Below are 55,293 nucleotides of genomic sequence, written 5' to 3'. Positions count from 1 at the left end.
CAACGCGCATCAGAAGCCCGGTCGCGGTGTCGGTGTAGTAGGCGATTTTGCCGTCCTCCGAGAAGCAGATGGAATTCGAGACCGTGATGCCCGAAAACAGCCGGCGCAATTCGCCCTTGAAGAACCAGTAGATCGACCCGGCGCCCTTCTGCTCGTCCTTGCCCATCGTGCCGGTCCACAAGGCGCCGCAGGGATGAACGCGGGAATCGTTGGAGCGCGTCAGCGGATTGTCGGCCTCGATCGGCGTGTGCAGCGTCAGCTTGCCGGTCTTGACGTCCCGGACTTGCAGGCCGACCTCGGTGGCGATCAGCTGGCGGTCGGCGTCGATGACCGCGATGGCGCTGGCCATGACGCCTAGATCATGCACTTTCAGCGCGCCGGCGAGCGGCTTTTCCAGAAGCTTGCCGTTGACGATGTCGAACCAGAACAGCGTGTCGGTGGCGGGATCGTAGCTCGGGCCCTCGCCGAGCTCGCAGATATGGTCGGAAAAAACCGAAACGCCATTCATCACGCCACTCCGAAAGCTTTGTCCCAGGCGGCGATCGCGGCGCGGGCGCGCTGCGCCACGTCCTCGACGCTCGCGCCCGGCTTGTAGAGGCTCGATCCCAGCCCGAAGACACTGACGCCGACCGCTTTGTAGCCGGCGAAATCCTTGTCGGAAACGCCGCCGACGGCGCCGACAAGCGTCGTTGCCGGCAGCACGGCGCGGATCGCCGCGATGCCGTTCGATCCAAGCACGCTTGCCGGGAAGAATTTCAGCGCCGAGGCGCCGAGGCGGATCGCCTGGAAGGCTTCGGTCGGCGTGAACACGCCCGGCATCGTCACCATGCCGTATTGCATGGCGCGGCCCATGACCTCGGCATCGATGTTGGGGCTGACCAGCAACTTGCCGCCGGCCTTGTGCAAGGCATCGACGTCCGTCGCCGTCAGCACCGTGCCGGCGCCGATCAGCGCGCTTTTCGGCAGCGCCTTGACCAGATCGGCGATGGAGAGGAACGGCTCCGGCGAATTGAGCGGCACTTCGATCGCCTCGATGCCGGCGTCGTGGACCGCCCGGCCGATCGCCACCGCCTCGGAGGGCTTCAGGCCACGCAGGATGGCGACAAGGCCGCGCTTGAGCTTCGGGAAGGGTGCGGTCTGGCTCATGAAGCGCCTCCAATCATGCCGTTCTCGCGCGCGGCTTCGACGAGGCCGGCGCGCACCGCTTCATCGGCGTCCACGCTGCGAAAGGCAAGGCCGGCGAGGCCCAGCGCTGTGCCATAAAGCTCGGCCAGCGCGCCGGAGGCGATCAGCGCCACCGGCGCATCGCTGGCGCCATAGCGGCGCCTTGCCGAGGCGATCTCGCCGCCGATCAGTAGGCCGGACAGGCAGGCCGCCGCGTCAGTGGGCTGCAGATCCTGCAGAAGCCCGGCGGCGCGGATGGCAAACAGTTTCGAGGTGACGTCGCCGCCTTCGCCCAAAGCCCGCTCGCACCATTGCCGGAAGAACCGGCTGCCCGCGGCAACCGGAGCGGGATGTTCGCCCAGCGAGTGTTTCAGAATCGAGTGTGTGGCCAGCACGGAGAACAATTCGCCGGTGGGCCAGGTGCCGAAGGCCGTGACCACGCCGTCCGCGACCGCGACCCATTTGGAATGCGTGCCGGGCATGCAGACGAGGTGGCGTCCCTTTGCTGGCAAACCGGCGCCGGCAAGCTGGGTTTCCTCGCCGCGCATCACGTCGGGCGCGTCGGCCAGCCGCTGCGCGAGGCCGGGCACGATGCGGATGTCGCGGCCCGACGCCTCGATGCGGGCGGCGCCGCGCAAGATCGCGCCGATCGGCGCCGGCACGGTGACGTAAGGCGCCTCGATCCAGCCCTGCCGGGAACCGGCCATGCCGCAGATGATGACCGGCAGCGCCTCCGGCGCGCCCATGGCGGCAAGATGGCCTTCCAGCACCTTGGCAAAACCTTTTTCGCGGGCGGTGATCAACCCGTCATCGCCGCGCCGCTCGGCAAGCACCTTGCCCGAGCCGTCGAGCAGCCAGGCCCTGAGCCTAGTCGTGCCCCAGTCGAGCGCAGCGACCGCTGGTGCCGGGCTCACAGGAAACCTCCATCGACGATCAGCATCTGGGCAGTCAGCATGCGCGAGGCGTCCGACGCCAGGAACAGCACCGTGCCGACCATGTCGTCGGGCTGCATGACATCCTTGATGCACTGCTTGGCGACATGGGCGCCGAGCGCCTCGTCAGTGACCCATAGCTTGCGTTGCCGTTCGGTGATGACCCAGCCTGGCGCCACCGCGTTGACGCGAATGCGGTCCTGCCCAAACTTGCCGGCGAGGCCCTTGGTCAGGCCGAGGATGCCCGCCTTGGCCGCGGTGTAGGCCGGCATATCGGGGTGGTTGATCAGATAGGAGGTGGAGGTGAAGTTGATGATCGAGCCGCCGCCTGCGCGCTTCATGCCGGGCGCCACGGCCTGGGCGGTGAAGAAATGCGGGCGCAGGTTGATCGCAAGGTTGTTGTCCCAGAATTCGACGGTGACGTCTTCCACTGCGTGACGCTCGTCGAGCGCGGCATTGTTGACCAGCACCGTGACGTCGCCATGCGCCTCGGCCGCCTTGGCAACGGCGGCGCGCAGCGCCGCGATATCGCGCAGGTCGGCGCTGAGGTAGAGTGGGCGTCGGCCAAGCTCCTTCTCCAGCCGGTCGGCAAGGGCGGTGCTTAGCTCGTCGGCGATGTCGATGAAAGCGACCTTGGCACCCTGCCGCACAAAGCCTTCGGTGAGCGCAGCACCAATGCCGGAACCGCCGCCAGTGATCAGCACCGAGGCGCCGTCGAGGTCGGCGAAACGCGCCGATGGCATCATGATCCGTTCTCCCGTTTTGCCGGCGCGCATCCTAGCCACGCCGGGCCCGGGAGCAAGGACGAAATGGCGGTTTCGGTAGCTTATGTCCGACAAATGAGGTCTGCACCTCCGCCTCCCGGAGGCAGCTCAAGGTTTGTTGAGATTCAGGTCAGGCCGAATCGAAAATGGTGGGTTCCGAGAACCGGAGCGGAGCGTACTTAAAGTACGTGAGCACCGGAAGCGCAGGAGACCGCCATTTTCGATTCGGCCTGACCTGAATCTCAACAGACCTTGTCAGATCGCCTTGGCATGCAGCGCGCCGCGATAGGAATCGCGCAGATAGCCGAGCGTGGCGTCGGCATCGGCCGGCTTGCCGAACAGATAGCCCTGCCCGCCGGCGCAGCCGAACTGGACGAGGCGGTCGGCCTGCGCTTCGTCCTCGATGCCTTCGGCGACAACATCCATGCCGAGCCCTTCGCACATGGCGAGGATAGCGCGGATGATGTGCTCCGACGGCCGGTCGTCGAGGATGGAGGAGACGAAGGCGCGGTCGATCTTGAGCTTGTCGAAATGGAACTCGCGCAGGCGGCCGAGCGACGACTGGCCGGTGCCGAAATCGTCGAGCGAGACGCGGATGCCGACGCGGCGCAGGTCCTCGACGATCTTCTCGGCCGAGGCCGGATCGTTCATCAGCCCAGTCTCGGTAATCTCGATCTCCAGCCGGCGCGGATCGAAGCCGGTGCGGTCGAGGATGGCCAGGATATGTAGGCCGGTGTTCTGGTCGACGAGCTGCGAGGGCGACAGGTTGAAGGACAAGAACAGCTCCTTCGGCCAGCTGCGCGCCGCCTCGGCCGCCTTGCGCAGCACCAGCTGCGACAGCGGGCCGATGATGCCGCGTTCCTCGGCGATCGGGATGAAGACGGATGGCGGCACGACGCCGAGGTCGCGGTCGGTCCAGCGCGCCAGCGTCTCGAAGCCGATGGTGCGGCGGCTGCTCAAATCGACGATCGGCTGGAAATGCGGTTCGACCTCGCCGGCCGAGACGGCGCGGCGCAGCGCCTGCTCGATGCGGGTGACGCGCTTGGCCGCCTCTTCCATCTCGCGGGTGTAGACGACGACGCGGCCGCGGCCCGAACGCTTGGCGTGATAGAGCGCGGTCTCGGCCTTGTTGAGAAGGATCTCGGTGGTCTCGTCGCCGGAATAGAACAGCGAGCAGCCGACCGAGGCCGAAAGCCTTGCGGTGCGCTCGCCGACATCATAGGGCGCCGACAATATCTCGATCAGCATGCGCGACGTCTCGGCCGCCTGTTCCTCCGAGAACACCATCGGATAAAGGTAGGCGAACTCGTCTGCGCCGATGCGGCAGACCGTGGAATAGCCGTCCATCGAAGCGCGCAGCCGCATCGCCACCTGTATCAGGATGTCGTCGCCGGCCTTGTGGCCGAACAGGTCGTTGATCGGCTTGAAGCCGTCGAGGTCGAGGATGCCGACGGTAAAGGGCGCGGGATCGTCGGCGCGGTCGCTGATCAGGCGATCGACCTTGTCGAAGAAGCGACGATGGTTGCCGAGCCCGGTCAACGAATCCGTGAAGGCTAGATCCGTATTTTCCTTGCCTGGCTGGCCGGTGCCAAACGTCGTTTGCATCATGCCTCTGTTCCGATGTCGGTATTTATGGCCAGAGTGGCAGCAAAGCGTTTAGGAAAAGTATCGGAAAATCGATTTTTCCATCGTCCAGAAGCTGCTTGGGACGTCGCCGGCTCAGCTTTGGACAAGAAATGGCAGCCCAACCTCCAATATTCATTTATGCATAGTTGCTAATATAAGTATCGAACGGTCTCTTCTGGAATGCAATTGCGCAGCAAACGCCGTTTCGCACCTTCGGGAATTGCTTTAGCCAGCTTGCTTTAGGCGATAGAGCTCGATCGGGCTGCCTTTCTCGCCGATCGGCTCGAGCCAGTCCGGCACGGAGCCGCGCAGCAGTCCGGCAAGGAAACCCTGCGGCGCCTTCCGGGTCAGGATCAGGGTCTCGACATTGCCGGGGCAGATGGCGACGAGGCCGACGCGATGCGCCTCGACGATTGCCCGCGCGTCATCGGCCGAGCCGAGAAAGGCGTCCAGCGCCAGGAGATTGCCGGCGACGTTGCGGTGATAGGGGCCGGCGAAAACGCGATGGCCGCTATAAGCGAGGACTGGCGCTCCGAGATTGGAGATCGTCAGCACGGTGGTATCGGCCATGCCGCCGAGCGGCGCAAAACTGGCCTTCTTCTGGCAAGTCCTGTCCGAGGCGCCGCCGTCCGCGACGGCCTTGCCTTTCTCGAACGCCACCGAGGCGGCCGCGGCGACGCCCGTCCAGACCGGGTTGATCGAGACCAGCCAGACGGCCGCAAGGCGCAGCGCCACGCCGAGCGAGGAGCTGGCTTCGGCCCGCGCCCGCCATTTTGCGATCCAGGCCGACAACGGAACGACGGCAAAGGCGATCGAGAAGGTGGTGCCGCGCACCTGCCAGGCGCCGACCGCGAAGGCGACGACGAGCAGGGCCGCAACGAGGCTGTCCTGCCGCCGCCAGCCGCCGCGGCGCAAGTGCCGTGCCATCAGGACGATCGCGACCAGCGGCGTCGCGTAACGCGCCGCCACGCGCGCCGGATCGCGGACAAGCAGCGCGAACAGCGACTGGGCCTCGTCGATATGGTCGAGCCACAGTTCCTTGAGGCGTGGATCGAGGGAGGCATAAGGCGCGGAGAGGCATTGCGGGAACAGCACCGCCACGACCACGCCGAGCACGACCCCCAGAAGCGCAAGCGACCCCAGCCTGCGCCGCCAGCTGCCGGTGGCAGGCTCGATGAAGGCGATAGCGGCAAGCCCCACGCCGGCAATGGCCGCGACGACGAACTGCGCGACCGAGAAGGCGTCGCACTGCGCCACGCCCCATGCGGAAGGCGGAACGGTGACGGCGAAGACAAGCGCCGCGACACCGGCGAAGCCGAGGCCGAAATCCCGGGCGATCGCCCGTTCGCCGCCTGGATCGGCGACCAACAGCAGCGCCACGCAAACACCTACGGTGGCGACGTAGGGCACGGTTTCCATGCCGACGGCGAGCGTCAGCGCCGCGCAGAGGCCGGACAACAACGCGGCCCAGCGTCGGGAGGGCGCCTCGAGCAGCAAAGCGAGGCTCGCCATGGTGAGCATCAGCTGGGCGTTGTGGTGGTCGAGCGCGCCGGGGTCATAGATGCCGATGAAATAATAGCCGGCGGCGCCGATCAGGATGGCGGGAAGCACCGCGCCGCCACCGCCGAAGCTGCGCGCGGCGCGAGCGGTAAAGAACAAGGTCGACCAGAAGAGCAGCGCCGGCCACATCACCTGCGCCACGTCCTCGCCGAGCGGCCTGCTGCCGGTGAGCGCCGAGGCGGCAAATGCGATGGCGGCGATCGGCGCGTCGACCAGCCGCGACCAGTGCATGACGAAGCCGCCTTCCAGCCCCATCCGGTATTGGTGCAGGTCGAACCAGCCCTGGCCGGCGAGCAGGTCGCGGACCTCGACGAGGCGCAGCAGATTGTCGTTGTCGCCGCCGGAATCGGTCAGTTGGCCAAACCCGGCCCATGCATTGATAGCGAATGCGAGCAGGGCCGCAAGCAGCGCCAGCGCCAGATCGGACTTCCAGGCGGCGGCGCCGGTCTCGGCTGTGCCCATTGCTGTGGCCTTTGAAGGGAGAGGATCGGTTTTAAACCTAGCCTTAACGGCTTCAATAAATAGTAAAACGGCTCGACAGGGCCGGCATGAGCACGGCCGGAGGCTGGATCGGGCGTCCGGAGACAGACATGCCGCATGCAGTCCGCCACGAGCCGGTCATCGCCGTGCTCCTGCCTTGCTACAACGAGGAGCTGACGATCGGCGACGTCGTGCGGCGCTTCCGCGAGACGCTGCCTTCGGCCGCGATCTATGTTTACGACAACAATTCCAAGGACCTCACGGCGCTGAAAGCCCGTGCCGCCGGCGCCACCGTCGTGCGCGAGCCGCGCCAGGGCAAGGGCAATGTGGTGCGGCGCATGTTCGCCGACATCGACGCCGATATCTATGTGATGGCCGACGGCGACGGCACCTATGCGCCGGAGGATGCGCCGCAGCTGATCAACGTCCTGCAGACCGAGCGCTCCGACATGGTGGTGGGCACCAGGCGCGGCGTGGCCGACGATGCCGGCCGCAACGGCCACGCTTTCGGCAACCGTATCTTCAACCGCCTCTACAAGGGTCTGTTCGGGACCGACTTCACCGATATCTTCTCCGGCTACCGGGTCTTTTCGCGCCGCTTCGTCAAAAGCTTTCCGGCCGTTTCCGGCGGCTTCGAGATCGAGACCGAGATGTCGGTGCATGCCTCGCAGCTGAAGCTGCCGGTGAGCGAGATGGCGCTCGATTACGGCCGCCGCCCGGAAGGCTCGTCGTCGAAGCTGTCGACCTTCCGCGACGGCGCCAGGATACTGTGGATGTTCGCCATGCTGGTGAAGGAGACGCAGCCGTTGCGCTTCTTCGGCACGTTCGCGCTGTTCTTCCTGGCGGCCAGCATCGGCCTGATGATCCCGGTGCTGGTCGAGTTCGCGCAGACGGGGCTGGTGCCGCGCATGCCGACCTGGGTGCTGTCGATCGGCATGCTGCTTCTGGCCATGCTGTCGATGATGACCGGGCTGATCCTCGATTCCGTCTCGCGCGGCCGGGCCGAGCAGAAGCGCATTTTCTACCTATCGATTTCCTCCGGCCGCGCCGAGCGTGGGATATCCGGGCAGGCCTCGCCCAAGGGCGAACCGGGCAAGGCTTCGCGGGCGGCATAGTGGACCGCCTCATCCGCTTCATCCTTACCGGCGGCATCGGCTTCGTTGCCGACGCCGCGGCGCTCTGGCTGCTGCTTGCCGCCACGCCGCTCGGCCCGATGGCGGCGCGCCTGCTGTCGATCGGCTTCGCGCTCTGCGTTACCTGGCAGATCAACCGCCATCTGACCTTCGCGCCGTCGAGCCGGGGCATCGCGCAGGAAGGCGTGCGTTATGGCAGCGTCGGCACCGCCACCAGCATCGTCAATTACCTGGTCTATTGCGCCGTCCTGTTCGCCCTGCCGGCGCTGCCGCCGCTGGCGGCACTGGCCTTTGCCTCGATCGTCGCGATGACGCTGTCCTTCCTCGGCTACTCCAGGCTGGTCTTCGACCGCTGAGCCTCTGCACCAAGCGAGCACGATTGGCAGGCGCCGCCGATTTCCTTATATCGGGCGTCTGAGTTCCCCGGAGACCGCAAATGCCGCTGAAGATCGCCGTCCAGATGGACCATGTCTCCACCGTGTCGATCGCCGGAGATACGACCTTCGCGCTGTCGCTGGAGGCGCAGCGGCGCGGCCACAAGCTTTTCCACTACACGCCCGACCGGCTGTCGATGGTGGGCGGCAAGGTGTTCGCGCGCATCGAGGAGATGCAGGTGCGCGACGAAAAGGGCAACCATTACGCGCTGGGCGAGAAGGTGCGCACCGACCTCTCCGAGATGGACGTCGTGCTGCTCAGGCAAGACCCGCCCTTCGACATGAACTACATCACCACCACGCACATATTGGAGCGCATCCATCCGAAGACGCTGGTGGTCAACGACCCAGCCTGGGTGCGCAACAGCCCGGAGAAGATCTTCGTCACTGAATTCCCGGACCTGATGCCGGAAACGCTGATCACCAAGGATCCCCAGGAAGTGGCGGCCTTCCGCAAGGAATTCGGCGACATCATCGTCAAGCCGCTCTACGGCAATGGCGGGGCCGGCATCTTCCATCTGCACGAGGCCGACCGCAATCTCGCCTCGCTGCTCGAAATGTTCGGCCAGCTGTTCCGCGAGCCCTATATCGTGCAGCGCTATCTCAAGGACGTGCGCAAGGGCGACAAGCGCATCATCCTGATCGACGGCGACCCGGTGGGCGCTATCAACCGCGTGCCGGCCGAGCACGATTCCCGCTCCAACATGCATGTCGGCGGCCGCGCCGAAAAGACCGAGCTGACGGAGCGCGAGCGCGAGATCTGCGCCCGCATCGGACCGGCGCTCAGGGAGCGCGGCTTCATCCTGGTCGGCATCGACGTGATCGGCGACTACATGACCGAGATCAACGTGACCTCGCCGACCGGCGTGCGCGAAGTGCAGCGCTTTGGCGGCGCGGATATCGCGAGCTTGTTTTGGGACTGCGTGGAAGGGAAGCGGCTGAAGTCGGCCGCGTAATTGCCGCATGTTGACTCTGCAGCACGGATATCGGCCTCCTACCGTATCCGAGATTGTCGGAGCAATGTTGCGTCATCGCCGCTATCTCCGGAAAGAGTGGTACTCTTCCGCGAAGTCGCAACCTGCCCTTCAGGCAAGTTTGCTGTCGGACGATCCGTTCATATCCTATTCGGGAATGTCCGGTACGCCCCTTGGATTGGCAAGTCACATGCCTCTCCTTCCACGCAGTCACCGTGCCTGGTTTCTCATCTCGCCAACCTGGTCCATCGAAAACAATTCCAGCGTCAAAATGATTCGGACCTATGCCGTTCTGCACAGACTTGGGAACCCCCGTCACTCGCTAATCTTCCTATCCAACACACAAGCCGAGGCTGATCTCTTGAATCAGTCCGGTGAGGCCGCCGTCCTGCATAACAAGACTTCAACAACCTCCGAATACATATTCAGGCCCCTCGAGGACATCCCTGTAGAATTTGATGCAATATACAATGCGCAACTGGCTTCGTGGAAACGCCACGACTTGTCCCTTGGCATCGAGCGTTGTGCATTTGTCTTTTATCGTGATTCAGTGGGGTCATCCACGACGGAGTCGGAAAGGGCGCGGATAAATCGGCACAGGGAGCTCGCGCCGGGTCACGTGTTTATCAATGAGTTTGACAGCACCGGCAAACCTGTTCGATTGGCGCCGGCTCATGTGAACATGCATCTAAATCGTGCAGCCGTGGGAATTTGTCTCTCTGCAATAGAGGGACCAATGTTCGCCAGCACAGAGTATCTTCTCGCGGGGCTACCTGTTGTCACGACCCCGAGCCATGGTGGTCGAGACCTTTATCTCGATGACGAATATTCGCTTACAGTTCCACCCGACCCTCGATCCATCGCGGAGGCTGTCTTAGCGCTGAAGGAGCGACGAATCCCCCGGGCTTATATTCGTTCGCAAACTTTGAAACGAGTTGAGCGAGACCGCTGGCGGTTCATAGACCTTGTAAATGAGGTTTTTCTGGAAAGCGGCTCTTTGCGCCGGCTCGCCATGCCTTGGCCTTTCCGATATCCTGTCATGGAGTGGCTTCCACCCCACATCGCAATCGATCGATCGCTTTCAGGCACGGTCGATGCCTTCATCACCGCCTAGACGGCAACAGCCCGGATTGCCGGAGGGACTACTCGCCTTGTTCAACAGGTCGAGAGCACGCGGCGATAGCGGCTGCTCGGGCGCGCCTCGGCCTTTTAGCCCAGAAGAAGCTTTGGCCGAAATCCACCATCTTCGCGGATAGATGTTCCTGTAATGTTCTTGCGTGTTTCGAAAATCTATGGTTGTCTGCATTGTAGGCGCTCGCGGCTCGATGGTGGATACGGGCGCGTTGAGGCCGGGGGTTTTGGATAAATGGTAGCGCGGGTTCGCACGGTCGCTTTTCAGGGCATCGAGGCTTTGCCGGTCGATGTCCAGGTGATGGTCGGTCCGGGCAAGGTCGGCATGCAGATCGTCGGCCTGCCGGACAAGGCGGTGGCCGAAAGCCGCGAGCGCGTGCAGGCAGCGCTGCATGCGTCGGGCCTGTCGATGCCGTCGAAGAAGGTGACGGTGAACCTCGCGCCGGCCGATCTTCCCAAGGAAGGCAGCCATTACGACCTGCCGATCGCGCTCGGCCTGATGGCGGCGCTCGGCGCCATCCCCGGCGATATGCTGGCCGGCTATGTGGTGCTTGGCGAATTGTCGCTCGACGGCACCATCGCCGGCGTTGCCGGCGCGCTGCCAGCGGCCATCGGCGCCAATGCGGAGAGCAAGGGTCTGATCTGTCCCTTCGCCTGCGGCCCGGAGGCGGCCTGGGCAGGCAAGGATTTCGACATCCTTGCGCCGCGCAGCCTGATTGCCGTCGCCAACCATTTTCGCGGCACGCAGGTGCTGTCGCGGCCCGAGGCCGGCATCCAGCTTGCCGCGCACGACCTGCCGGATCTCGCCGACATCAAGGGCCAGGAGAGCGCCAAGCGGGCGGTCGAAGTGGCTGCCGCCGGCGGCCACAACCTTCTCATGGTCGGGCCGCCCGGCTCGGGCAAGTCGATGCTGGCGCAGCGCCTGCCCTCGATCCTGCCGCCGCTGGCGCCGAAGGAGCTGCTCGAAGTGTCGATGATCGCTTCCGTCGCCGGCGAGCTCGGCGAAGGCAAGCTGACCGACCGGCGGCCGTTCCGCGCCCCGCATCATTCGGCCTCGATGGCGGCGATGGTGGGCGGCGGGCTGCGCGCACGTCCGGGCGAGGTCTCGCTCGCCCATCACGGCGTGCTGTTCCTCGACGAGTTACCGGAATTCACGCCGCAGACATTGGATGCGCTGCGCCAGCCGCTGGAAACCGGCGACTGCATGATCGCGCGCGCCAACCACCGCGTCACCTATCCGGCGCGCATCCAGCTGGTGGCGGCGATGAATCCGTGCCGCTGCGGCATGTCGGGCGAGCCCGGCTATCGCTGCCTGCGCGGCGACCGCTGCCGCACCGAGTACCAGGCGCGCATTTCCGGCCCGCTGCTCGACCGCATCGACCTCAGGATCGAGGTGCCGGCGGTCTCGGCAAGCGACTTGATCCGGCCGGACAAGGCCGAGACGAGCGCTTCGGTGGCGCAGCGCGTGGCGCGTGCGCGCGCCATGCAGCGCGAAAGGCTGGAAAGATTGGGCGCGGGCGCCACCACCAACGCGCACTGCCCGCCGTCGATCATCGAGGAGATCGCCAAGCCCGATAGCGCCGGGCTGACGCTGCTCAAGGACGCCAGCGAAAAGCTCGGCTTTTCGGCGCGGGCCTATCACCGCGTGCTGAAGGTGGCGCGCACGCTGGCCGACCTCGACGCCAGCGAAACCGTCGGCCGTATCCATCTCGCCGAGGCGATCTCCTATAGGATGAGCGCGGAGCGCATGGCGCAGGCGGCGTAGGTATAGCTACTTGCTTTGCCGATAAATGCTCAGCGAGCCAAGAAACTACGATGCTAACGCGTCTTGCTGCCCTCTTTACTTTCGAATCGCTGGAAGAGGCGCAGGAGTGCGCCGCCCTGCTGTTGTACGAATTGAGATCTCCAGACTGATACATCACCACCTACACACTTGCGCCGGTTACTTTAGTGAGCAAGAATATGGCTTGGAATAGCCCCGGTGTTGCCATTTTGGCCAGCAATTCGCGAGATGGTGTTCGATGGGACTGGCAACGATCCGACGGATGCAAGTGAGTCGCAGCCGACAAATGTTTTTAATCTGAACACACTGATCGCCGAGAGTCGTATGGAACGTCGACGACCTCGATCACAGGTGACGTTCTACCTTCCTGGAATAGGAACACAATTCTACGTTCGAGGCGGCATGCTAGACCGAACTAAGCAGGTATTGTTCGGTGTTGGTCTCGATGAAATGGTCATGCGCGCCTATGTAAACCTCGCTTGCAACTACCGAGACGGAGATGACGTTGTCATAATCGGCTTCTCACGCGGTGCCGTTGCAGCGCGACTTTTCGCCAGATTGATTACCGACTTCGGGTTGCTTAAGCAACGATATGTGCGGTTTTTTACCGAATTATTCGATTTGTTTGATAAGGCGTCGAAAGCTACCAGAGATGAATATCTTCATGCCAGCTCCAGCTACCTAGAGGGGATGAAATCCAACTTGTCGACAGGCCCATAAACGTTAAGTTCCTGGGGCTTTTTGACTGCGTCATTGGCCCATTTGACTTTGATTATAAGAATTTTTTGAGCAAGATTGACAACGTCCAATCATCAAAAATTGATAGCTACGTCCACCTAATGAGCCTGCATGAAGTTAGACCATATTTTCCGGTCGCTCGACTAACCCCCACGACCAGTCGCGATCGGGAAATCTGGATGCCCGGCGTTCACTCCGATGTCGGCGGCGGGTACGAACAAGACTTGATTGCCCGCGTCAGCTTAATGACTATGGCTCAATTCTTGCGAGTTTATGCTGGAATCGCCCTCAACCACATCGCGGTGGATGACCTCGGGGACGTGATTAGGGTTCTCGCTAGGTCTGATAAGATTTACGTAAACTTGGAGACCGACCGCCCGGTATCCAAGGAATGCAGAAAGCCGTTACCGCCCCAGCAAGACAAAGTTCACTTCATCCACAAATGGCTTGTCGGGCGACCCGTGCACTGGAAGAACGAAGGTGAAACAATATACGAGAATCGGATCGGCAAATATTCTATCTGCCCGCTTACCAAAAAATTTACAGGGGCGTATTTCTAGTACCTGAGACTATAGGTCAAATCTTCCCCTTCTCGGCCGCGCACGCATCTCGGCCTCTATCGGACGAGCAGACTGAAGGGGTGTATGCGGCTGGGAGACCGCGAGCTCGTCGACTTTCTATACTTTCGAGGACGCCTTCAGCTCCAGCCGCCGCTTATGCAGCACCGGCTCGGTATAGCCGTTCGGCTGCACCGTACCCTTGAACACCAGGTCGCAGGCGGCCTGGAAGGCGATGGAATTGTCGAAATCCGGCGCCATCGGGCGGTAGAGCAGGTCGCCGACATTCTGGCGGTCGACGATGGCCGCCATGCGCTGCAGCGAGTCTCTCACCTGGATTTCCGAGCACACCTTGTGGCGCAGCCAGTTGGCGATGTGCTGCGAGGAGATGCGCAGCGTGGCGCGGTCCTCCATCAGGCCGACATCGTTGATATCGGGCACTTTCGAGCAGCCGACGCCCTGGTCGATCCAGCGCACGACGTAACCCAGGATGCCCTGCGCGTTGTTGTCGAGCTCGCGCTGGATCTCGTCCGGCGTCCAGTTCGGCCGCCTTGCGACCGGCACCGACAGGATATCGTCGAGCTTCGCCTTCGGCCGGCTCCTCAGCGCCGCCTGCACGGCGTGCACGTCGACCTTGTGGTAATGCGTGGCATGCAGGGTCGCGGCCGTGGGCGACGGCACCCAGGCGGTGTTGGCGCCGGCCTTGGGATGGGCGATCTTCTCAACCAGCATCGCCGCCATCAGATCCGGCATCGCCCACATGCCTTTGCCGATCTGGGCGTGGCCGGCGAGCCCGCATTCGAGGCCGGTGTCGACATTCCAGGCCTCATAGGCGGAAATCCAGGCGGCCTGCTTCATGTCGCCCTTGCGGATCATCGGGCCGGCTTCCATCGAGGTGTGGATCTCGTCGCCGGTGCGGTCGAGGAAGCCGGTGTTGATGAACACCACGCGCTCTCTTGCGGCGCGGATCGCTTCCTTGAGGTTGACGGTGGTGCGCCGCTCCTCGTCCATGATGCCCATCTTGATGGTGTTCTTCGCCATGCCGAGCAGCGCCTCGACACGGTCGAAAATCTCGACGGCGAAGGCGACCTCTTCCGGCCCATGCATCTTGGGCTTCACCACATACATAGAGCCGGCGCGGGAATTCATCCGGCGGCCGTTCGGGCCGACATCGTGCAGCGCGATCAGCGCCGTGATCGCCGCATCCATGATGCCTTCCGGCACCTCGTTGCCGTCACGATCCAGGATCGCCGGATTGGTCATCAGGTGGCCGACATTGCGCACCAGCATCAGCGAGCGGCCGGGCAGCGTAAGCGTGCCGCCGCCGCGCGAGGTGTAGGTGCGGTCCGGGTTGAGCTTGCGGACGAAGGTCTTGCCGCCCTTGGCGATCTCTTCCGCGAGGTCGCCCTTCATCAGGCCGAGCCAGTTGCGATAGACGACGACCTTGTCCTGCGCATCCACGGCGGCGACCGAATCCTCGCAATCCTGGATGGTGGTCAACGCGGCTTCGAGGAGGACGTCGGCGATGCCGGCCGGATCGGTCCGGCCGATCTGGTTGGCGCGGTCGATCACGATTTCGATATGCAGCCCGTTCTTGACCAGAAGCACCGCTTCCGGCGTAGCGGCATCACCGCGATAGCCGACGAACTGCCTCGGATCGGCAAGCGTCGTGGCGCCGGCGCCCTCGCCTGCTTTCAGCGCGCCGTTCGCCACCGACAGCCCATTGACGCCCGCCCATTTGCCGGTGGTCAGCGGCACGGACTGGTCGAGGAAATCCTTGGCCCAGGCGATCACCCTGGCGCCGCGCGCCGGATTGAAGCCCTTCCCCTTCTCGGCGCCGCCGGTCTCGGGAACGGCATCGGTGCCGTAGAGCGCGTCATAGAGCGAGCCCCAGCGCGCATTGGCGGCGTTGAGCGCATAGCGCGCATTCATCACCGGCACGACGAGCTGCGGCCCGGCAACGACGGCGATTTCGGGGTCGACATGCTCGGTCGAGACGCTGAAGGCCGGCCCTTCCGGCACCAGATAGCCGATCTCCTTGAGGAAAGTCTTGTAGGCCTCCATGTCGATCGGCGCGCCGTTTTCGCGATACCAGAAGTCGAGCTTCTCCTGCATGGCGTCGCGTTTGGCCAGCAGCGCGCGGTTCTTCGGCGCGAGGTCGTGGACGATGGCCGAAAAGCCGGTCCAGAATTTTTCCGCGTCGATGCCGGTGCCGACTACCGCCTCCTCGGCGACGAAGTCGTGGAGCTCCCGGGCAATCCGCAACCCGGCGATCTCGATGCGGTCGGTCATCTGCACGTCTCCAGATAGGTGGCTTGCCGGGCGTTTGGCATGTTTGGGGTTGCGGGGTCAATTCAGCTTAGGGTGTAGAGGGGCGCGGCCTTTTCCTTCTCCCCTTGTGAGGGCTTTGCACGGGAGAGTGAATTCTGTTTGTTGGGCTAATGAGGCGTTTTTTGAAGGCCATGGGAGGCGGTTTTGGGCGGCTTTGCGGGGCATTTGCCGGGTTAGGCGGCCAATCCGCTTGGCTGCGGACGCACTCCTCCTCATGCTCGTCTTTCAGCAGGTGGAAAGAGGGCGCCGATCATGGTCCTTAGATTGTAGGCGCAGGCCGCCAGCATGCACTGCGTGCGGTTGGTGGCCAGGTTGAAGAAGCGCACGAGCCGCATGCCATAGTGCTCCTTGAATACGGCGAACGGCCGCTCGACCGCCGCGCGCACCTTGGCGATCAGCCGGTTGCGCAGCTTTTGGCGCGGCGGCAGCTCGGGGTGATGCTTGTTGGCCCGCCGCATCAGCCGATCCTTGATGTTGGCCTCGGCTAGCCGATCGTGCCTGGCGTGGGTGTAATAGGCCTGATCGCCATAGGCCGCCTTCTCGTCGCCGCAGATCAGCTGGTCGGCCGGCTCGGTGTCGGTGAGCGAGGCGTCGCTCACCTCGACGCGCCGTATGATGGTGTGCGCCTGGTCAGCGCCGATGTGCATCTTGTAGCCGAAGGTGCTCTTCTTGCCCTTCTTGCCCCAGCGCGCATCCTTGTCGGACGACGGCTTGATCGGACCATGATGGCCCTTCTTGGGCTGCTTGGGCGGGCGGCCGCGTGCCTGCAAGAATGTGGCATCGACCAAGGTACCGCGCTTGACGATCAGGCTCTTGGCCTCCAGTTGGCGATTGATCTCCTCAAAGATCTTGTCGATCAGACGCTCGCGCGTCAGTTCCTCGCGGAAACGCCACAGCGTCGAGTGATCGGGCGTGCGATCCGAAAGGCTGAAGCCGGCAAAGCGGCGGAACGACAGCCGGTCCCGGATTTGCGCTTCAAGCGCGGGATCGCTCAGCCCATGCCACACGCCCAGCAGCAAACAACGCACCAGCGGCTCGGCTGGATAGCTGGTGTTGCCAGAGCCAGGACCGCTGCGATGACCAAGCAAGGTTCGGATCGGCGCCCAGTCCAGTTCCTTCGCTATCAGGTCGAAGATCGTCTCATCCGACGCCGCAAAACCGTCCGCTAGGCTCAATTGGCCAAGCACTCGATCGACCATCGCGAATCCCTCCTCGCCGGATATCCGCATGGAATCACCGATCCGATTCTGTGCAAAGCCCTTCTTGTGGGAGAAGGTGGATCGGCGCGCAAGCGCCGAGACGGATGAGGGGTGTTTCAGCGGAGTGAGACGCTGGCTTTCCCTGGAACACCCCTCATCCGTCGCCTTCGGCGACACCTTCCCCCACAAGGGGGGAAGGGGAGGCTGCGCTCACACCGCTATCCGTGGCCGCCCCGACGCCACGGCCACCACATGCGCCTCGATGAACATGCGCTGGCCCTCGATGGTCGAGACCTTGAACTCCGTGGAAACGTGAATCTCGGCGCTGTCGGTGCCCGCGTCCTTGGCGCGATCGGCGGCGAGCGCCCGCACATCGGCTCGCGCTGCCTCAATCGCCTTGTCCTCCTCGGTGAAGTCGCGCACCGTCTGGCCCGAGGCCAGCCTAAACACGCCTTCCTTGGGCTGGCTGACGCGGGCTTCGGCCGAGACGCGCACCTGGCCGACCACGGCGCCGAGCGCGTTGGCGACATCGGTGTCTTCCGGCACGATGCAGCCATTGCCGACCAGCGGCGGCAGGCCGGCATAATGCAGCGGCGCCGAGGCGCCGAGGCCGATGACCGGGCGGTCGAGCGCGACGGTGAAGCGGGCGATGCCGGGATGCGCGTCGACGGCGCGCTGCACCAGCGCATGCGCGACGGTGGCGGCGCCGTCCAGCCCGTCCTCGGCGAAGGCGGTCTCCAAAATATATTCGGCCGACCAGCGGGTCAGCGTGACGAGCACGCGCTGCGAAATCTCCTCCGGCGTCGCCGCGATCGTCTGGCCGCGGCCGTCGCGGCGGCGGGAGAACAGCTCGGCCCCGAGCCGGGCCGTGGCGGCGTCCCAATTGGCCTGTTTTCCCAGCACATGGGCGGCGTCGGAGGGCGTGAAGCCCGAGATATGCACCAGCCCGCGCGCGACCAGCCGGTTCAGCGTGGCGTTCTGCGCATTGGAAGCGAGCAGCCTGTCGAGCGCCAGCGGGGCGGCGCCGATCGCCTCGTAGAGCTTCGCTTCCGGCCCGGTGAGGCCGGCGGCGAGCCGGTCCGGCACGCCGGTGCGCAGGGCAAAGCGCCCGTCCATGCGGCCGGGATTCGGCGCGCGGAGCTGGCGCTCCAGCTCGGCGGTGACGGCCTCGCCATGCACCAGGCCCGCCAGCGCCAGCGGCACCAGGCGGCGCGGCCCAAGCAGGATTTTTGGATCGAGCGCGCCGTCTTCCAGCGTCACTTCGGAGTCGCCGCCAAGGCCGAATGTGCGCATGGCGACGGCCTCGACCATGGTACGGAAGCCGCCGACGGTGGCGCCTTCCGGATCAAGCCGCGGCCGGCCGCCGTCGAGCACGGCGACATCGGTGGTTGTGCCGCCGATATCCGAGACCATGGCGTCGTCCAGTCCGGTCATGTGGCGGGCGCCGACAAGGCTGGCGGCCGGGCCGGACAGGATCGTCTCGATTGGCCGCTGGCGGGCAAACGCCGCCGAAACCAGCGCGCCGTCGCCGCGCACCACCATCAACGGCGCGGCGATGCCGCGTTGGCCAAGAAAGCCTTCGGTCGCCGCCACCAGCCGGTCGATCATCGAGATCAGGCGCGCATTGAGCAAAGTGGTGAGCGCGCGGCGCGGGCCGCCGAGCTTGGCGGAAAGCTCGTGGCTGGCTGTGACCGGCAGGCCGGTCTTGTCGCGGATGAGGTCGCGGGCCGCCAGCTCATGCGCCGGATTGCGGGTGGCGAAATAGGCGCAGACGGCAAAGCCCGATACCGAGCCGCCCAGTTCCGGCAGCGCCGCCTCGAGCCCGGAAAGGTCCAGTTTTGCCGCATTGCCATGCACGTCATGCCCGCCGGGGCAGAACACCACCGGATCGGTGCCAAGCGCCGTCTTCAGCCCGTCGCGCGCGAGGTCGGCCTCGGAAAAGCCGATCATCACCAGCGCCACGCGCCCGCCCTGGCCCTCGACCAGCGCGTTGGTGGCGAGCGTCGTCGACATCGAAACCAGTTTGATCGAGGCCGGATCAGTCCTGGATTGTTCCAGCACCGCGTCGACCGCGCCGGAAATACCGACGGCGAGATCGTGGCGCGTGGTCAGCGACTTGGCCTTGGCCAGCACCTTGCCCTTCGGGCTGCCTTCCTCCGACCACAGCACCGCATCGGTGTAGGTGCCGCCGGTGTCGATGCCGAGGAAGAGAGGGGGAGGCTTGGCGGTCATTCTGTGAGGCGGTCCAGGGTCAAGGGCTTTGTTGCGAAGCCCTTAGCCGATACCGGCAGGCGGATAAAGGCGGGAGAGGTGGGCCAGGGGGAGGCGCTGGAGTTTATTGGAAACGTCGACGCGAGGCCCCCCTCTCTGGCCTGCCGGCCATCTCCCCCTCAACGGGGGAGATCAGATGTGGCCGGCGCTTTCGCCAAACGTCGCAAAGGGGGCGCCGGCGTCCAAGCTGCCAATCTCCCCCCTTGAGGGGGAGATGCCCGGCAGGGCAGAGAGGGGGGCCTCGCGCCGGCCTGCGCAGCAGTCCTTCAAGCGCTGGCGTTTCCTATTTCGCCGTGACGGTGCCCGTCATCGAGCTGTGGATCGCACAATGGAACGGATGCGCGCCGGCGTCCGATATCTTGACCTTGGCGCGCTTGCCCTTGGCGAGTTGCCCGGTATCGAAGGAACCGTCATCCGCGGTGGCGGTGTGCGTCTTGGAATCGGCGTTGGTGAAGGTCACGGTGTCGCCGACGGCGACACTGATCTTGGCCGGGTGGAATTTCATGTCCTTGATCTCAACCGCGTGGTTTGCGGCGAAGGCAGGCATTGCGACGGCAAGCAAGGCAAGGGCGAGCATGGTGCGCATGGCGGATTCCTCCTGAGAGTCCTCCCCCTAAGCTAAGGCGGGCGCGGCGTTTGTCATGCCACGAAGCCCACTCTTTTATGCGACCCGTCGCAAAACGGCTTGTTGGCCGAGTGCCCGCAGCGGCAGAGGAAAACTTTGGTGGTCCGCGCGATGGTATGCCCCGTGCCGGTGACGATCTCGGCATTGCCTTCGACCTTGAGCGGGCCGTTGACGGTGGGGGTGACCGTCAGCGGGCCGTCCCGCGCCTCCAGCACCTGCGCCTCCTTCAGCGGCGGCTCGCCGGTGGCGGTGAAGCCGGCCTTGATGTGGCTGTTGTCGCAGAACGGCTTGTTCTGCGACAGGCCGCAGCGGCAAAGCGTGGCGCGGAAGAGGGTCTCCTCGCCGAGCACGATCTCGGCATGCACCGCCAGCGGGCCGTTCTCACGCAGCCGCACGGTGTTGACCACCGGCGGCTTCTCCTGCGGCCCGCCATCTTTTCTGGTGTAGGTGATGGCGCCCGAGGGGCAGTTTTCCGCCAGCGCCACGACCTGCTCGACGCTGGCCGCGTCAGGGTGGATCCACTCGCCCGGCGCGTTGGGCACGAAGACATGCGGATTGCCAAGCACGCAATTGCGCGAATGGATGCAGCGCTTGCCGCTGAAGGAAACGTCGATCTTCTCGCCTTCGACCGTGCCTGCCATGTGGGTGGGGTCTCCTGTTGGGTTGAGACGAGGCTAGGGCGGCGGTGAGAGGGGCGTCAAGAATGAACTCCCCTTCTCCCCTTGTGGGGTGAGAAGCGGTCCGCGTTAGCGGACGAAAAGCCAATTGCTTGGCTTTTCGAGCTTCGAACGCCCTGAGCCTGCGAAGGGCCGGGTGGTGGCTCGGCGCGCAGCGCCGAGACGGATGAGGGGTGCTCCAGCTTGGCAGGAACGCCGATGCACCGCTACCGCCAGGGTTGCAGACTCTCATCCCTCACATAGGCAATGATGGTGTCGCAGACAGCATCCAAATCCTTCAGCACATCGTCGTTCCAGAACCGCAGCACGCGAAAGCCCCTGACTTTCAGCTCGGCATCGCGTTCCTGGTCATGGCGCGATTCCGCATGCTGGCTGCCGTCAATCTCAACGACAAGCTTGGCCTCGGCGCAAAGGAAATCCGCCACGAACCTACCAATCGGCACTTGCCGCCTGAACTTGATGTTGTCGAGACGACGACCGCGCAATTCCTGCCATAGACGGTCCTCCGCGTCGGTCGACTCACGGCGCATCGACCGAGCGAAATTCCTTTTGGCCGGGGTTACGGGTTGGTGGGGCATGGCGGAAGACTGGCCGATGTAGGTGATGGCTCAAATATCCGGCGTGCCACTCAGCTGGAGCACCCCTCATCCGTCTCGGCGCTGCGCGCCGATCCACCTTCTCCCACAAGGGGAGAAGGAGAAGAGCTACTCCTCCAGGTCGATCTCCTCGGTCTGGCCGCCGCTGCAGGTGTAGCAGCAGTCCTCGCAGGTTTCCTTGTTGTTGGGGCCGACGCCCCAATAGGTTTCTTCATCGCCGTCGACCCAGGCGCCGTAGCAGATCTTCTCGCCCTCGTTGCACGAGATCGGCAATTGCTTGGTCTCGCCGTCGTCGAGATAGAAATCCTTGCCATCGCCCGGCCAGACATAGTCGCGGTCCTGGCTATAGAGCTCGACACGCATGGCGTTCGGATGATTGTTCTTGATCTGGAAGGTGACGTCGCCGGCGTGAGCGGCGGGCGCGATGAGGACGGCAAGCGAAAGCGCGGCGGCAACGCGGCGCGCGAAGGTGGAAGACATGAGAACCCCCGAGGTCGAATCGGCCCCCACGGCCGATGGTTGGATGATGACATGGCGGGCGCATATGCCAAGGGGCGGCGGCGAAAAATGGCTGACGGAATTTGGGGGACTTCCCCTTCTCCCCTTGTGGGAGAAGGTGGCTCGGCGCGCAGCGCCGAGACGGATGAGGGGTGTTCCAGCTTGGCGAAGACGCCCGGTGGCATCACCGCCAGGGCTGCAAACTCTTATCTTTCACATACGCAATAATGGTATCGCAGACCGCATCCAGCTCTTTCAGCACATCATCGTTCCAGAACCGCAGCACGCGAAAGCCTCTCGCCTTCAATGCGGCGTCGCGCTCCAGATCACGGAGCGACTCCGCATGCTGGCTGCCGTCGATTTCGACGATGAGTTTTGCCTCGGCGCAGAGGAAATCCGCGACGAACCTGCCTATCGGCACCTGCCGCTTGAACTTGATATTGTCCAGTCGCCGGCCGCGCAATTCGTGCCATAGACGGTCCTCCGCGTCGGTCGACTCACGGCGCATCGACCGGGCGAAATTGCGTTTGGCCGGGGTTACGGGTTGGTGCGGCATGGCGGAAGATTAGCCAATGTTGGTGCCCGCTCAAATATCCGGCGCCTCACTCCGCTGGAGCACCCCTCATCCGTCTCGCCGCTGCGCGCCGAGCCACCTTCTCCCACAGGGGGAGAAGGGGAAGCGCCCCGCTACTCGGCCAGATCCACCGTCTCGGTGGAATGCTCGGTGCAGATGAAGCAGCAGGTGTCGCAGGGCTGGTCGTTGTCGGGGCCGACGCCGGCGGTGACGGAATCGTCGCCGTTCACCCAGGCGCCCCAGCAGATATGCTCGCCCGGCTCGCAGGAGATCGGCACGGACTTTCGCGCCTTCGGGCGGATGAGGAACACCTTGTCGTCGCCCGGCCAGACTTTTTGGCTGTCGCGGCTGAACAGCTCGACCGCGACGCCGTCCGAACGCTGGTTGCGCACGAAGACCGACATGTCGGCGGCTAAAGCCGGCGAGGTGAGCAGAAGGAAGGCGAGCAGAGCGCGAATCATGGCGAGGTCCCCCGAGGGAGTAGAGCACGGGTTGAGACGGGGCGCGACCTCCCCTTCCCCCCTTGTGGGGGAAGGTGGCTCGGCGCGTAGCGCCGAGACGGATGAGGGGTGCTCCAGCTTGGCGAGGCCGTTCGTTGCAAGCGGCGCATTGTACCCAATCGCCGATGCCTCATTCCTTCCAACACCCCTCATCCGGCCGCTTCGCGGCCACCTTCTCCCACAGGGGGAGAAGGGAAAGTCAGCGCCTCACCACATGCGGCGCGAATGTCTTCACCGCATCCACAATCTCCTCTCCCCGCACGTCGAGCGAGGAGATTTCCATATGCACAATGGTTTTGCCGAAGGGCATCAGGCCGAAGGCGTTGGCGGAGGAATAGCGGATTGCGTCGGGCGGCTCCTCGGTGAGCTCGAAATTGAGCATCGCCGCGCCCTTGCCGCCGGCGGCGAGCCGCACGCTCCGCACCTTGCTCCATGGCACCAACACGTCACCGGCGCGGGCATCTCGGAAACCCTGGCTGTCCAGCACCACCTTGACCGAGGTGTCGAAGGCGCCGCGAGCGATGAAGGCGCCGAGCGCGAGGCAAGCGGCGCTGAGCAGCGCGATCCACAGCACATGCCCGCTGTTCGCGCCCGAAGCCACGCCCTGCAGCGCGCCGAAGCCGAAAATGCCGCCAAGCAGGATCGGTCCAACGGCGGGCAAGATCTTTCCCGACGGGCTGTTGCGGATTTCGAGCGGCGCGGCCATTGCCTTGGCGCTCAACGCTCCGGCTTCAGCAAAGTCCAGATCCAGCCGATGAAGGTCAGCACCAGGAACGGATAACCGAGCGCCGGCAGCGGCGCCGAGGTGGGCAGAAGCGGCGCGCCCCACAGGATCATCAGGATCGAGACGGCGAACAGCACGGCGGCGACGGAGGCCGTAAGCCGCATCCACAGCGCGAAAGTGGCCTGCGCGCTGACCATCACCAGCCCCGCCGCCCACAGCGCAATGCCGCCGGCATAGGAAGGCACGGAGGCCTGCAGCCCCGCCGCATTGCCGGCCAGAAGCAGGCTTTCGCCGGCCAGGAAGGTGAGGAAACCCGCCGCGACGAGATCATGGCCGAGCCGCTGGTATTTCATCGTCAGCAGCGCCGCGGCGACGACGATGCCCACGCCGTCGATGGTCCAGACCGTCTCGCGCAGCGCGTCGCTGGCAACGAAAGTGCCCGCCAAGCCAAAAGCGCCGCCGATGGCGAGGCCGATTGCGGCGACGAGATCGAGAGTGGAGCGCATGTGATGTCTCCCCAAGCCGGGGAGAGGATACAACAGCGCCAAACGTTCTCAAAGATTGGTCGGGGCGGAGCGGGCCGAGAGTCGACCCTTTGAAGCTAACGGATGAGGATGCCGACGACCGACGCGTTCCAAGTCATGGTTGTCCGCTTGACTCTTGAGCAGATGATTACATTCTGGAATGAAATGCATTTCATCTACATCGACGATTCGACTGACCGCCCCGCGAATGTATTTTCGGCGCTGGCAATCCCGCACCGCCAGTGGAACACGGCGTTCGAATACATCAAGAAGTGGCGTATACATCTCAGAGATACGCATGGCGTCCCGCTTGGATTTGAGATTCATTCGACGGCATTTCTATCTGGTAGAGGAAGCGACGGAGCGCTTGCGCACCTGAGCAGACACACTCGTGCGCAGATATTTCATAAGCATTTCGAAGTGGTCGAATTCATGCATCGATGGGGTGTTCGGGTCTTTAACGTCTGTAATAATGACGACGATCAATATCGGGCGTTCGAGCGCCTGTTGAATCGCATTAACCGCACGATGGTAGCCTGGGATTCCTTCGCGCATCTAATTTGCGACGAAGGGAAGGAGCGGCAATACATCGCCATGGTCAGGCGTATGCGTGTCCACAATCCCATACCAAGTAATCAGGGCGGCTGGCCTGATGGTGGCGTTACCAAGAACATCCCGATTGAGCGGATAATAGAAGATCCGCAGTTTAAGAGCTCACAAAAGAGCTACTTTATTCAGGTTGCTGACGTTCTGGCGTTTGGCCTTCTAAGGCATGAATTGCCAACCGCAAAAGCACGGCAGCGTAGGATCCATAGATCGTTTGAAAAACTGGATCTGACTCTCACCAGAGAGTGCAACAGGCAGGATCCGCTCGGTATCATAAGATAGCGAAGGGCGGCGCCGATCTCTCGGCACCGCCCTTAAGCAAGACTTACCCCGGCTTCTACCACCGGCTCAGTCGAGCTCATACAAGATAGGCTCTTATTCTTAAAAGGTCAACATGTTCAATGGCTTATCTGATTATTTTATGATAAGTCATTGAAAATGAGTCGCTTTTCCTTGTGGCAAATCCATTGCCCAAGTGCCTCGTCCAAGTCCTGCGATCGGCTCCGGCTCACTTTTTGATTTTTTGCCGCGATAATCGGATCTTCCGGCTGGCGAATAATCTCCACCGCGCAGCTCCAGCGTTGCGCTGGCGGGGGACCGCTGCCTTCCGGCAGCTCCCCCGCTTTCGAAGCCTGCCATCGATTCACTGGATCGATGGCTTGGCGCACTGCGCGCGCCAACCGGCTTCTCAATCCCCCATCTTCAGCGCCTGGATAAACGCCTCCTGCGGGATATCCACCTTGCCGAACTGGCGCATCCGCTTCTTGCCCTCTTTCTGCTTGTCGAGCAGCTTGCGCTTGCGGGTCACGTCGCCGCCATAGCATTTGGCGGTGACGTCCTTTCGCAGCGCCGAGATGGTCTCGCGGGCGATGACCTTGCCGCCGATGGCCGCCTGGATCGGGATCTTGAACAGATGGTGCGGGATCAGCTCCTTCAGCTTCTCGCACATAGCGCGGCCGCGCTTTTCCGCCGCCGTGCGGTGCACCAGCATCGACAGCGCGTCGACCGGCTCCTCGTTGACCAGGATCGACATCTTCACCAGGTCGCCCTCGCGATAGTCGGTCAGGTGATAGTCGAAGGAGGCGTAGCCCTTGGAGATCGACTTCAGCCGGTCGTAGAAATCGAAGACCACCTCGTTGAGCGGCAGGTCGTAGGTGAGCATGGCGCGTTTGCCAACATAGGAGAGATCGGCCTGGATGCCGCGCCTGTCCTGGCAAAGCTTCAGGATGCCGCCGAGATAATCGTCGGGGGTCAGGATGGTGGCGCGGATCCACGGCTCCTCGATCGAGGCGATCTTGACCACGTCGGGCATGTCGGCCGGGTTGTGCAGTTCCTTCACCGAGCCGTCATTGAGGTTCAGGCGGTAGACGACGGAGGGCGCCGTGGCGATGAGATCAAGGTTGAACTCGCGCTCCAGCCGCTCCTGGATGATCTCCAGATGCAGCAGGCCGAGGAAGCCGCAACGATAGCCGAAGCCGAGCGCGGCGCTGGTTTCCATTTCATAGGAGAAGCTCGCGTCGTTGAGGCGCAATTTGCCGACGGCGGCGCGCAGATCCTCGAAATCGGCGGCGTCGACCGGGAACAGGCCGCAGAACACCACCGGCTGCGCCGGCTTGAAGCCGGGGAGCGCCTTTTGCGTCGGGCGGCGGTCCTCGGTGATGGTGTCGCCGACGCGGGTGTCGGCCACTTCCTTGATCGAGCCGGTGAAGAAGCCGAACTCGCCGGGGCCGAGCTCGTCGACATTGACGCGGGCCGGCTTGAACACGCCCGTCCTCTCGACGAGGTATTTCGCGCCGGTTCCTATCATGCGGATGGTCTGGCCCTTCTTCATGACGCCGTCGATGACGCGCACCAGAACGATGACACCGAGATAGGCGTCATACCAACTGTCGACCAGCATGGCCTTGAGCGGTGCCGCGATGTCGCCCTCGCGCGGCGGCGGCAGCTGGTGGACGATCGCTTCCAACACGTCGGGCACGCCAAGCCCGGTCTTGGCCGAGATCAGCACCGCGTTCGAGGCATCGAGGCCGATCACCTCCTCCACCTGCTCGCGGATGCGCTCGGGCTCGGCCGCCGGCAGGTCGACCTTGTTCAGCACCACGACGATCTCGTGATTGTTGTCGATGGCCTGGTAGACATTGGCCAGCGTCTGCGCCTCGACGCCCTGGGAAGCGTCGACCACCAGCAGCGAGCCTTCGCAGGCGGCCAAGGAGCGCGACACCTCATAGGCGAAGTCGACATGTCCGGGCGTGTCGATGAGGTTCAGCACATAATCCTCGCCGTTCTTGGCGCGGTAGTTCAGCCTCACGGTCTGAGCCTTGATGGTGATGCCGCGCTCTCGCTCGATATCCATCGAGTCCAGCACCTGCTCCTTCATGTCGCGCTCCTCCAGCGTGCCGGTGAGCTGGATCAGCCGGTCGGCAAGCGTGGATTTGCCATGGTCGATATGGGCGACGATGGAGAAATTGCGGATGTGGTCGAGCGGGGTGGTCATGCGGCGCGCTTTAGCAGGGGCGGGGTTGAGGGGCAAGCGGAACGCCTTTTTCCCTTCTCCCCTTGTGGGAGAAGGTGGATCGGCGCGCAGCGCCGAGACGGATGAGGGGTGCTGGACGGAACTCAGCGGCCAGCTAATGTGGCGCAAATGCCGCACCAGCCTGTCACCCAAGCCAAGCGCAGTTTTGCCCGAACGCTCCGCCGTGAGATGACGGAGGCTGAGCACAAGCTGTGGCAGGAATTGCGCGACCGCAGGCTCGATCGGATCAAGTTTCGCCGACAGGTGCCCATTGGAAAATACGTCGCCGATTTCGCTTGTCTCGAGGCGCGGCTCATCGTCGAGCTGGATGGTAGCCAGCACGCGGACTCGGAATCGGATTTGGCCCGCGGAGCTGAATTGAAGGCGAGAGGATTTCGGATCTTGCGCTTTTGGAATGATGATGTGCTGAAGGATCTGGACGGCGTCTGCGATACCATCATCGCCTATGTGAAGGATCCCGGTCTGCAGCCGTGGCGGTGAGCGGGTAGACGTCTCCACTCCGCTGGAGCACCCCTCATCCGTCTCGGCGCTGCGCGCCGATCCACCTTCTCCCCGTAAACGGGGCGAAGAGAAGCAATCACAAACCGGTGAAGCTGTAACGAACCTCTCCACCACGACGAATTGAAGCATGACCCCGCAACGGAGACTGCTTCCCATGACCGGATCGACAACAAGGATGGCCCTGCTCGCCGGCGCGATGCTCGCGGCCACGATGGGCGCGGCGACCGCGCAGCCGCTCACCGTGGTCGAGCTGTTCACCAGCCAGGGCTGCTCATCCTGCCCGCCGGCCAACGCCAACCTGATCAAGGTCAAGGACCAGCCGGGCGTGCTGGCGCTGTCGTTCAACGTCACCTATTGGGACTATCTCGGCTGGAAGGACACGTTCGGCCGCAAGGAATTCACGGAACGCCAGGTGACCTACGAGCCGTCGCTCGGCCGTGACGGGCCGTTCACGCCGCAAGTGGTGGTGAACGGCAGAAGCGACGGCGTGGGCGCCGCGCCGGGCGAGATCCAGAGCCTGATCGCCCGAAGTCAGACCAGCAAGGGCGGTCGCACGCAGGGGCCGGAGCTTTCGCTTGGGCAGGGCAAGGTCAGCATCGGCGCCGGCAAGGCGCCGGGCGGCGGCGCCGACATCTGGCTGGTGCGCTACACGAGAGGCGTCGTCGAGGTGCCGGTGGCGCGCGGCGAGAACACCGGCCGCACACTGCCGCATGCCAATGTCGTTCATGCGCTGACAAGGCTCGGCAGCTGGAACGGCACGACGACGACGCTGCCGCTGCCGGCAGCCGCCGGGGGCTTGAGCACCGCGGTGCTGGTGCAGGCGCCAGGCGGCGGACCGATCCTGGCCGCGGCGGCCAACTGATTTTTCCTTCTCTTCGCGCGGGGCCGCATGAAAGCGGCAACGCTTCACCAGGGCCCGCATGCGCGCGCCAAAACCAAGGAGACTACCCATGTCCAAGTTCCTCACGCTGCCGGCGCTGGCCTTCGCGCTTTCCGCGTCCGTCTTCGTCGCCGGCGCGCGCGCCGACGACACGGCCAATGCGATGAAGCCCGCCAATGCGATGGCGACCGACGCCATGAAGCCGGCGGACGCGATGAAGCCGGCGGACGCGATGAAGCCCGCCGATGCCATGAAGCCCGACGCGATGAGCACCGAGGCGATGAAGCCGGCGACGGATGCGATGAAGCCTTCGACGGATGCCATGAAGCCAGCGGACACCACCGCCCAGTAAGGTAAGCTTGCGATCCGCTTGCGTCGCCGGCCTGCGAGGCAATCGCACAGGGCAGCGCAGCCCCCGCTCCGTCTCGGCGCTGCGCGCCGATCCACCTCTCCCCCGCTTTGCGGGGGCGAGGAAACGCCAATCACGGAGGACGCGGCCTTTGTACGCCTGGGTTCCTCGCCCCCGCCTAAGGCGGGGGAGAGGTGGCTCGGCGAAGCCGAGACGGAGAGGGGGAGCGCCCTCGGCCATTGGCCGCACGGCAAAGTGAGGACCGCTTCGAGGCTTCGATCGTATATAATGAAGCAACAACAGGAGATCAGGACATGAACGGCATAAAGGCAAAGGCCGCGCGGCGATCGCCATTCTTCGCCCGCGGCACGTTGGCAATGCTCGGCCTTGCGGCCGTGGCGGCAGCGGCCCTGTGGCAGACACCGGCCCGCTCGGCCGAGGACGCGGTGGTGATCCCGCCGCCGGCGATTGACGAGAAGGCGGCGAGCGGCACCGAAAAGGCGATCTTCGCCGGCGGCTGCTTCTGGGGCGTGCAGGGCGTGTTCCAGCACGTCAAGGGCGTCAGCAAGGCCGTCTCCGGCTATACCGGCGGCAGCGCCGAAAACGCCGTCTATGAAGTCGTCGGCACCGGCCGCACGGGCCACGCCGAATCCGTCGAGATCACCTATGACCCGTCGAAGGTCACCTACGGCCAGCTGCTGCAGGTCTATTTCTCGGTCGCGCATAATCCGACGCAGTTGAACTACCAGGGGCCGGACCAGGGCACGCAATACCGCTCGACGATCTTCGCCGAAAACGACGAGCAGAAGAAGGTCGCCGAGAGCTATATCGCCCAGCTCGACAAGGCCAAGGTGTTCGCCAAGCCGATCGTCACCACGCTGGAGACCGGCAAGACCTTCTACCCGGCCGAGGACTACCATCAGGACTTCCTGACGCTGAACCCGACCTATCCCTATATCGTCTACAACGACCTGCCCAAGATCGAGAATTTGAAGGCGCTGTTCCCCAAGCTTTACAGCGAGAAGCCGGTGCTTGTGCTGGCCTCCAGCAAGAGCTGAGCGACACCCGCTCATCGTCATCCACGGGCGGAGCAAGGAGCGAAGCGACGCGCGCAGACCCGAGGATCCATTCCGGGGCGTATGAGCGCCGCTACGGTACAGAATTCTGCTCCGCTGCAGCCTTCGATCAAGGTCACGGAATGGATTCCAGGGTCTGCGCGACGCCGCCTCGCGGCTGCTCCGCCCTGGAATGACGAAGCTGGGATTTTTCGATCGTCAGGTATGTCCGCGTGGGCAGGTAACACGCCTTTGCGGTTGGCCGAAACGGCCCGGCCTCGTCATCCACGGGCGGAGCAAGGAGCGAAGCGACGCGCGCAGACCCGAGGATCCATTCCGTGACCTACGAGCGTCGCTCACGGTGCCGAATTCTGCTCCGCTGCACGCTTCGATCAAGGTCACGGCATGGATTCCAGGGTCTGCGCGACGCCGCTTCGCGGCTGCTCCGCCCTGGAATGACGAGGCTGGCTCCGGATGGTAGCAAAACCATCCGCCCTTTGTTTTGCTGGCAAAACAGAACACAATGTGAAGCAGTTCATAGAATTATACTTGACGCTGCAAAACATTGACATCCGATCTTCTGCCGCCACATAATCATCGCCGTCACTCTTTTGAAAATTCTGTTTCAGCTGATCCGGAGCGCTGCTTCCGGGGCGGATTCTTGTTGGCTGCATTGTTGGGCCGGGCATGCCGGCCGCGCTTCGGGAACAACGACGGATGGGGAGGAACGACAGATGGCCATCGACATAAAAGTCTCCGTCTACACCAATGGCGACGACGCCTTCGTCGCCTGGGCGCCGAGCGACTTCATCGCCGGGTGCCGGGGTTTTCTGCTCGAGCGAGGCCGCAAGGCCGGGGCGAGCGAGAGGATCGAGCCGGTGGAGAATCGCGTCGGCTTCACCAAGGACAAGCCGAAATCGGGCGACCACAGGCCGTCGGATGTCTGGCCGTTCCAGCGCTTCAACTGGACCGACCATGCGGCCGATGTCGGCAATGTCGTGCGCTACCGGGTGACAGCGATGATGAGCGCCGGACCCGGCAAGCCGCTGACCAAGGGGGTGTCGAGCGACTGGACGGACTGGGCGACGCTCGCCACCGACGCCGGCGGCGGCTTTTCCTGCTACTTCAACCGCGGCCTGGTGTTGTCGCAATTCGTCGCCCGCTACATGGCCAAGAACAAGCTTTCGCCCGCAGCCTTCAAGAAGAGCCTGCAGACCAATGGCGACGCAAAATTCCGGGCTTTCCTCGAAGGCGATCTCGGCCTGCGCATGGTCGGGCTGACGCAGGTCGCCGGCGACGAGCTGCATGCCGCGCTCTACGAGCTCGGCGACGCGATGCTGGAGACGGCGCTGATCGGGCTCGGGCCGCGGCTCCATCTCATCCTCGCCAACGGCTCCGACAAAAGCGGCGACGGCAACAAAGAGGCGCGCAAGAACCTCAACGACCACGGCATCGCGACCATCGACCGGATGCTGAAATCGAAAGGCCTCGGCCACAACAAATTCGTCGTCGTGTCCAAGGACGGCGAGCCGAAGATGGCGTGGACGGGCAGCACCAACTGGAGCACGACCGGCCTGTGCACGCAGGTCAACAACGGCTTGCTGATCGAGGACGCGGCGGTCGCGGCGCATTTCCGCAAGCATTGGGACCTGTTGAAGGACGCCTCGCCGCCCAAGACCGACCCGGCCAATTTCACGCCGGCGCTGATGGCGGACAACGATGCGCCCAAGACTTTTACGGTCGGGACTGCCAAGGCGACCGTCTGGTTCACCCGCACCTCGGATGGCGCCGACATGGCGGCGCTGCGCGACGTCATCGCCTCGGCCAAGCAGGCGGTGCTTTTCCTGATGTTCACGCCGGGCAAGCAGGGGCTGCACACGCTGGCCGGGCAGCGCGCCAGGGAAAAGGGCATGTATGTGCGCGGCGTGGTCTCGACCCTGAGCGCGGAGGAGGGCGGCACCGAGCAGAATTTCCTCGATATCGGTCTGGTGAGCAGCGACCGGAAATTCACGCCCGACCGCTACGCGGTGGCGCAGCCGCAGGGCCTCGACGCGCCGCTCGGGCCATGGATCGCCGAGGTCAACCGGCCGACCTTCCTGTCCCAGATCGGCCACGCCATCGTGCACTCGAAGATCCTGGTGACCGACCCGCATTCGAACGACTGCGTGGTGGTGACCGGCAGCCACAATTTCTCGGCGCCGACGAGCCAGAAGAACGACGAGAACCTGGTAATCGTGCGCGGCCACAGGAAGCTCGCCGCCGCCTATGCCACCTACGCGATGTCGGTCTACAGCCACTATCGCTACCGCTCCTACATCCGCGAGATGCGGGCCCAAGGCAAGACGCCGTGGAGCTATCTCGACGACGACGACCAGTGGCTGAAGACCGAGCTCAGGACTAAGGCGCAGGAGATCGCGTTCTGGACGCAGACCTGATTTCCTTCTCCCCGTTCCACGGGCAGAAGGTGTCGCGAAGTGACGGATGAGGGGCAGCGCCGGCATCTGCGGCTAACCGCCGACCCATGCCTGACAGGTCAGTGCCGCCCCTCATTGCCCTGTCGGGCATTTCTCCTGGCGCGACTGATCAGGCCGAGGCTTGATTGCCACGTGGTTCCCCCAATCCGTCGCTGCTTCGCAGCGCCACCTTTCCCACCTCCGGAGGGAAAGGAAGGGAGCATTTCTGGACGGGCGTTGACGGCAAAAGCTTGGCGCCTTTCCTCTACCCCGTCGATCGGGGGAGAGGTGGCTCGGCGAAGCCGAGACGGAGTGGGGGGTCGACCAGCGCTACATTAGCCAATACATGCGCCAAGCTGCCATGCACGCTATCGCCAAAGACCAGCCGCTTGTGTGCATGCCGCAGCGTAACGGGGAGAAAGAATCTGTCGCCAGCGCCGGCGCTCCAGTCGCCGCGGCCGGTATACCTGGTCTGGCAAGGGCCGCCAGTTGGGCGTTCCCTGTCCAGAACTGTCAGCAGCAGCGGCGATTGACAGTTGCACCCGGCGGCATCCGACCTATATGAGATCACCTTTTCCAGCCGGCCGTATTTCAGCATGTCATCCATCATCTCGATCTCCGGTGTCACGAAAACCTATGCCACCGGCTTCAAGGCGCTGAAGGAAATCAATCTCGACATCGAGCGCGGCGAAATCTTCGCGCTGCTCGGGCCGAACGGCGCCGGCAAGACGACGCTGATCTCGATCGTCTGCGGCATCGTCAACCGCTCGTCGGGCACTGTCACGGTGGGCGGCCACGACATCGGCCGCGACTACCGCGCCGCGCGCAGCCTGATTGGGCTGGTGCCGCAGGAGCTCACCATCGACGCCTTCGAGACGGTCTGGGCCACGGTGAACTACAGCCGCGGCCTGTTCGGCAAGGCGCCCAACGCGGCCTTCGTCGAGAAAGTGCTGCGCGACCTCTCGCTGTGGGACAAGAAGGATTCCAAAGCGATCACCCTGTCGGGCGGCATGAAGCGCCGGCTGATGATCGCCAAGGCGCTGTCGCACGAGCCGCGCGTGCTGTTCCTCGACGAGCCGACGGCCGGCGTCGATGTCGAATTGCGCCAGGACATGTGGGCGATGGTGCGGCGGCTGCGCGAGGACGGCGTCACCATCATCCTCACCACGCATTACATCGAAGAGGCCGAAGCGATGGCCGACCGCGTCGGCGTCATCAACAAGGGCGAGATCATCCTGGTCGAGGGCAAGGCCGAGCTGATGCGCAAGCTCGGCCGCAAGCAGATGAATCTGGAGCTGCGCGCGCCGCTTGCCGCCGTTCCGGACGGCCTATCGCACTATTCATTGGAGCTGTCGGACGACGGCAACCAGCTCACCTACACCTATGACAACCAGAGCGACCGTCCGGGCGTCGCCTCGCTGATCCGCGACCTCGAGGCGGCCGGCGTCCAGTTTCGCGACCTCGACACCAAGAACAGCTCGCTCGAAGAGATCTTCGTCAATCTTCTGAGGCAAGAGCCATGAACCTGCGCGCGGTATGGGCGATCTACCGGGTGGAGATGGCGCGCGCCTTCCGCACGGTGCTGCAGAGCATCATCTCGCCGGTCATCTCGACATCGCTCTATTTCGTCGTCTTCGGCTCGGCCATCGGCTCACGCATCACCGAGATCGACGGCATCGCCTATGGCGCCTTCATCGTGCCCGGCCTGATGATGCTGTCGCTCTTGACGCAGTCGATCTCCAACGCCTCCTTCGCCATCTATTTCCCGAAATTCGTCGGCTCGATCTACGAGCTTTTGTCGGCGCCGGTCTCCTACCTGGAAATCATCATCGCCTATGTCGGGGGTGCCGCGACCAAGTCCGTCATGCTCGGCCTGATCATCCTGGCCACCGCGGCGCTGTTCGTGCCGCTCAGGATCGAGCACCCATTCTGGATGATCACCTTCCTGGTGCTGACCGCGGTGACCTTCAGCCTGTTCGGCTTCATCATCGGCATCTGGGCAAAGACCTTCGAGCAGCTGCAGCTGGTGCCGCTGCTCATCGTCACGCCGCTCACCTTCCTCGGCGGCAGCTTCTATTCGATCCACATGCTGCCCGGCATCTGGAAGACGATCACGCTGTTCAATCCGGTCGTCTACCTGATCAGCGGGTTCCGCTGGAGTTTTTACGGCAAGGCCGACGTCTCGGTCGGCGTCAGCCTCGGCATGACGGTGATGTTCCTGGCCATCTGCATCGCGATCGTCGCTTGGATATTTAAAACCGGCTACCGGTTGAGAAACTGACGGAGTTCCTCTCCCCATGGCTACGCTATGCACATATTCCGAGCAGCTGGCCTTTGGCGATAGCGTGCACGGCAGCTTGGCGCAAGCATTGTCCAACGTAGCGCTGGTCGACCCCCACTCCGTCTCGGCTTCGCCGAGCCACCTCTGCCCCGATCGACGGGGTAGAGGAAAGGCGCCAAGCCTTTTGCCGTCAACGCTCGTCCAGCAACGCTCCCTTCCTTTCCCTCCGGAGGGGGGAAAGGTGGCGCTGCGAAGCAGCGACGGATTGGGGGAACCACCTGGCAATCAAGCCTCAGGTCGATCAGTCACGCCAGTCACAGAAGATATGTGCATAGCGTAGACCAAGTGGGGAGAGGAAGCGCCTGCCTAAACCGCCTTGATCAGCCGCAGCAGGCCCAGCATTTCCACGAAAGTCCCTTTGCGGAATGCGATATAGGTCGGCTCCTCGACACCGTGGAAGCGGCGCTTGAAGGCTGCCTGGCCCTGCAGGTTGAAGCGCGAGCGGTTGACCCAGGGCGAGTCGTAGGCGCGCTGGAAGGTGCCGCGCCAGAAGCTCGATTCGGCGAAGCCGCTCGGCTCGATGTCGAGCAGCGGCGAGAGGCCGAGCGTCACCTGTGAGACGCCCTCCTCGCGAAAGCGGTCGACGGCGAATTTGGTCAGGCCGATCTCGGCATGTGGCGTCGCGTCGACCTGTTTGCGCTTGAAGGAGGTGGTATAGCCGATGACCTTGCCGTCGCGAAACAACGGGTCGAAATCGAGGATGGCGAGAAGCCGGCCTTCAGGTCCGTGCAGGAGGAAGCGGCGCATGTCGGCGCCGATCTCTTCGGAAAAACGACGGTTGAGGAAACCCATTTCCCAGCGCTTGATGATGCGCTCCTTGCGCCAGTCGGCGGAAAGCTGCTTGATCTCGTCCTGCAGCCCGTCGCCCTTGTCCTCGGCGAGGGTAAAACCCTTCTTCGTCAGCCAGCGCTCGGAATAGCGCACGGTCTCGTTGCGCTTGCCGGAAAAATCATGCGCAGGCAGCGGCAGCCTGGTGTCGATGCCGAGGCGATTGACCTGGTAGCCGAGGCCGGCGAGCACCTTGGCCGTGTCGGCGCCGACCTGGACGAACCAGGGGCTGCCTGCGGCCTCGACGAAGCGCTTGATATAGGCCGGACGGTCGGCCGGGTCCGCCACCGGATCGCCAAGCGCGAAATGACGGCTCATCTTGGTGCCGAAGGCGATGTAGCCGTCGCCATCGCTGAAATAGGACAGTTTCTGCTGCACCGCCGTCGAATAGGCGAGCGAGAAATCGCCGTAACGGCGCACCAGCGCCAGGCGTTCGTCGTCCGTCAGGTCGCGTCGCGGGACCTTGGGTGCCACGGCATCGAGAAGCCTGTCGAAATAGATGCGCAGGGGCGCCATGAGCTCCGCGTGCCAAGAATGGATGACCTGCCGCCCTCAGGTCGCGAATCGCTGGCGACCGCTGCGGGCCGCGTGCGTCAACGCGATATAGGATGCAATTGACCGCGAATGAAGGGCAAACGTCCGAAGGCGGTGCTGTCGCTCATCGGCTGCCGCAACGGACATGCGAAAGATCGGCTTGATATTTTCCATACATTGTTATATATCAAATTATCGATACGCGACGAGGCTGCTATGGAAGACGTTCTCCGATCCCTCGGCTTTCTGTGCCTCGGCAGCCGGATGAAGCGTATAGGTGAGCAGTTGCAGGCCGACACGCAGCGCGTGCTCGACCGCCTGGACATGCGCATCCAGTCGAGCCAGTACCCGCTGCTCGCCGCGCTCGACAGGCTGGGCCCGTTGCCGGTCGGCGAGCTGGCCCAATCCTTGGGCATCGCCCAGCCCGGCGTGACGCGCAGTGTGGCGCTGCTTGCCGAATTGGGGCTGGTCGAGGTCAACCCTTCGCAAGACGACCAGCGGCGCAGGATCGTTTCGCTGAGCCGCAACGGCCGGCGGCTGGTCGACCAGGCGAAGCGGGAGATCTGGCCCAGAATCGAGAATGCCGTGGCGGATGTGTGCGCCGATCTTTCCGGGCCGCTGCTCGGCCAACTTGCGGCAATCGAGGATCGTCTGGCCGCAACGCCGCTCCATCGCCGCGCCGAGAACGCCAAGGTGGCCGCGCCGTGAAACATGTTCTCGACCGCCCCATCTGGAGCGCGCTTGCAACGCGGCACCAGACCTTCGCCGAAGGCGGCGACCTTGCCAGGCGATATCGTCCGTCGATCGTGCCCTTCGCTGCCACTGCCGCCAACGATGCGGACAGCTTGCGGGCGCTGGCCGGGCTTCTCCCGCCGGGCGAAACAGCCATCCTCGTCCAGGCGGATGAGATCGCCCTGCCGCCGGAAATTTCCGCGATATCGGCAGCGCCGCTGGTGCAGATGATCGCCGAAGCGCCGATGCCGACTGCATCAGACGGGCGTATCCGGCAGCTGACCAAGGACGATGCGGCGGAAATGCTGGCGCTCGCCTCGCTCACCAAGCCCGGCCCCTTCACGCTGGAGGCACTGAGCCTCGGCGATTTCTGGGGCATCAGGATCGACGGCAGGCTGGCGGCAATGGCCGGCGAGCGCATGAAGCAGCCCGGCTACAGCGAGCTCAGCGGCGTGTGCACGCATCCGGACTTTCGCGGCGGCGGCCTTGCCCGCCTGCTGTCGGTGTTCGTCGCCGGCCGGATCGCGGCACGCGGCGAGGTTCCATACCTGCACGCCTATGACAGCAACGCTGCGGCGATCAGGCTTTACGAGTCCATCGGCTTCCGCTTGAGAAGCAAGATGAACATGGCCATGGTCCAACGCGCGGAGTGACGAAAGGGAGGATTTGATCGAAATCCTCCCTCTCGACGTCTCAGCTACAAGAGGTCACACTGCGATCTTGCCGCCGCCCTGCTTCGTGATCGCAACGACGGACGGCCGCACCGGCATGTCCGGCTTGAAGTCCGGCCAGCGGGTCGACGGGTCCTCGTAATAGGATGGGCGGCCAAAACCTTCCCAGTCCTCGCCACCGTCGCCCGGGTGCTGGACGGCGACGAAAGCTGTCTGGTCATCCGGCGCGAATAGCGGGCCGCACATTTCGGCGCCGATCGGCACGCGGAAGAACAGTTTCGACGTTGCCCGCGCAGCACCCTCGGTATCGACCGCCCAGAGACCGTCGGTGCGGCCGGTGGCCTTCGGGCCCTGGCCGTCGGTGGCGACCCACAGGCGCCCGGCGGAATCGACGGCGCAATTGTCCGGCATGCCGAACCAGCCATGGGCGGTGGTCGCGGTCGAGAAAGTGGCGCCGACATCGGCAACGGACGGATCGCCGCATTTCAACAGCACTTCCCATTTGCCCTTGGTGGCGGCGAAGTCGCCGCCATCCTCGACGATCTCGATGATGTGGCCGAAAGCGTTCTCGGCGCGCGGATTGGCGGCGTCGACCTGCTCGGCCTTGCGCTTGGAATTGTTGGTCAGCATGACATAGACCTTGCCATTGCCGGCATTGGGCTGGATGTCCTCCGGCCGGTCCATCTTGGTGGCGCCGAGCAGGTCGGCGGCGCGGCGCGTCTCGATGAGAACGTCGGCCTGGGAAGCAAAACCGTTCTCCCCCGTCAGCGGGCCTTGACCGAAAACGATCGGCATCCATTCGACCGAGCCGTCCTCGGCGAATTTGGCCACATGCAACGTGCCGTCATCGAGCAGGTCCAAGTTGGCGGCGCGGTCGTTCGGGTTGAAAATGCCCTTGGTGACGAATTTGTAGACATAGTCGAAGCGCTCGTCGTCGCCGAGATAGAAGACGACGCGGCCGTCCTTGGCGACGATCGACTCGGCGCCCTCATGCTTGAAGCGGCCCATGGCGGTGCGCTTCTTCGGGGTCGAGTTGGGATCGTTGACGTCGACCTCGACGATCCAGCCGAAACGGTTCGGCTCGTTCGGCTCCTTGGCAAGGTTGAAGCGGTCGTAATGCGCGCCCCACTCATACGCGCCTTCGGGGATGCCGAGGCGCTTGTAATTGGCCGCTTCCCTGTGGCCTTCCGGCAGTTCGCCCGAGAAATAGCCGTGGATGTTCTCCTCGGCCATCACATAGGTGCCCCAGGGCGTGACGCCGCCGGCGCAATTGTTGAGCGTGCCGAAGACCTTGGTGCCGGACGGATCGGCATTGGTCTTGACGCGGTCATGGCCGGCGACCGGGCCGGACAGCGCCATCTCGGTGGTCGACATGATGCGGCGGTTGAGCTTGCCGTCGCGCACCACCTGCCACTTCCCGTCCTGCTTGCGGATCTCGACGATGGTGCCGCCATGCGCGGCCATCTCGACATCGACTTGCTCCTTTGAGAGCGGCGCGACCTCGGCCTTCTTCTTGCCGTCCTTCTCGACGACCGAGACGATGCCGGGAAACATCAGATGCGGGTTGGTGTATTCGTGGTTGACGACCAAAAGGCCGTGCTCGGCCGAGCCGTCGACCGGGATATAGCCGACATAGTCGTTGTTGTAGCCGAACTGCTTCGCCTGGGCTTCGGCCGACTGCTTCAGCGGATCGAACTCGGGCGAATCGGCGAACAGCGGATCGCCCCAGCGCAACAGCACGTCGGCGTCATAGCCGGGCGCGACATGGTGCTTGTCGTCGATGCCGGCTTCGAGCTCGTCGAACTTGAAAGCCGAGGCTTCGGCGGCGCGCGCCTCGTCGGCCGCAATCAGCGCCAGCGGGCTGACGGTGGCGGCGATGGCCGACACGGCCAGCGAACCCATGAGAAAGCCGCGGCGCGAGAAACGCGCGGCGATGATCTCGCCCATGGTGCTGTTGCCGGTCGGGTTGACCGGCGGGCCGTCATTTTCCTCGAGCTGGCTGGTCCGGAAACGGGTCTCAGGGGTCACGGTCATGAGTTTGTCCTCTGGCTTCTGAGTGGCTGGGGATTTTGACCTTTCGACCCCTAAAGCGCGCCCATCACATTTTCGTGACACTGCCGTGATAGAACCGCAATAGTTGTTTGCCGGCTCGCGGCGGCTTTTGCGACACCCGGCTTCAGTCCCTTGAGCGCCCGCGCTTCGCTGCGGTCAGCTTGACGGCATCGCCCGCTTCGGAAACAAGGGCTGGCCGGCGTGGCGACGGCGCTTCAAAAAAGGGACGGCAAGGTGAGTTTCTGGGGACTGGCGCAGCTCGGCATTTCGACCGTGATATTCCTGCTGGCGGCGACGGCGGCCAAGCAATGGGGGATGGCGCCGAGCTTGGCCAAGCTCCTTTTGACGCTGGCGCTCTACTCGGCCGGCAATCTGATCATGCTGAGACTGGTGCGCGAGTTCGGCATGTCGGTATCGTTCAGCCTATCGGCGGTGATCCAGCTCGTCGCGGTCAATGTCGTGGCGCTCGCCTTCTTCGGCGAACGGCTCAATGCCTTGCAGGCGATCGGCATGGTGCTGGCGATCGCCGCGGTCGCGCTGATCACGCTCGGGCCCTATATGCAGCGGCTGTAGCTGGACCTGAGGGCTCGAATGAAATCGACCGCCAACGCGCTCCTCAACAGGTTGGAATTCCCGGTGCTGCTGGCTGGGCTGGTGATCGCCGGCGGGCTGTGGGGCCTGGTGGAACTCATGGAGGTGGCGCGCGCCACGACGCCGCATACCTTCGATACGGAGATCCTGCTCGCCTTCCGCCGCGCCGGGCAGCCGGATAGCCCGATCGGCCCGCTTTGGCTGGAGGGCGCGGTGCGCGACATCACCGCGCTGGGCAGCACGGCCGTGCTGGCGCTGATCACGACGGCGACGATCGCCTATCTGCTCCTGATCCGCAGGCCCTCGACAGCCCTGTTCATGTTCGCGGCCGTCGCCGGCGGGCAAGCGCTCTCCAGCCTGCTCAAGCTCGAGGTCGACCGGCCGCGGCCCGATCTCGTCTCGCATCTCGTCACCGAGACCTCGCTCTCATTCCCCAGCGGGCATGCCATGCTGTCGGCCGTGACCTATCTGACGCTAGGCTCGCTGGCGGCCCGCTTCCTGCCGGACCGGACGACCAAGGTCTTCGTGCTCGGCTTTGCTGTGCTCACCACCGTGCTGGTCGGCGCCAGCCGCGTCTATCTCGGAGTGCATTGGCCCTCCGACGTGCTTGCAGGCTGGTGCGCAGGTTTTGCCTGGGCCATGCTGTGCTGGCTTGCGGCGCGGCTGCTGCAGCGACGCAAAGTCGTCAAGGATAGCGAATAACCGATGTCCCATCTACATAAATGACGCTTGAAACATCACTATGCTTGTATTATCCATTGATATCGCAGACTCAGACAAAGGTTCTGGCCGATGATCACTGCTGCGCAGATGCGCGCCGCAAGGGCGTTGGCCGGTATCGACCAGCGAACGCTTGCCGAGCGCGCCGGCGTTTCGCTTCCGACGATACAGCGTATGGAAGCGAGCGAGGGCGTCGTGCGAGGCGTCGTTGACACGCTGATGAAGGTCATCCATGCCCTCGATGAGGTCGGGGTGGAATTGATCGGCGAGAACCAGACCAGCGAACGCGGCGGCAGGGGCGTGCGCCTCAAGGCCACCGTGGCGCAGAACCCGCAGGGCTGAGCCGCAACCGTGTCCGTCTCGGGAACCGTTGCCGGTTTTCGGGCAGCGATGCGGCGTCGCAACGGTTTTATCGCGACGGCGACCGCCGACGTCCAGCCGACGATCCCGCCGCCCTGTGGAGCGGAAGCAGTTCATGGATCAGGCGCGGCGGGCAATTCACCACCAAGCACGGCCGACCTTCGCCGAGCTGTTCACACCAAAGCTGGTGACGGTGCTGCGCGAGGGCTACCACCTCAAGCAGCTGAGGGCGGATGTGATCGCCGGCCTGACAGTCGCCATCGTGGCGTTGCCGCTGTCGATGGCGATCGCGATCGCCTCGCATGTGGAGCCCGAGCGCGGATTGTTTACGGCGATCATCGGCGGTTTCATCGTCGGCACGCTTGGCGGCAGCCGTTTCCAGATCGGCGGGCCCGCCGGCGCCTTCATCGTGGTCGTGGCCTCGACGGTCGACCGGCACGGTGTCGACGGACTGATCCTGGCAATGCTCATGGCCGGCGTCTTCCTGCTCGCGGCCGGCTATCTCAGGCTCGGCGCCTATGTGAAGTTCATTCCCTATCCGGTGACGGTGGGTTTCACTGCGGGCATCGCCATCATCATCCTGTCCAGCCAGTTGCACGACCTGTTCGGCCTGACGCTGCCAGGCAAGGAGCCAGGCGACCTGCTGCCGCGGCTTATCGCGCTCGGCAAGGCGGCCCGAACGGCAAATCCGGCGGCCATTGCGCTCGCCGCGCTGACGATAGGGATCATCGTGGCCATGAAGCGCTGGCGCCCTTCGTGGCCGGGCCTCCTGATCGCGGTGACTGCGGCCTCGCTGGCGACGACGCTTCTCGGTCTTCCCGTAGAGACGATCGGAACGCAATTCGGCGGCATTCCGCGGATGTTACCGGATCCGGCTCTTCCGGCGCTGGATGCGCAGAAGCTCGTCTCCGTGGTGCCCGACGCAATTTCCTTCGCTCTGCTCGGAGCAATCGAATCGCTGCTTTCCGCCGTGGTCGCGGACGGTATGACCGGACGACGGCACCGCTCCAACTGCGAACTGGTGGCACAGGGCATCGCCAATATCGGCTCGGCGCTGTTCGGCGGGATCTGCGTGACTGGACTGATCGCGCGCACGGCGACCAACATCCGCGCGGGCGCGCATGGACCGTTGTCGGGAATATTCCATTCCGCCTTCCTGCTGCTGTTCATGCTGGTGGCTGCGCCGCTTGCCAGCTACATCCCGCTGGCGGCGCTCGCCGGGGTGCTGGCCACGGTGGCCTGGAACATGGTGGAGAAGCCCGCCTTCCTGGCGCTGATCCGATCGTCCTGGGGCGACGCCCTGGTGCTTCTGGTCACTTTCGGACTTGTCATCTTCCGCGACCTCACCACCGGCATCGTGATCGGCTTTGCGCTGGGCGCTCTGCTGTTCATCGGGCGGATGGCGCGTTCGGTCGAGGTGGAGGCGCATGTCCCGCCGGTGACGGAGGACCGCGCCGACGACGCAAATGGCGGGCGCGTTGCCTATGACCTCGCCGCCGCCACCGATCCTGATACTGTCATCTATCGCATATCGGGGGCGTTCTTCTTCGGCGCTGCGGCAACGATCGCGACCGTGCTGGACCGTATCGCCGACCAGCGCAGGAACTTCATCCTCGATTGCTCGGCGGTGCCCTTCCTCGATTCGACCGCGGCAAACGTCATCGAAAGCACCGCGAACAACGCAAGGCGCGCCGGAGGACGCTTCATCATCGCGGGCGCCTCGTCGCAAGTCAGGCGCACCCTGATAAGCCATGGCGTCAAGCGGCCGCTGGTGACCTATGCAGCCTCGATCCGTGACGCGCGGGCGCAACTGGGCGGAAAAGCGGAGACGGCGTAGGCGCCCTGCTCAAACCGTCGCTTCGATCGGCTCGGCAAGCTTGGGGCTGGCTCGTGCGGCGATCAGGCAGCCGGCGACGATGAGACATGCGCCCGCCAGCGTGGTCCAGGCCACCTTCTCACCGAAGAAGAACCAGCCAAGCGCGATCGCCCAGATGAAGGCCGAGTATTCTGTCGGGATGAGATATTGCGCTTCGGCACGGGCGTAGGACCAACTCATCAGGAATTGGCCGGCGAGCGACAGCATTGTCACGCCTGCCAAGGGGAGCCAAAGTTCTCTCGGCAGAGCGACGGCAAGCCAAGGCGCTGCGCAACCAAGGATGATCCCGACGAAGATATTCTGGAACAGCATGATCTCGACCGGCTTGGCCAGAAGCGCCTGTCGCCGGGCGAGGATCAGATTGTAGCCGTAGAAGACCGTCGATACGAGCACGGCGACCGTGCCCAAAAGCGCATCCTGCGAATGGCCTGCCTGCCCGAACTGGCCGGCCAGTATGATCAAGACGCCCGCGATGCCGGCCAGCGACGCCCACACCGCCTGCCGCCTTATGCGCTCGCCCAGCAGCAATGCGGCGAGGAAAAGCGCAAACAACGGCGCGACGAAGCTCAGGCCTATGGCCTCGGCGAGCGGCAGCCTGGCGAGACCCCAGAAGAACGAGACTAGGACGATGCCGACAATGACCGCGCGCAGCGCATGCAGACCGAGCACCGGGAGGGTCGGTTTCGAGCGTGGCCCCGTCGACCAGGCCGCGCCCGCGACCACGATCGCGACCATGCTGCGCCATAGCACCGTATTGTAGACGCCGACCGCGATGACCAGCGACTTCATCGCCGCATCCATGCCCGACAGCAGGAAGATCGCCAGCGCGCAGGCGAGCACCGGGATCGTCGGTGAAACGGCGCCGTTCAGGCTGGATGTGTTCACGGCTTTGCTCACATGAGGGTTGCCGCCGAATAGTCCGGAGCGGGTGGCGAAACCAGATGGCAGCCGCACCGACATGGCGGTCCAATATCGAGCGGCGAGGCGAAAAGCTCGCCTCATCGCTGAGTGCCGAGATGCGAAACGCTGTCCCGCCGGCGTTGCAATGCTTCTCCGCCGCGACATGCTCAATCCAGGGACAGCGCCGCGACCTTGCCCTCGCCCATCAACGGCACATAGATGGCCGCCTTGCCGTCCGTGCCGATATCGGCGCTGCCCGGCTTGAAGGTCGCTACCACCGCCGGCGCGCCGCCGGGCTTGTAGCTGTAGAGCGTGCCGGTCATGTAGGCGGTGGCGTAGATGGTGTCGCCAATGGCGATGACGCCGTCGAGATCGGCGAATTTTTGGGCGCCGGGCAGCGGCGTGATCTCCTTCGTGGCAAGGTCGACGGACAGCAGGCCGCCGGGCTCGGCGGTGCTGAAATCGGTCCTGTTGATGCCTTTGCCCCAGGACGCGACGATCAGCTGGGCGCCATCGGCGAAGACGCCGTTGGGGGAGGCGAGCAGCGCATCCTTGACGAACAGCTCCGGTCTGTCGCCGTCGATGCGGTAGATCGTGTCGGCCAGCATGTCGCTGACATAGACCTTGCCGGCACTGTCGGCGGTCATGTCGTTGAGAAACACGGCGCCCGGCACATCGATAGTCTCGACCAGTCTGCCGCTGGCGAGATCGACGACGCGCACCTTGGTGATATCGGCGGTGTAGAGCCTGCCGCCGGCGATCGCCATGCCCTTGGGTGCGTCCAAGCCCTCCACCCAGTGACGCGCGAGGACCTTACCGTCCATCGACAGCAGCGACAAATAGCCATTGCCGTCCGCCGCGCCGGGATTGCCGACGATGTTGGAAACGACGATGCGGTTGTGGGCGGCATCGACAAGGGCCGATTCCGGCTGCTCGAAGCCGGCGGCGCGCCAGAGCTCGCCGGCCTGCGCGGCGGACATGACGGAGATGGCGGCGAAGGCGGCCGAAGCGATGAGATATTTCATGGATGCTCTCCTGTGATGACGGCCGAGAGCTAGGCTTTCCGATACTTTCCGGGAAGCCGGAACAGGACTAGTATCGCAGTTCAATACGAATTTGCACGAATGAGGCGCAGTCCATGAACGGTCCGATCTTCGAGGCGCTGAAACGGACGCTGAAGGCCAAGGGCCTGACCTATCGGACGCTGGCCAAGCGCATGGGCATTTCCGAGCCGACGGTGAAGCGCATCTTCCATGAGAAGAACTGCAAGCTCGACCGGCTGATGGAGATCTGCGCCGCCGCCGATGTCGAGCTGGAGAACGTTCTCGGCGCGATGAACCGCGGGCCGGGGCCGGCCAACCGCATCGCGCCGGAGATCGAGCGCCGGCTGGCGGCGCGGCCGGCGCTGCTCTTCGTCTTCGTCATGCTGTCGGAGAAGTTCACGCCCGAAGGCATCATGCGCTCGCAAGGCCTGAGCGAAGCTTCGATGTTCCTCTACCTGCGCGACCTCGAGGAGCTCGGGTTGGTGGCGCTGGGGCGCGGCCTGTCGGCAAGGCTACTGGTCGACGCGCCGATCCAGTGGGATTTCGAGGGGCCGCTGAAGCCGCATTTCGAGATGACCAACAAGAACTTCATCGGCTGGGCGATCGGCCATATGGAGCAGGCCGCGACCTTCATCAGCTTTTCCCGGCGGATGCGGCCCGAAACGGCGGAAATGCTGCGCCGCGAGGCCGACGAGCTCGCCGAACGTGCCAGGCTGCTTGCCCATCACGACCAGCACACCACGCCCGAGGACCAGCTCACCGGCTACAAGTGGACCTTCGCCTTCGGCGCGACGCCGTTTCCGGCGATCATGCCGATCGGGCCGCATCCGAGGGATGCGGGCGCCAGGGCGGCGAAGGAGAAACGGGCGCTGCCGGCGTAGCGCTGCCCCTTCTCCCCTTGTGGGAGAAGGTGTCGCCGAAGGCGACGGATGAGGGGTGTTCCAGGGAATGAGACATCAGCGACTAACGAGCGTGTTGGCCAAGCTGGAGCACCCCTCATCCGTCTCGGCGCTCCGCGCCGATCCACCTTCTCCCACAAGGGGAGAAGGGAAGAGCGTCACGCCGCCTTTGCTTCTTCCTGCGGTCCGGCGAGATCGTCGCGCGCCTTTCGGGCCAATCTCTTGGCCGAGCGCTTGGGGCTGTCGCCGAACAGCTCGGCGGCATCGGCAAGGCAGGCCTTGGCCAGGCTCTTTTCGGCACGTTTCAGAAGCTTGCGCAGAAGCTTCGTCTCGTCGGCGGGGCCGAGCGGCTCGCCTTCGGCGTCGAGCAGGGCGCAGATGACGAAGACGTCGTGCAATTCGCCGAGCTGCTCGCCGAGCCTGTCGACCGCCTTGCGGCGCGCCTTGATCGGCGTCGGCCACAGGCGGCCGAGCAGCGACAGATGCATGGCGTGGGTCTTTGCCGCCTTGCGCAGGTCGTGAAAATCGTCGGCCGCGCCGCGTGATTCCGCCTTGTCCAGCGCCTTCTTCGCCCGCCGCAAGGTGGCGCGGGCGCCCTCGGCCAATATATCGGCCGCCTGCTCCGGCTGGTCGGGCAAAGTCAGCCTGTCGATGCGTTCCAGGCCTTCCCGGCATGCGGCGATCGCCGCATTGATGGCCGCGTCGAGGCTCGGACCGGCGTGGAGCTCGTGCTGGCGCAGCACCAGCCGCTCGCGTACGGGGTCGAGACCGCCGCCTGCCGATTGTTCCGGAAAGGCATCGGCCAAGCGGTCGACGGTCTCGATCAAGGCGGTCGCCTCGCGCGGGCCGGCCAGCAGCGCCGACACCTGCTTATAACATTCATTCTCGGTCTGGCAGAACGGTTCGTCCCCGGAACGAACCAGGCGTAGCAAGGCGCGCACGCTTTTCAGCCGTTTGCGGCATTTGTGAAGTCCCTGCTCCGGTTTCTCGCGCGCCATCTCGAGATGAGCGACTGCCTTGCCGATCTCGTCGGCCAATATGCGCCTGACCTCGCCGGTCAGAGGCAAGCGCGGATCGATGCGGAAACTCATGCGGCGATCTCCGGAATCCCCCCGAGGGCCAGCGACGCGTTGTAGAACCTTGACTCGCCGGTGACCTCGCGACCGAGCCAGTCGGGCAGCATTTCGTCAGATACGTCCTCCGGCGTCTCCAGCTCCGCGATCACCAGCCCCGCGAGCTTTCCGCCGAAAACATCGACTTCATAGAGATAGCCGCGGTGTCTAACATGGTGGCGTGTCTTCTCGATGACACGTCCGACGGCGAACGCCATCAATTCCTCGGCCTCGGCAAGCGGGATCGAATATTCGAATTCGTCACGCTCGCGCGCCCTGTCGCCAAACTTCAGCGTCAGCTTGGCTGAGCGCCCGTCGCTGATGCGCACCCGCACCGTGCGGCCGGGCTGCGCGGCGACATAGAATTGACGAATGCGGATTTTCGCCTCGACCTCATCGCGCCAGGCGGGACTGGAGACCAGGAATTTGCGCTCGACTTCCTTGCTCATGGCCGGGCACTAAAGCCTGTGAGGGTCGGGAAGGCAAGCCGAGCCGGAGTCAAATTTGACTTTAATCAATCGATTGATTAAAGTGCGGGCATGAACAAACGATCAATCGCAAGAAGGCCGCAGCGCGAGGTGGGCACCGCCGATCAAACGCGCGCGGCGCTTGTCCACGCGGCGCTCAGGCTGTTCGGGCGAAAGGGTTTCGACGGCACCTCGACGCGGGAGATCGCGGCCGAGGCCAAGGCCAATATCGGTTCCATCGCCTATCATTTCGGCGGCAAGGAGGGCCTGCGCGCCGCCGCTGCCGACTTCATCGTCGACACCATCCAGGGAATTGCCGGCCAGGCGCTGGGCGGCGTGCAAGCAACGGCTCCCCTGGACCCGGAAGCAGCCCGAGCGCAGCTTTTCGCGGCGCTCGAGCGGATGGTGGGTTTCGTCGTGGCCAGTCCGCAGGCCGGCGAGATCGTACAATTCGTACTTCGCGAGCTCTCGCATCCGACCGCCGCGCTCGACCGCATCTATGACGGCGTGTTCGAGCCGACGCACCGGCGGCTGTGCCAGGTCTGGGAACAGGCGACCGGCGAGCCGGCCGAGAGCGAAGCGACCAAGCTTACCGTCTTCACCATGATCGGCCAGGTCATCTATTTCCGCATCGGCCGCGAGGCGGTGATGCGCCGGATGGGCTGGCGCGACATCGGCAATGAAGAGGCCGCCAAGGTGGTGGCGGTCGCAACCGACAACCTCAGGGCAATGCTGGCCGCGCGGGGGGCCGCCGGCAAGAAGGGCAAATCATGAGCTTTCTTTGTTCGCTGCCGCTCGCGGCCCAATTGTTCGGCGCCTGCGCGCCGGCCGCACCTTTGGCCGTCGGCTATGTCGAAGGCGAATATGTGCTGATGGCGCCGATCGAAGTGGCCCAGGTGGCGACGGTGTCGGTTCGGCGCGGCGACCGCGTTGAGAACGGCACGGCGGTGGCGACGCTGGAAGACGCCGACGCCAAGATCGAGGTTGCGCAGGCTAAAGCCGCGCTTGCGCAGGCGCAGGCGCAGCTTGCCGACCTTCAGGTCGGCAAGCGCCCCGAGGAAATCGCCGTGCTCAAGGCCGAGGTCGACATGGCCAAGGCCCAGGCAGCCGACGCCAAGCGCAAATACGACCGCGCCAGCGACCTCTACAAGCGCGGCACCGGCACCCAGGCCGATTACGACACCGCCTCGGCTTCGCTGGAGACCGCCAATGCCCAGGTCGGCCAGGCGGAAGCCAATCTCGCCGTCGGCAATCTGCCGGCGCGGGCCGAGACCATCAAGGCCGCCGACAACCAGGTCAAGCAGGCGCGGTCGACCCTTGAGCAGGCCGAGTGGCGGCTGTCGAAGCGGGTGCTGGCGGCGCCCTCGCCTGGCCGCGTCAACGACGTCATCCGCAATCCAGGCGACACAGCCGGGCCGACCGCGCCGGTGATCTCGATGCTGCCGGACGGCGCCGTGAAGCTCAGCGTCTATGTGCCCGAAAGCGCGTTCTCGGCGGTCAAGGTCGGCACCGAGCTCAACGTCCGTTGCGACGGCTGCGGGACGGGACTGAAGGCACGCGTCAGCTATGTCTCGCCCGACCCCGAATTCACGCCGCCGGTGATCTACTCGCTGGAGAACCGGCAGAAGCTGGTCTATCTCGTCGAGGCGCGGCCGGAGGGCGATGCGGGACCGCTGCAGCCCGGTCAGATCGTCGATGTCGATCTTGCGGATCTGGGGCAATGAACGCCATCGACGTTCGCGGCCTGGTCAAGCGCTTCGGCGACAAGACCGTCGTCGACCATGTGACGATGACGGTCGCCGAAGGCGAGATCGTCGGCTTCCTCGGGCCGAACGGCTCGGGCAAGACGACGACCATCCGTATCATGTGCGGGCTTTTGACGCCGGACGAAGGCGATGGCACGGTGCTGGGCTTCGACATCCGCACCGACGCGCTCAAGATCAAGCGCGAAGTCGGCTACATGACGCAGAAATTCTCATTCTACGAGGATCTGACGATCGGCGAGAACCTCGAATTCGTGGCGCGGCTCTACCGGCTGAGGCCGGTCGAGGAGTATGTCTCGCGCACGCTTCAGGATCTCGGACTGGCCAGCCGCCGCAACCAGCTGGCCGGCACGCTTTCCGGCGGCTGGAAGCAGCGGCTGGCGCTGGCCGCCTGCATCATGCACGAGCCGAAGCTGCTGCTGCTCGACGAGCCGACGGCCGGCGTCGATCCGAAGGCCCGGCGCGAGTTCTGGGACGAGATCCATCGCCTTGCCGGCGGCGGGCTGACCGTGCTCGTCTCCACCCACTACATGGACGAGGCCGAGCGCTGCCACCGCATCAGCTACATCTCCTACGGCAAGATGCTCGCCACCGGCACCGTGGACGAGGTGGTGAAGAATGCCGGGCTGACCACCTTCGTCTTGCAGGGGCCGCGGCTCGACCAGGTGGCCGAGGCGCTGCAGGGCCGGCCCGGCGTCGACCAGGTGGCGCCGTTCGGCGCGACGCTGCATGTCGTCGGCTCCGACAAGACGGCGCTCGAAAAGGCGCTGGCCGACGTCGAGAAGGAACACAAGGGCGTCACCGTGAAGCCAGGCGAGACCAGCCTCGAGGATGTGTTCATCCAGTTCATGGCCGGCTCGAAGGACAATATGGCATGAAAGCGGTCTTCTCCTTCGCCAGGTTGGGCGCGCTGCTCATCAAGGAATTCATCCAGATGCGGCGCGACCGCATCACCTTCGCCATGATGCTGGGCGTGCCTCTGATCCAGCTGGTGCTGTTCGGCTATGCGATCAACAACGACCCGAAGAGCCTGCCGGCCGCGCTGGTGGCGACCAGCAGCGATCCCTACACGCGGGCGATGGTCTCGGCGCTGCAGACCACCGGCTACTACCGCTTCGACCATGTCGCGCAAAGTGCGGCGGAAGCCGAGTTCCTGATGGCGCGCGGCGACGTCTCCTTCGTCGTCACCATCCCCGCCGATTTCGCCCGCCGCGTCGAGCGCGGCGACAACCCGCAGATCCTGATCGAGGCCGACGCCACCGACCCGGCGGTGGCCAGCGGCGCGATCTCGACGCTGAGCACTGTGGCCGGCCAGGCGCTGCTCAGGGCACAGGGCACTGAGGAAACGGCCAAGGAGGCGGCGCGCGGCCAGCTCGATGTCGTCGTGCACCGGCGCTACAATCCCGAGGGCATATCGCAATACAACATCGTTCCCGGCCTGCTCGGCGTCATCCTGCAGATGACGATGGTGATGATGACCTCGATCGCGCTGACGCGCGAGACCGAGCGCGGCACGATGGAAAACCTGCTGGCCATGCCGTCGAGCCCGCTCGAGATCATGATGGGCAAGGTGCTGCCCTACCTGGTGGTGGGCGCAGTGCAGGTGGTGGTGGTGCTGGCGGCAGCGAAGCTTCTGTTTGCCATTCCCTTCATGGGGTCGCTGTCGCTGCTGCTGTCGACCGTGCTGGTGTTCGTGCTGTCGCTGGTGCTGCTCGGCTACACGATCTCGACGATCGCGCGCACGCAGATGCAGGCGCTGCAGCTCACCTTCTTCTTCTTCCTGCCCTCGATCATGCTGTCGGGCTTCATGTTCCCCTATCGCGGCATGCCGGGCTGGGCGCAGACCTTTGGCGAGATCTTCCCGCTGACCCATTTTCTGCGCATCACCCGCGCCGTCATGCTGAAAGGGGCGGAGCTGCCGGCGGTGGCGACGGAAGTCGGCTGGCTGGTCGTGTTCGTGGCATTGTTTGCCGGGGTAGCGCTGGTGCGCTTCAGGCGAACGCTGGATTGAGATCACGGAAAATCTTGCGCACAAAAGCCTAAGGCTGGCGGGACAGCGCCCCCTCTGGCCTGCCGGCCATCTCCCCCACAAGGGGGGAGATCGGACGCCTCGCCGACCGTCGCCAACCTCAAACGTTGCAGAGATGGCGAGGCGCCGAAACTGCCAATCTCCCCCCTTTGTGGGGGAGATGTCCGGCAGGACAGAGGGGGGCGCGAAGGATCACAACGATTCTCGCGTGCAGGCCGCGCCTCTATGCCGCCGCCATGATCTCCGCATAGGTGCCGAAATCGACATTGCCGCCGGAGAGCACCACGGCGACGCATTTGCCGGCAAGGTCGATCTCGCCGGATGACAGCGCGGCAAAAGCGACGCAGCCACCGGGCTCGACCACCAGCTTGAGATAGGCCATCGCGTCACGCATCGCCTGGGCGGCGGCCTTGTCGGAGACGGCGATGGCGCCGGCGAGATTCCGGCGGTTGATCTCGAAGGTGATGGCGCCCGGCTCGGCGGTGAGCAGCGCATCGCAGATCGAGCTGTGGCCGGGCTCGTTCGCGACCCGCTCGCCCTTGGCCAGCGAGCGGCGCGTGTCGTCGAAATGCTCGGGCTCGACCGCCCAAACTTGCGTGCTCGGCGAAGCGTCCTTGACCGCGACGGAAATGCCGCTCGACAGGCCGCCGCCGCCGCAAGGAACGACGACGGCGTCGAGCGCTGCGCCAAGCGCTTTCGCCTGCTTGATCAGTTCCAGGCCGATCGTGCCCTGGCCGGCGATGATCGCCGGATCGTCGAAGGGCGGCACCAGCGCCATGCCCCTTTCGATATAGGGGCGAACGACCGTCATGCGGTCGTCCTTGTAACGGTCGAACGGCACCACTTCGGCGCCCATCTTGCGGACATTGCCGACCTTGAGCGCCGGCGCATCGGCCGGCATGGCGATCACCGCCTTGGCGCCGAACATGGCGGCCGAGGCCGCCACGCCTTGCGCGTGGTTGCCGGAGGAGAAGGCGACGACGCCCCGGCCGCGCTCTTCCTCGCTCAGGGTAGACAGCTTGTTATAGGCGCCGCGAATCTTGAAGGAGCCGGTTCGCTGCAGCGTCTCGGGCTTGAACAGAATGCGGCCGCCATAGCGCTCGTTGAGCTCGGGCGATTCGATGAGCGGCGTTTCGACGATCAGGCCGGAAAGCCGCTCGGCGGCGGCGCGGATGTCGGAGATGCCGGGCAGGGTGAGCATGATGAGCCTCGCGGGATGAGCCCCGTCATGGTGCACGCAAACCGAGGCGTCGCGCCAACGAAAAAATGTCATGGAGACAAGCTTTTGGAAGATGCGCCAGCGGCTGTCACCTTCGTCATTCCAGGGCGGAGCAAGGAGCGGAGCGACGCGCGCAGACCCTGGAATCCATGCCGTGACGTCCGTGACGCGCGAAAGCGGACCAGAATTGGGTCGCCGTTCACAGCGAATTTGGAACGATTGTTCTGCACCGCCGCATTCTACGGCAGAAGTCACGGCATGGATCCTCGGGTCAAGCCCGAGGATGACGAAAGCGCAGGTTCACCCCAGCAGCGTCTTCGTCCTTTTGCTGCCGCCCAGCTTGCGCCAGGAGTTGAAGCGGTGGGTGGCGGCGGCGAAGGATATCTTCATCTGCTGCGAAACCGTGTAGCGCGACTTGCCTTCGTCGAACATGCGGTAGCAGCACTCGGCGCCTTCCTCGGTCAGCTTGCCGTCCGGCGTCTTGTTGTGCGGATTGGCGGGGTCGAATTTATCGAGCTGTTCCTCGACAAGACCTTTCAGGCGCTGCAGGTCGGCCTCGATGCTGGCGATGAGATCGAGAACCGGCTTGGCGTCAAATGCGTGCGGGGGCTTCTTGTCCGTCATGCCGGGCGTCCTTCAATTTCGGTGGCGGTCAGTTATATAGGCAAACATTCGGCAATAATGAAGGGTTTGGCCTCGCGCGATCAGCGTTCGCGCGCCCGCAGCCCGCGCCGTTGGCAATTGACCTTCAACTGCCAAGATCATAGTTTAGAACAATTCTAAACTAGAGTGATCCCATCATGCTTTCCCGTGTTTTCGGCTTCGGCCGCCGTTCCTTCGATTCGCTTTCGGAGCAGGAGATCCTGGCGCTGGCGATCTCTTCCGAGGAGGATGACGGACGCATCTACCGCGCTTATGCCGATGGCCTGGCACAGGACTTTCCGCACTCGGCAAAAGTGTTCGAGGCGATGGCCGAGGAAGAGGACGGCCATCGCGATTCGCTCATCGAGCTTCACCGCAAGCGCTTCGGCGAGCGCATCCCGCTGATCCGGCGCGAGCATGTGAAAGGCTATTTCGAGCGCAAGCCGGACTGGCTGGTGAGGCCGCTCGGCATCGAGCATGTGCGGCGGCAGGCCGAGGAAATGGAGCGGCAGGCCTATCGCTTCTATGTCGAGGCGGCCAAGCGCACCACCGACGCCTCGACGCGCAAGCTGCTCAATGACCTCGCCGCGGCCGAGCAGGGTCATGAAAGCTCGGCGCATGAATTGGAGCAGCAGCATGTGCCGGGAACCGTCAAGGTGGAGGAGGCGACGGCCGAGCAGCGCCAGTTCATCCTCACCTATGTGCAGCCCGGGCTGGCCGGGCTGATGGACGGCTCTGTGTCGACGCTGGCGCCGATCTTCGCCGCGGCGTTCGCCACGCACGACACCTGGCAGACGCTTCTGGTCGGCCTCGCCGCCTCGATCGGCGCCGGCATCTCGATGGGTTTCACCGAGGTCGCCTCTGACGACGGCAAGTTGTCGGGGCGCGGTTCGCCAATCAAGCGCGGGCTGACGGTCGGCCTGATGACTTCGCTGGGCGGTCTCGGCCACGCGCTGCCCTACCTGATCCCGCATTTCTGGACGGCCACTGCCGTGGCGGCGGTGGTGGTGTTCTTCGAGCTCTGGGCGATCGCTTTCGTCCAGAACCGCTACATGCAGACCCCCTTCTGGCGCGCCGCCTTCCAGGTGGTGCTGGGCGGCGCGCTGGTGTTCGGGGCGGGCGTGCTGATCGGCAATGCGTAGCGCCGGCGCTCTCCTTCTCCCCTTGTGGGAGAAGGTGTCGCCGAAGGCGACGGATGAGGGGTGCTCCAGGGAAAGCAAGCGTCTCACTCCGCTGGAACACCCCTCATCCGTCTCGGCGCTTGCGCGCCGATCCACCTTCTCCCACAAGGGGAGAAGGGGGAGCCTACCCATTCACCTCGCGGCTATCCTGCGGCGCCTCGGCCCTTTCCTCCATACCATAGTCGCGCATGACATGGGCGATGCGCAGACGGTAGCCGGCAAAGATTCCGCCGCGGCCGGCTTTCTGCGCCTGCCGGTGCTCTTCGGTGTTGCGCCAGGCTTTCACCGCTTCCTCGTCGCGCCAGAAGGACAGCGACAGCACCCGCCTCGGGTCGGTCAGGCTCTGGAAGCGCTCGACCGAGATGAAGCCGTCTATGCTCTCGAGCAGCGGCTTAAGCTCGGCGGCGGTGCCGAGATAGGCATCGCGCTCGCCTTCCGCCGGCTCCACCTCGAAGATGACAGCGATCATGTCTCGACCCCCTCCTTGACAACCACGTCGGTGCGAAAGACCTGTCTCGGCCCATGCGGCCCCGACACCAGCTTCAGGAAGACGCGATCTTCCTTCAAGATGAATTTCTCGCGCCTGGCAAATTCGTAATTTGCCTTGCCCGCCGGGTCGGCGGCAAGCCGGGCGCGATAGCCTTCATAGGCCGCGAGGCTCTCGATGTTGTAGGCGGCATAGGCCGTGGTGGCCGAGCCTTCATGCGGGGCGTAATAGCCGATCAGGTCGGCGCCGCAGCGCGGAATGGCCTGGCCCCAGGCCCGCGCATATTGCTCGAAGGCCGCCTTGCCGAACGGGTCGATCTCGTAGCGGATAAAGCAGGTGATGGTCATGTCGGTCTCCTCGTCGGCTGATTTTGGACGACGACGGTTCGACCGCGGTCGAAACATCGCTTGTGCCTTTGTGCTAGGCATTCTCCTGTCAGGAGAGTTTGCCGCGCTGCTTGAGCCGACCGCAGAATAGTGCTTCCCTGACAGGAATGCTTCGATGAGGATCGAACCATGCGTGAAGGACCCGACATCGCCCGCATCGCCAGCCTGGTCGGCGACCCGGCCCGCGCCAACATGCTCAACGCTCTCATGGGCGGTACGGCGCTGACCGCGTCGGAACTGGCGCTGGAAGCGGGTGTGTCGCTGCCCACCGCTTCCTCGCATCTGTCG

General features: G+C 64.3%; 57 protein-coding genes (2 of these 57 running past the window's edge). 28 read left to right on the top strand and 29 right to left on the bottom strand.

Translation table 11 applies throughout. The features are described from left to right. The 6 genes from LB529_RS20655 to LB529_RS20630 all read right to left on the bottom strand — a co-directional run. Window positions 1-508: the 5' portion of an SMP-30/gluconolactonase/LRE family protein gene (locus LB529_RS20655; protein ID WP_224712168.1), read on the bottom strand. It extends 365 nt beyond the left edge of the window; only the first 508 of its 873 coding nucleotides appear in the window; its start codon is at window positions 506-508; its stop codon lies off the left edge, out of view. Further along, the gene (locus tag LB529_RS20650) at window positions 508-1,146 is read right to left on the bottom strand and encodes a 2-dehydro-3-deoxy-6-phosphogalactonate aldolase (protein ID WP_224712167.1); all 639 of its coding nucleotides are present in this window, start codon (window positions 1,144-1,146) and stop codon (window positions 508-510) included. The genes LB529_RS20655 and LB529_RS20650 overlap by 1 nt, the downstream gene beginning before the upstream one ends. Then, entirely contained in the window at window positions 1,143-2,078 is a 936-nt protein-coding gene (locus LB529_RS20645; RefSeq protein ID WP_224712166.1) for a 2-dehydro-3-deoxygalactonokinase, read from the bottom strand. Before LB529_RS20645 ends, LB529_RS20650 begins: the two co-directional genes overlap by 4 nt. Next, window positions 2,075-2,842, bottom strand: a complete 768-nt coding sequence (locus LB529_RS20640; protein WP_224712165.1) for an SDR family NAD(P)-dependent oxidoreductase — start codon at window positions 2,840-2,842, stop codon at window positions 2,075-2,077. The genes LB529_RS20645 and LB529_RS20640 overlap by 4 nt, the downstream gene beginning before the upstream one ends. Before the next feature lie 273 nt (window positions 2,843-3,115). Further along, complete coding sequence (locus LB529_RS20635) at window positions 3,116-4,465, bottom strand: putative bifunctional diguanylate cyclase/phosphodiesterase (protein WP_140635945.1); 1,350 nt, start codon at window positions 4,463-4,465, stop codon at window positions 3,116-3,118. A gap of 246 nt (window positions 4,466-4,711) precedes the next feature. After that, a complete protein-coding gene (locus LB529_RS20630) occupies window positions 4,712-6,508 on the bottom strand; it encodes a GtrA family protein (protein ID WP_224712164.1) in 1,797 nt (598 codons plus the stop codon). A 128-nt stretch (window positions 6,509-6,636) separates the two neighbouring features. Between LB529_RS20630 and LB529_RS20625 the strand changes: the two genes are divergently transcribed. From LB529_RS20625 to LB529_RS29035, 7 genes are all read left to right on the top strand, one after another. After that, window positions 6,637-7,641 carry a glycosyltransferase gene (locus tag LB529_RS20625; RefSeq protein ID WP_224532190.1) on the top strand — a complete coding sequence of 335 codons (1,005 nt, stop codon included), beginning with the start codon at window positions 6,637-6,639 and terminating at the stop codon, window positions 7,639-7,641. Further along, entirely contained in the window at window positions 7,641-8,015 is a 375-nt protein-coding gene (locus LB529_RS20620; protein ID WP_224712163.1) for a GtrA family protein, read from the top strand. Before LB529_RS20625 ends, LB529_RS20620 begins: the two co-directional genes overlap by 1 nt. 80 nt (window positions 8,016-8,095) lie before the next feature. Next, the gene (gshB, locus tag LB529_RS20615) at window positions 8,096-9,049 is read left to right on the top strand and encodes a glutathione synthase (RefSeq protein ID WP_224606610.1); all 954 of its coding nucleotides are present in this window, start codon (window positions 8,096-8,098) and stop codon (window positions 9,047-9,049) included. 64 nt (window positions 9,050-9,113) lie between these two features. After that, window positions 9,114-10,181, top strand: coding sequence for a glycosyltransferase (locus LB529_RS20610; RefSeq protein ID WP_224712162.1), 1,068 nt, complete (start codon window positions 9,114-9,116; stop codon window positions 10,179-10,181). A 252-nt stretch (window positions 10,182-10,433) separates the two neighbouring features. Beyond that, window positions 10,434-11,963: a YifB family Mg chelatase-like AAA ATPase gene (locus tag LB529_RS20605; RefSeq protein WP_095769438.1), complete on the top strand. Its 1,530-nt coding sequence runs from the start codon at window positions 10,434-10,436 to the stop codon at window positions 11,961-11,963. 216 nt (window positions 11,964-12,179) lie between these two features. Next, the gene (locus LB529_RS29040; RefSeq protein ID WP_318012574.1) at window positions 12,180-12,701 is read left to right on the top strand and encodes a DUF2235 domain-containing protein; all 522 of its coding nucleotides are present in this window, start codon (window positions 12,180-12,182) and stop codon (window positions 12,699-12,701) included. Then, on the top strand, window positions 12,638-13,279 hold the full coding sequence (locus LB529_RS29035) for a DUF2235 domain-containing protein (RefSeq protein ID WP_318012576.1): 642 nt from the start codon (window positions 12,638-12,640) through the stop codon (window positions 13,277-13,279). The genes LB529_RS29040 and LB529_RS29035 overlap by 64 nt, the downstream gene beginning before the upstream one ends. A gap of 117 nt (window positions 13,280-13,396) precedes the next feature. On the opposite strand, the gene LB529_RS20595 is transcribed toward LB529_RS29035, so the two are convergent. The 11 genes from LB529_RS20595 to LB529_RS20545 form a co-directional block, all read right to left on the bottom strand. Beyond that, entirely contained in the window at window positions 13,397-15,568 is a 2,172-nt protein-coding gene (locus tag LB529_RS20595; RefSeq protein ID WP_224712161.1) for a malate synthase G, read from the bottom strand. A 251-nt stretch (window positions 15,569-15,819) separates the two neighbouring features. Beyond that, window positions 15,820-16,806 carry an IS5 family transposase gene (locus tag LB529_RS20590; protein WP_224712160.1) on the bottom strand — a complete coding sequence of 329 codons (987 nt, stop codon included), beginning with the start codon at window positions 16,804-16,806 and terminating at the stop codon, window positions 15,820-15,822. Between the two features lie 210 nt (window positions 16,807-17,016). Continuing rightward, window positions 17,017-19,038, bottom strand: coding sequence for a hydantoinase/oxoprolinase family protein (locus tag LB529_RS20585; protein WP_224712159.1), 2,022 nt, complete (start codon window positions 19,036-19,038; stop codon window positions 17,017-17,019). A 322-nt stretch (window positions 19,039-19,360) separates the two neighbouring features. Next, window positions 19,361-19,663 (bottom strand): cupredoxin family copper-binding protein, encoded by a 303-nt coding sequence (locus tag LB529_RS20580; protein ID WP_224712158.1) that lies wholly within the window; start codon window positions 19,661-19,663, stop codon window positions 19,361-19,363. A gap of 53 nt (window positions 19,664-19,716) precedes the next feature. Beyond that, window positions 19,717-20,343: a CDGSH iron-sulfur domain-containing protein gene (locus LB529_RS20575; RefSeq protein ID WP_224712157.1), complete on the bottom strand. Its 627-nt coding sequence runs from the start codon at window positions 20,341-20,343 to the stop codon at window positions 19,717-19,719. 242 nt (window positions 20,344-20,585) lie between these two features. Continuing rightward, window positions 20,586-20,957, bottom strand: coding sequence for an endonuclease domain-containing protein (locus LB529_RS20570; protein ID WP_224712156.1), 372 nt, complete (start codon window positions 20,955-20,957; stop codon window positions 20,586-20,588). A gap of 126 nt (window positions 20,958-21,083) precedes the next feature. Then, window positions 21,084-21,455 (bottom strand): hypothetical protein, encoded by a 372-nt coding sequence (locus LB529_RS20565; RefSeq protein ID WP_224712155.1) that lies wholly within the window; start codon window positions 21,453-21,455, stop codon window positions 21,084-21,086. A gap of 202 nt (window positions 21,456-21,657) precedes the next feature. Continuing rightward, window positions 21,658-22,029, bottom strand: a complete 372-nt coding sequence (locus LB529_RS20560) for an endonuclease domain-containing protein (RefSeq protein ID WP_224712154.1) — start codon at window positions 22,027-22,029, stop codon at window positions 21,658-21,660. A gap of 131 nt (window positions 22,030-22,160) precedes the next feature. Continuing rightward, complete coding sequence (locus LB529_RS20555; RefSeq protein ID WP_140845287.1) at window positions 22,161-22,508, bottom strand: hypothetical protein; 348 nt, start codon at window positions 22,506-22,508, stop codon at window positions 22,161-22,163. A 238-nt stretch (window positions 22,509-22,746) separates the two neighbouring features. Continuing rightward, window positions 22,747-23,268, bottom strand: coding sequence for a hypothetical protein (locus LB529_RS20550; RefSeq protein WP_224709648.1), 522 nt, complete (start codon window positions 23,266-23,268; stop codon window positions 22,747-22,749). Further along, window positions 23,265-23,777, bottom strand: a complete 513-nt coding sequence (locus tag LB529_RS20545) for a hypothetical protein (RefSeq protein ID WP_224709650.1) — start codon at window positions 23,775-23,777, stop codon at window positions 23,265-23,267. The genes LB529_RS20550 and LB529_RS20545 overlap by 4 nt, the downstream gene beginning before the upstream one ends. Before the next feature lie 108 nt (window positions 23,778-23,885). Between LB529_RS20545 and LB529_RS20540 the strand changes: the two genes are divergently transcribed. Then, a complete protein-coding gene (locus LB529_RS20540; RefSeq protein WP_224517094.1) occupies window positions 23,886-24,683 on the top strand; it encodes a DUF3800 domain-containing protein in 798 nt (265 codons plus the stop codon). 137 nt (window positions 24,684-24,820) lie between these two features. On the opposite strand, the gene LB529_RS20535 is transcribed toward LB529_RS20540, so the two are convergent. Both LB529_RS20535 and lepA read right to left on the bottom strand, forming a co-directional pair. Further along, the gene (locus LB529_RS20535; RefSeq protein WP_224712153.1) at window positions 24,821-25,081 is read right to left on the bottom strand and encodes a hypothetical protein; all 261 of its coding nucleotides are present in this window, start codon (window positions 25,079-25,081) and stop codon (window positions 24,821-24,823) included. Between the two features lie 8 nt (window positions 25,082-25,089). Next, window positions 25,090-26,895 carry a translation elongation factor 4 gene (gene lepA / locus LB529_RS20530; RefSeq protein ID WP_224712152.1) on the bottom strand — a complete coding sequence of 602 codons (1,806 nt, stop codon included), beginning with the start codon at window positions 26,893-26,895 and terminating at the stop codon, window positions 25,090-25,092. Window positions 26,896-27,003: 108 nt separating this feature from the next. On the opposite strand from lepA, the gene LB529_RS20525 reads away from it, so the two are divergent. The 7 genes from LB529_RS20525 (at window position 27,004) to LB529_RS20495 (ending at window position 34,453) form a co-directional block, all read left to right on the top strand. Further along, complete coding sequence (locus LB529_RS20525) at window positions 27,004-27,414, top strand: endonuclease domain-containing protein (protein WP_411962557.1); 411 nt, start codon at window positions 27,004-27,006, stop codon at window positions 27,412-27,414. Window positions 27,415-27,589: 175 nt separating this feature from the next. Further along, entirely contained in the window at window positions 27,590-28,297 is a 708-nt protein-coding gene (locus LB529_RS20520; RefSeq protein ID WP_224712151.1) for a DUF1223 domain-containing protein, read from the top strand. Between the two features lie 88 nt (window positions 28,298-28,385). Then, complete coding sequence (locus tag LB529_RS20515; protein WP_224712150.1) at window positions 28,386-28,667, top strand: hypothetical protein; 282 nt, start codon at window positions 28,386-28,388, stop codon at window positions 28,665-28,667. Window positions 28,668-28,978: 311 nt separating this feature from the next. After that, window positions 28,979-29,722 carry a peptide-methionine (S)-S-oxide reductase MsrA gene (msrA, locus tag LB529_RS20510; protein WP_411962556.1) on the top strand — a complete coding sequence of 248 codons (744 nt, stop codon included), beginning with the start codon at window positions 28,979-28,981 and terminating at the stop codon, window positions 29,720-29,722. 731 nt (window positions 29,723-30,453) lie between these two features. Continuing rightward, the gene (locus LB529_RS20505; RefSeq protein ID WP_224712149.1) at window positions 30,454-32,154 is read left to right on the top strand and encodes a phospholipase D-like domain-containing protein; all 1,701 of its coding nucleotides are present in this window, start codon (window positions 30,454-30,456) and stop codon (window positions 32,152-32,154) included. Between the two features lie 614 nt (window positions 32,155-32,768). Further along, entirely contained in the window at window positions 32,769-33,695 is a 927-nt protein-coding gene (locus LB529_RS20500) for an ABC transporter ATP-binding protein (protein ID WP_224532627.1), read from the top strand. Next, window positions 33,692-34,453 carry an ABC transporter permease gene (locus LB529_RS20495; RefSeq protein ID WP_224712148.1) on the top strand — a complete coding sequence of 254 codons (762 nt, stop codon included), beginning with the start codon at window positions 33,692-33,694 and terminating at the stop codon, window positions 34,451-34,453. The genes LB529_RS20500 and LB529_RS20495 overlap by 4 nt, the downstream gene beginning before the upstream one ends. 366 nt (window positions 34,454-34,819) lie before the next feature. Here the strand turns inward: LB529_RS20495 and LB529_RS20490 are convergent, their stop codons facing one another. After that, complete coding sequence (locus LB529_RS20490) at window positions 34,820-35,857, bottom strand: phosphatidylglycerol lysyltransferase domain-containing protein (RefSeq protein WP_224712147.1); 1,038 nt, start codon at window positions 35,855-35,857, stop codon at window positions 34,820-34,822. A gap of 234 nt (window positions 35,858-36,091) precedes the next feature. On the opposite strand from LB529_RS20490, the gene LB529_RS20485 reads away from it, so the two are divergent. Further along, the gene (locus LB529_RS20485) at window positions 36,092-36,583 is read left to right on the top strand and encodes a MarR family winged helix-turn-helix transcriptional regulator (RefSeq protein WP_224639937.1); all 492 of its coding nucleotides are present in this window, start codon (window positions 36,092-36,094) and stop codon (window positions 36,581-36,583) included. Beyond that, window positions 36,580-37,260 (top strand): GNAT family N-acetyltransferase, encoded by a 681-nt coding sequence (locus tag LB529_RS20480; RefSeq protein ID WP_224712146.1) that lies wholly within the window; start codon window positions 36,580-36,582, stop codon window positions 37,258-37,260. Before LB529_RS20485 ends, LB529_RS20480 begins: the two co-directional genes overlap by 4 nt. Window positions 37,261-37,314: 54 nt before the next feature. Here LB529_RS20480 and LB529_RS20475 read toward each other — a convergent pair whose 3' ends face one another. Further along, window positions 37,315-39,312 carry a PhoX family protein gene (locus LB529_RS20475; protein WP_224712145.1) on the bottom strand — a complete coding sequence of 666 codons (1,998 nt, stop codon included), beginning with the start codon at window positions 39,310-39,312 and terminating at the stop codon, window positions 37,315-37,317. A 252-nt stretch (window positions 39,313-39,564) separates the two neighbouring features. Between LB529_RS20475 and LB529_RS20470 the strand changes: the two genes are divergently transcribed. The 4 genes from LB529_RS20470 (at window position 39,565) to LB529_RS20455 (ending at window position 42,838) form a co-directional block, all read left to right on the top strand. Further along, window positions 39,565-39,903 (top strand): hypothetical protein, encoded by a 339-nt coding sequence (locus LB529_RS20470; protein ID WP_140847158.1) that lies wholly within the window; start codon window positions 39,565-39,567, stop codon window positions 39,901-39,903. A gap of 18 nt (window positions 39,904-39,921) precedes the next feature. Next, complete coding sequence (locus LB529_RS20465; RefSeq protein WP_224532635.1) at window positions 39,922-40,623, top strand: phosphatase PAP2 family protein; 702 nt, start codon at window positions 39,922-39,924, stop codon at window positions 40,621-40,623. A gap of 90 nt (window positions 40,624-40,713) precedes the next feature. Beyond that, the gene (locus LB529_RS20460) at window positions 40,714-40,983 is read left to right on the top strand and encodes a helix-turn-helix domain-containing protein (RefSeq protein WP_095770123.1); all 270 of its coding nucleotides are present in this window, start codon (window positions 40,714-40,716) and stop codon (window positions 40,981-40,983) included. 133 nt (window positions 40,984-41,116) lie between these two features. Beyond that, the gene (locus tag LB529_RS20455; RefSeq protein ID WP_224532636.1) at window positions 41,117-42,838 is read left to right on the top strand and encodes a SulP family inorganic anion transporter; all 1,722 of its coding nucleotides are present in this window, start codon (window positions 41,117-41,119) and stop codon (window positions 42,836-42,838) included. A gap of 9 nt (window positions 42,839-42,847) precedes the next feature. Here LB529_RS20455 and LB529_RS20450 read toward each other — a convergent pair whose 3' ends face one another. Further along, a complete protein-coding gene (locus tag LB529_RS20450) occupies window positions 42,848-43,774 on the bottom strand; it encodes a DMT family transporter (RefSeq protein WP_224630075.1) in 927 nt (308 codons plus the stop codon). Window positions 43,775-43,944: 170 nt separating this feature from the next. Then, window positions 43,945-44,802, bottom strand: a complete 858-nt coding sequence (locus LB529_RS20445) for an ATP/GTP-binding protein (RefSeq protein ID WP_224532642.1) — start codon at window positions 44,800-44,802, stop codon at window positions 43,945-43,947. Window positions 44,803-44,915: 113 nt separating this feature from the next. Between LB529_RS20445 and LB529_RS20440 the strand changes: the two genes are divergently transcribed. Beyond that, window positions 44,916-45,701 (top strand): helix-turn-helix domain-containing protein, encoded by a 786-nt coding sequence (locus tag LB529_RS20440; protein WP_224532644.1) that lies wholly within the window; start codon window positions 44,916-44,918, stop codon window positions 45,699-45,701. Window positions 45,702-45,877: 176 nt separating this feature from the next. Here LB529_RS20440 and LB529_RS20435 read toward each other — a convergent pair whose 3' ends face one another. Then, entirely contained in the window at window positions 45,878-46,810 is a 933-nt protein-coding gene (locus tag LB529_RS20435; protein ID WP_224712144.1) for a CHAD domain-containing protein, read from the bottom strand. Then, window positions 46,807-47,280 (bottom strand): CYTH domain-containing protein, encoded by a 474-nt coding sequence (locus LB529_RS20430; RefSeq protein WP_095770118.1) that lies wholly within the window; start codon window positions 47,278-47,280, stop codon window positions 46,807-46,809. Before LB529_RS20430 ends, LB529_RS20435 begins: the two co-directional genes overlap by 4 nt. A 90-nt stretch (window positions 47,281-47,370) precedes the next feature. Here LB529_RS20430 and LB529_RS20425 point away from each other — a divergent pair, with 90 nt between their 5' ends. The 4 genes from LB529_RS20425 to LB529_RS20410 are packed head-to-tail and all read left to right on the top strand — an operon-like array spanning window position 47,371 to window position 51,072. Continuing rightward, a complete protein-coding gene (locus LB529_RS20425; protein WP_224712143.1) occupies window positions 47,371-48,072 on the top strand; it encodes a CerR family C-terminal domain-containing protein in 702 nt (233 codons plus the stop codon). Further along, window positions 48,069-49,022 carry an HlyD family secretion protein gene (locus LB529_RS20420; RefSeq protein WP_224606536.1) on the top strand — a complete coding sequence of 318 codons (954 nt, stop codon included), beginning with the start codon at window positions 48,069-48,071 and terminating at the stop codon, window positions 49,020-49,022. Before LB529_RS20425 ends, LB529_RS20420 begins: the two co-directional genes overlap by 4 nt. After that, entirely contained in the window at window positions 49,019-49,939 is a 921-nt protein-coding gene (locus LB529_RS20415) for an ABC transporter ATP-binding protein (RefSeq protein WP_224712142.1), read from the top strand. The genes LB529_RS20420 and LB529_RS20415 overlap by 4 nt, the downstream gene beginning before the upstream one ends. Continuing rightward, complete coding sequence (locus LB529_RS20410; RefSeq protein WP_224606533.1) at window positions 49,936-51,072, top strand: ABC transporter permease; 1,137 nt, start codon at window positions 49,936-49,938, stop codon at window positions 51,070-51,072. Before LB529_RS20415 ends, LB529_RS20410 begins: the two co-directional genes overlap by 4 nt. 241 nt (window positions 51,073-51,313) lie before the next feature. Here the strand turns inward: LB529_RS20410 and LB529_RS20405 are convergent, their stop codons facing one another. Both LB529_RS20405 and LB529_RS20400 read right to left on the bottom strand, forming a co-directional pair. After that, complete coding sequence (locus LB529_RS20405) at window positions 51,314-52,291, bottom strand: threonine/serine dehydratase (protein WP_224526194.1); 978 nt, start codon at window positions 52,289-52,291, stop codon at window positions 51,314-51,316. Between the two features lie 318 nt (window positions 52,292-52,609). Continuing rightward, window positions 52,610-52,933, bottom strand: coding sequence for a hypothetical protein (locus tag LB529_RS20400; RefSeq protein ID WP_095770189.1), 324 nt, complete (start codon window positions 52,931-52,933; stop codon window positions 52,610-52,612). Window positions 52,934-53,109: 176 nt separating this feature from the next. Here LB529_RS20400 and mbfA point away from each other — a divergent pair, with 176 nt between their 5' ends. Next, complete coding sequence (mbfA, locus tag LB529_RS20395) at window positions 53,110-54,093, top strand: iron exporter MbfA (protein ID WP_224526190.1); 984 nt, start codon at window positions 53,110-53,112, stop codon at window positions 54,091-54,093. 163 nt (window positions 54,094-54,256) lie between these two features. On the opposite strand, the gene LB529_RS20390 is transcribed toward mbfA, so the two are convergent. Then, window positions 54,257-54,601 carry an antibiotic biosynthesis monooxygenase family protein gene (locus LB529_RS20390; protein WP_224526188.1) on the bottom strand — a complete coding sequence of 115 codons (345 nt, stop codon included), beginning with the start codon at window positions 54,599-54,601 and terminating at the stop codon, window positions 54,257-54,259. Beyond that, window positions 54,598-54,966, bottom strand: a complete 369-nt coding sequence (locus tag LB529_RS20385; RefSeq protein ID WP_224526185.1) for an NIPSNAP family protein — start codon at window positions 54,964-54,966, stop codon at window positions 54,598-54,600. The genes LB529_RS20390 and LB529_RS20385 overlap by 4 nt, the downstream gene beginning before the upstream one ends. 168 nt (window positions 54,967-55,134) lie before the next feature. Here LB529_RS20385 and LB529_RS20380 point away from each other — a divergent pair, with 168 nt between their 5' ends. Next, window positions 55,135-55,293: the 5' portion of an ArsR/SmtB family transcription factor gene (locus LB529_RS20380; RefSeq protein WP_224526183.1), read on the top strand. Its footprint extends 516 nt past the window's final position; only the first 159 of its 675 coding nucleotides appear in the window; it begins with the start codon at window positions 55,135-55,137; the stop codon falls past the right edge of the window.

Source organism: Mesorhizobium sp. CA5 (genome assembly GCF_020165105.1).
Lineage (GTDB): Bacteria > Pseudomonadota > Alphaproteobacteria > Rhizobiales > Rhizobiaceae > Mesorhizobium.
This window is presented reverse-complemented; position numbering and strand designations above follow the sequence as displayed.

Excerpts from the sequence above, each read along its gene's own strand:
- LB529_RS20540 (WP_224517094.1), top strand. The coding sequence starts at position 23,886 with ATGCCGACGACCGACGCGTTCCAAGTCATGGTTGTCCGCTTGACTCTT.
- LB529_RS20490 (WP_224712147.1), bottom strand. The coding sequence starts at position 35,857 with ATGGCGCCCCTGCGCATCTATTTCGACAGGCTTCTCGATGCCGTGGCA.
- LB529_RS20445 (WP_224532642.1), bottom strand. The coding sequence starts at position 44,802 with ATGAAATATCTCATCGCTTCGGCCGCCTTCGCCGCCATCTCCGTCATG.
- LB529_RS20440 (WP_224532644.1), top strand. The coding sequence starts at position 44,916 with ATGAACGGTCCGATCTTCGAGGCGCTGAAACGGACGCTGAAGGCCAAG.
- LB529_RS20515 (WP_224712150.1), top strand. The coding sequence starts at position 28,386 with ATGTCCAAGTTCCTCACGCTGCCGGCGCTGGCCTTCGCGCTTTCCGCG.
- LB529_RS20425 (WP_224712143.1), top strand. The coding sequence starts at position 47,371 with ATGAACAAACGATCAATCGCAAGAAGGCCGCAGCGCGAGGTGGGCACC.
- LB529_RS20625 (WP_224532190.1), top strand. The coding sequence starts at position 6,637 with ATGCCGCATGCAGTCCGCCACGAGCCGGTCATCGCCGTGCTCCTGCCT.
- LB529_RS20555 (WP_140845287.1), bottom strand. The coding sequence starts at position 22,508 with ATGATTCGCGCTCTGCTCGCCTTCCTTCTGCTCACCTCGCCGGCTTTA.
- LB529_RS20580 (WP_224712158.1), bottom strand. The coding sequence starts at position 19,663 with ATGCGCACCATGCTCGCCCTTGCCTTGCTTGCCGTCGCAATGCCTGCC.
- LB529_RS20560 (WP_224712154.1), bottom strand. The coding sequence starts at position 22,029 with ATGCCGCACCAACCCGTAACCCCGGCCAAACGCAATTTCGCCCGGTCG.
- LB529_RS20475 (WP_224712145.1), bottom strand. The coding sequence starts at position 39,312 with ATGACCGTGACCCCTGAGACCCGTTTCCGGACCAGCCAGCTCGAGGAA.
- LB529_RS20640 (WP_224712165.1), bottom strand. The coding sequence starts at position 2,842 with ATGATGCCATCGGCGCGTTTCGCCGACCTCGACGGCGCCTCGGTGCTG.
- LB529_RS20585 (WP_224712159.1), bottom strand. The coding sequence starts at position 19,038 with ATGACCGCCAAGCCTCCCCCTCTCTTCCTCGGCATCGACACCGGCGGC.
- LB529_RS20590 (WP_224712160.1), bottom strand. The coding sequence starts at position 16,806 with ATGGTCGATCGAGTGCTTGGCCAATTGAGCCTAGCGGACGGTTTTGCG.
- LB529_RS20565 (WP_224712155.1), bottom strand. The coding sequence starts at position 21,455 with ATGTCTTCCACCTTCGCGCGCCGCGTTGCCGCCGCGCTTTCGCTTGCC.
- LB529_RS20575 (WP_224712157.1), bottom strand. The coding sequence starts at position 20,343 with ATGGCAGGCACGGTCGAAGGCGAGAAGATCGACGTTTCCTTCAGCGGC.
- LB529_RS20500 (WP_224532627.1), top strand. The coding sequence starts at position 32,769 with ATGTCATCCATCATCTCGATCTCCGGTGTCACGAAAACCTATGCCACC.
- LB529_RS20495 (WP_224712148.1), top strand. The coding sequence starts at position 33,692 with ATGAACCTGCGCGCGGTATGGGCGATCTACCGGGTGGAGATGGCGCGC.
- LB529_RS20415 (WP_224712142.1), top strand. The coding sequence starts at position 49,019 with ATGAACGCCATCGACGTTCGCGGCCTGGTCAAGCGCTTCGGCGACAAG.
- LB529_RS20650 (WP_224712167.1), bottom strand. The coding sequence starts at position 1,146 with ATGAGCCAGACCGCACCCTTCCCGAAGCTCAAGCGCGGCCTTGTCGCC.
- LB529_RS20545 (WP_224709650.1), bottom strand. The coding sequence starts at position 23,777 with ATGCGCTCCACTCTCGATCTCGTCGCCGCAATCGGCCTCGCCATCGGC.
- LB529_RS20430 (WP_095770118.1), bottom strand. The coding sequence starts at position 47,280 with ATGAGCAAGGAAGTCGAGCGCAAATTCCTGGTCTCCAGTCCCGCCTGG.
- mbfA (WP_224526190.1), top strand. The coding sequence starts at position 53,110 with ATGCTTTCCCGTGTTTTCGGCTTCGGCCGCCGTTCCTTCGATTCGCTT.
- LB529_RS20595 (WP_224712161.1), bottom strand. The coding sequence starts at position 15,568 with ATGACCGACCGCATCGAGATCGCCGGGTTGCGGATTGCCCGGGAGCTC.
- LB529_RS20400 (WP_095770189.1), bottom strand. The coding sequence starts at position 52,933 with ATGACGGACAAGAAGCCCCCGCACGCATTTGACGCCAAGCCGGTTCTC.
- LB529_RS20405 (WP_224526194.1), bottom strand. The coding sequence starts at position 52,291 with ATGCTCACCCTGCCCGGCATCTCCGACATCCGCGCCGCCGCCGAGCGG.
- LB529_RS20465 (WP_224532635.1), top strand. The coding sequence starts at position 39,922 with ATGAAATCGACCGCCAACGCGCTCCTCAACAGGTTGGAATTCCCGGTG.
- LB529_RS20385 (WP_224526185.1), bottom strand. The coding sequence starts at position 54,966 with ATGACCATCACCTGCTTTATCCGCTACGAGATCGACCCGTTCGGCAAG.
- LB529_RS20605 (WP_095769438.1), top strand. The coding sequence starts at position 10,434 with ATGGTAGCGCGGGTTCGCACGGTCGCTTTTCAGGGCATCGAGGCTTTG.
- LB529_RS20435 (WP_224712144.1), bottom strand. The coding sequence starts at position 46,810 with ATGAGTTTCCGCATCGATCCGCGCTTGCCTCTGACCGGCGAGGTCAGG.
- lepA (WP_224712152.1), bottom strand. The coding sequence starts at position 26,895 with ATGACCACCCCGCTCGACCACATCCGCAATTTCTCCATCGTCGCCCAT.
- LB529_RS20570 (WP_224712156.1), bottom strand. The coding sequence starts at position 20,957 with ATGCCCCACCAACCCGTAACCCCGGCCAAAAGGAATTTCGCTCGGTCG.
- LB529_RS20455 (WP_224532636.1), top strand. The coding sequence starts at position 41,117 with ATGGATCAGGCGCGGCGGGCAATTCACCACCAAGCACGGCCGACCTTC.
- LB529_RS20630 (WP_224712164.1), bottom strand. The coding sequence starts at position 6,508 with ATGGGCACAGCCGAGACCGGCGCCGCCGCCTGGAAGTCCGATCTGGCG.
- LB529_RS20505 (WP_224712149.1), top strand. The coding sequence starts at position 30,454 with ATGGCCATCGACATAAAAGTCTCCGTCTACACCAATGGCGACGACGCC.
- LB529_RS20635 (WP_140635945.1), bottom strand. The coding sequence starts at position 4,465 with ATGCAAACGACGTTTGGCACCGGCCAGCCAGGCAAGGAAAATACGGAT.
- LB529_RS20410 (WP_224606533.1), top strand. The coding sequence starts at position 49,936 with ATGAAAGCGGTCTTCTCCTTCGCCAGGTTGGGCGCGCTGCTCATCAAG.
- LB529_RS20485 (WP_224639937.1), top strand. The coding sequence starts at position 36,092 with ATGGAAGACGTTCTCCGATCCCTCGGCTTTCTGTGCCTCGGCAGCCGG.
- gshB (WP_224606610.1), top strand. The coding sequence starts at position 8,096 with ATGCCGCTGAAGATCGCCGTCCAGATGGACCATGTCTCCACCGTGTCG.
- LB529_RS20460 (WP_095770123.1), top strand. The coding sequence starts at position 40,714 with ATGATCACTGCTGCGCAGATGCGCGCCGCAAGGGCGTTGGCCGGTATC.
- LB529_RS20390 (WP_224526188.1), bottom strand. The coding sequence starts at position 54,601 with ATGATCGCTGTCATCTTCGAGGTGGAGCCGGCGGAAGGCGAGCGCGAT.
- LB529_RS20420 (WP_224606536.1), top strand. The coding sequence starts at position 48,069 with ATGAGCTTTCTTTGTTCGCTGCCGCTCGCGGCCCAATTGTTCGGCGCC.
- LB529_RS20520 (WP_224712151.1), top strand. The coding sequence starts at position 27,590 with ATGACCGGATCGACAACAAGGATGGCCCTGCTCGCCGGCGCGATGCTC.
- msrA (WP_411962556.1), top strand. The coding sequence starts at position 28,979 with ATGAACGGCATAAAGGCAAAGGCCGCGCGGCGATCGCCATTCTTCGCC.
- LB529_RS20610 (WP_224712162.1), top strand. The coding sequence starts at position 9,114 with ATGTTGCGTCATCGCCGCTATCTCCGGAAAGAGTGGTACTCTTCCGCG.